This window comes from Alistipes communis (genome assembly GCF_006542665.1).
GTDB lineage: Bacteria > Bacteroidota > Bacteroidia > Bacteroidales > Rikenellaceae > Alistipes > Alistipes communis.
The window spans coordinates 1,095,065-1,152,735 of the sequence record NZ_AP019735.1; the positions used below are offsets into that span (position 1 = coordinate 1,095,065).

The following is a 57,671-nucleotide window of genomic DNA, read 5'->3' on the forward strand; positions in this document are numbered from 1 at the left end:
GGTCGGTTGGCGCGACAGTTTCGAACTGGGCGGCAAGGCTTTCAGCTACAACGTCAAAGCGATGGTATGGGATGCCCGCACATGGGTGACCGAATACATCAACCCGACGGGCGCACTGGGCGATTACTACGAAGGCAAGGAGCTGGGCGAAATCTGGGGCTACCGCGTAGAAGGTCTTTTCCGCGATCAGGAAGACATCGACTCGCACGCCGAGCAGTCGTTCTTGCAAACGCTCGACAAGGTGACCCGACCGGGACAAGTCAAATTCGCCGACCTGAATCAGGACGGTAAAATCGATCGGGGCGCCTACACGACCGCTGATCCGGGCGATCTTACCGTCATCGGCAACGAAACACCCCGTTACTGCTATGGCATCAATCTGGGATTCAACTGGAACGGTATCGGCATCTCGACCTTCTGGCAAGGCGTCGGCAAAAAGGATTGGTATCCGCGTTACGACTCGGGATTCTTCTGGGGCCAGTACAACCGTCCGTTCGGCTACATGCTCAAACAGCACACGGGCGACAAGGTCTATCGCGAAGAGCTCGACAACTGGGACACGGCCTATTGGCCCCGCTACACGACCTACCAGACCCACCAGTCATCGGTCAACCGTCCGCTGACGATCAACAACGACCGCTATATGCAGGATGTGTCGTATATCCGGCTGAAAAACATCACGGTCGACTATACCTTCCCCGATCGCATCTGCAAGAAACTACACATCAAAGGGTTAAAAGTATGGGTGTCGGGCGAGAACCTATGGACCTATTCGCCCATGTTCGAACACTGCGACAACTACGATCCCGAAGTGATCAACGCCGGAGACTCGGATTTCCGCACCTCCGAAGGCGACGGTTACAGTTATCCGATGCTGCGTACCGTGACACTGGGAGTCAACCTTTCCTTCTAACCTGCAAAAAATACGAACGATGAAAAAGATATTCATGCTCTTGGCGAGCGTCGCGCTCTTCGGTTCCTGCGAGGATTTTCTCTCGAAGGAGGATCCCAACAAAATCGACGCGCCGAGCTATTTCCGCAACGAAACCGATCTGCAAACCTACGTCAACGGCTTTCTGCAAACGATGAGTCCTACCGCCGCCTCCGTGGCCACGGGCGACGCCCGTACCGACTGCCTAGCATGGCGCGGCGAATACCAGTTCCTCACGGACAACTTTGATGCCGACGACCAGTCGGGCTGGGGAACGAGCGATTGGGAGGATCTGCGCAACATCAACTATTTTCTCGACAACTTCCGACAGGCGGCCGTCAGCGAGACAACGCTCGCTCACTACGAGGGCGTCGCCCGTTTCTGGCGTGCCTATTTCTATTGGAACAAGGTCAAGACTTTCGGGGCAGTGCCCTGGTACGATTCGACGATCGATTCCAACGACCACGAGGCGCTTTACAAGCCTCGCGACAGTCGCGAATACGTGATGCGCAAGGTACTCGAAGACATCGAATTCGCCAGCACGTACTGCACATCGAGTTCGGCTCTGGAAGTCAACTCCGTGCAGATCACCCGATACGTCGCATTGGCACTCAAAGCCCGTATCTGCCTCTATGAAGGCACCTTCCGAAAATATCACGCGAACGATCCCTCGACAGGGAAACCATGGACGGCGGACGAAGCGGAGACCTATCTGCGTGCAGCCGTGAGTGCCTGCAACGAACTGATGACCAGCAAAAAGTATTCGCTGGTCTCCGATCCGGCCAACGTTTCGACGCAGTACCGGAAGCTCTTCACGAGCGAATCCGTCTTCACGCAAGAGGTAATCTGGGCCCGCGTCTACAATGCCGAATTGAACGCGACACACAACCTCAACTCCAACTTCATCGTGCAACAGTACGGCAGCTACTCGCTGACCAAACAGTTCATCAATACCTATCTCAACCTCGACGGTTCGCGTTTCACCGACAAACCCGGCTATGAAAAGACCGCATTCATCGACGAGTTCGAGAATCGCGACTACCGCCTGATGCAAACCGTCCGCTACCCAGGCTACACTCGCAAGAACAACGGAACGGATACCCGCTATGCCCCCGATTTCGGCTACTGCGTGACAGGCTACCAGCCGATCAAATGGGTGATCGACGACACGAGTCTCGACAGCAACACCTCGCCCTGCTCCACGTCGATCCCGATTATTCGTTACGCCGAAATCCTGCTGACCTACGCCGAAGCGAAATGCGAGTTGGACGAATTCGACGAAACAGTCTGGAACGAGACGATCAAACCTCTGCGCGAACGCGCCGGTGTCGACGGAACGATGCCTGCTACGGCCGATCCCTACATGATCGAATATTTCCTCGGTACCGTCACCGACAACGCATTGCTCGAAATTCGCCGCGAACGCGGCTGCGAATTGATATTGGAAAACGTCCGCTGGGACGATGATATGCGTTGGGGTATGGGCAAACTGGCCGAACGGCCCTGGTACGGCGTCTATGTAGGCGAGCTGGACAAAGCATACGATATGGACGGCGACGGGAAGGACGACGTCTGCTTCGTGCGCAAGGAGCCCGAACGCCCGCAGGCCGGCATCACCTATCGCGTGCTGGGCGACGATTTCTCGCTGACCGACGGCGACAGTGGTTACATCGAGTGCTACATCCGCATGACGCGCAAGTGGGACGATAAAAAATATGTGCGCCCCATACCGACGACAGCACTCAACGACAACCCCGCACTGGGACAGAACTACGGATGGGAAAAATAATAACGTACCAAACACCACGAATATCACCATGAAACGAATCAATAAATGGACCTTGCTGCTGACCGCAAGTTATTGCGTACTGGCCGTCGGGTGCAAGGACGACGAAGGGAGTTACCTCGTTCGCGAAACCGATGTCATCCAGTTTTCGAGCAATCTGGCCTCTTCGCAGCGCATCACGCTGCGTTGCAACGGCGCATGGCGCTCGGTCGTACCCGAAGATGCCCAGTGGCTCTCGACGACTCCTTCGGAGGGCGTCGGTACGGGCGAATTCGAATGGATCACCGTTTCGGCCACGCACAACCGCTCGGCCGAACGCACAGCAACGCTCTACTTGGAATGCAACGGCGTACAATATCCGATTACGGTGACACAAGCCAACGGAGCGATCATCTACGGCACACCGACGCTTGACGGAAATCTCATCGAGGGCGAAGCGTCGGAAGCCAGCATCCGGTTCACCTACTCCAACGCCTACGGCGACGAGACGATTGCGGTGAAATGCACGCCCAGCGGCGACTGCGACGGGTTGTCGGTAGCCGGCACCTCGTTCGAACTGACCAACGGCGGCGCAACGCTGGCGCTCGACATCGAGGGTACGCCGACGAAACCCGGATACGCCACCTTCGCCGTGAGCGTCGACGATCAGCCGATCGGCGAGGTGCGCGCCAAGGTCTACTCCGTCAGCGAAATGCCCGTCGAAGGACTGCCCGTACAGTGGCGTTTCAGCGAAATCATGGGCGGCGATCCCGAAAAAACGGATCTGCAAAAGCGTCAGCCCGAGTGGACGACCGACAAACATACGCTCAACTCCGATGTCGGTTCGGCCACCATCACGGTCGTCGAAGCCGAAGGCAAAACCGCGACAGCACTGAACTCATGGGGCTACAACAACGGCCATGCTTACATCAAAGGTCTCTATTACAACGACTATTGGCTGATGACCATTCCGGTCAAATACGTCGCTTCGGGCACCGTCCTCAATGCGAAAGGCTGCTTCGGCGGATCGGGTTCGGCCGCAGCGTTCTTCCTGCTCGAATACTCGGCTGACGGCCTGACATGGCATCAGGCCGACGGCGCGAAGACGGAGACCTTCACCATCAAGGAGAAGCCGGTCGAGGCCATCTATCACGTGCAGGCTTGCGACGTACCGAAATTCCCCGACGACGCGGCATGTTCGTTCGACTGCACGTTCCCCGTCGAAGTGGATATTCCCAACGGCAACCTCTACATCCGCTTGCGGGTCTCGGCCAACATCCGTATCACACAGAACAACACCATCACGACGGGCGGAGGAGGTTCGAACCGTCTGGCAAAGACATGGTCGGTTTCCGTAGTCGAGTAATCGAAAAACAACGAATAGCATGAAAAAACAGATCATTGCGACGCTGCTCCTATTAACGACGACGGCGTCGAACATCGGTTGTACGGACGATAGTCCGGCACAAATTACCTCGCTCAAACTCAATCGCACGGAACTTACACTCCAACCCGGCGAAACCTTTCAACTGGAAGCCACGACCCGACCTGCCGACGCCGGCGTACCAATCAAATGGAGCAGTTCCAACGAGGCGGTGGCGGCGGTCGACGAACGAGGACTCGTCACAGGCACAGGTTACGGCGCCGCCCTCGTCACGGCACGCTACGGCAGTTACTCGGCCAAATGTTCCGTAACGCTGAACGCAGAACAAGTTTGGGATCCTTCGCAGGCTCTCGCGGCTCCGCTCTCATCGGACATCGTTCACAGCAAGAACGTCCTGCTGTATGCACCCCGCCGCATTTTACAGGGTTTCGACATCCTCCCGAACGGCGAGATCTACTACTCACAGGTCGGCAGCAACGCCTACACGCTCAATATCTGTCGGGCAGCAGGCCCCAACCAGAACGCCCAGGACGAAGTGATGATCCTCAAACATTTCGGCCACGGCACGCAGATCGTCGCCGAGAAAGCCTCAGACGGAAAGACTTACATTTGGCTCAACAGCAATGCCTCGGTCGACGACAGCGGCGAATACGGCAACAACTGGTCGTTCTCGCGCGTGGAGTTTGTACCCGGAACGAACGAAGCAGACGGCTATGCCGGCGATACCTTCTTTCTGAACAAGGAACAGCAGTACGATCAACAGGTGGCCGTCGATTTCGATGCACGCCGATTGCTGGTGGGTTCGCGTAAATCGGGCGTGCGCCATTTCTGGATTTTCGACCTCGACGAAGTGCTGGCCCTTCCACTCAAGGAGATGACCGTATCGGTCACCGTAGGCGGAGGTACGGGCGACGGCGAGAAGCAGACCGTCGAACGCAAGATCATGGGACACGATTTGAACGACTGCCGCGTACTGGGCAATTTCTCGTTCTCCTCAGGTACAGACAAGGAGCACGACGTCTACTCCTATTCGCATCAGGGACACGAAATCAACGGCGACTACATCTATTTCTACGAAGGAAATGCCGTCGAGAATTCGGATGATCCCGGTACCTATCAATCGAAGGCCTATGTCACCGTGTTCAACTACAACGGCCGAATCGTCGTACCACGCACCGAGGTAGCCGCTATCTCCGATGTGAACGGACTGGCCTCCGAAGGCTTCACGCAAACAGGTTACGCCGAAGGCGAATGCATCAAAGTCAAGGAGGGCAAACTCTATCTGGGAATGGCATGCCGTGACGGATCGTCGAGCAACCGGTACGCCAACATTCTGGTATACGACTGCGTGAAAAAGCAGTGATTCCAAACCTGCATGGTGACGGCCGGCTCTGCGTGACGCAAAGCCGGCCGTCCACGTTTTTCGACCGGACCGAAGTCCCGAATGTATTTCGTTTCGCCCGACAGAATCGTCACGGAACCGCGAACACGAAAACTTTTCGGGCCAAACAATCCACCAAAGCATGCGATCACGAACGATGATCCCTCCGATCCCAACCATCCACTCGGCATGAAAAATACGCTTCCCTCTCTCCTCGTGCCTCCCATTCGGCATACACGCCGCACAGCAGGTCTGCATCCGCGAATTGCTCCGCCGCGATCCCCGACCCGCGTGTCTTCATGGCCGTCCTCTATTCACTGGCGGCGATCACGCCCGATACCGAATTCGGGCTGTCGTTCTACGACTATTTCACCGAAGAGGAGCGGTTCGCCCTGTGGCGCGTGGCCAACCTGCGGGAATACCTGCCCAAAATGAACTCGGCGCCCAGCCGCGGGCTGTCGATCGACATGGCCAAGCCGCTGATGCGGCAGCTGCTCGGCAGTGCGCAGGAGGCCGTCGACGGCGGCGAGGTCTGTGCAGCACTCCGCTTCGGGCACGGCGAAGACACGATGCCGCCGAGCGTCATTCTCGAAGTGGCAGACCCCTACTACGACCGGGAGGATTCCGCACCTATTGCGGCGACAAAATCTCCCGTATGCCGGACATGAAGCCCCTGCCCGAAGTGGAGACCGGTTACTGATACCGGAAACAGCTCGGACGCACGGTTCCCGCCGCAGTTCATACGACGGAAGCCGTGCGTTTTCCGCCACCGGCTGAGATTCCCTCGGCAGAACGCCCCGCAGCGTCATAACGCGAATTTCGCACCGATGAAATAGGTGCGCGGCGCGGCCGGACCGTAAATGTAGGCCGCGTCCTTCCTCTGACCGAAATCGAGATCGTGCTGGAAACTGTCGAAAAGGTTCTTCACCCCCGCATTCAGTTCGAGTCTCAACTGCCTGGTAAGCGACAGGGTATACGACAGGCGCGCACCCATGTCCCAGAAATCGGGCGTCAGCCGTTCGGTATCCTTTGCAATGAATCCCGCGTTGTGCTGTACGAGCATCCGTCCGGTATAGTTGCCGAAGAGCGACGCCGTGAAACCGCGGGTCAGGGTGCAGACGGCCGTCAGGTAGCCGTAATGGTCGGGCGAACGGAACATCCGCCGCTGAGGCGCGACCTCGTCCGACCACCGTTCGGGTTCGTCGTAGCGACTGCGCTGGAAGGTATAGCCGAGCTGGAACTCGAAACGTCCCGGAATACCGGCCTTGGCCTCCACGCCGATGCCGGCGACGGTGGCGCCCGCCGCATTGCGGCGCTCCTTGATGACGTTGCCCTGTTCGTCCTCGCCGACCTTTTCGAGCGTAAAGAGGTCGTCGAGCAACGTATAGAACCCCTCGACGAGCAGATTTCCCTGCACCCGTCCGAAATTGCGGTAGAGGTCGACCGATGCGCTGAGGCTGTGCGAATATTCGGGCCTCAGGTTCGGGTCGAGGCGGATGACGGCCACCTTGTTGTCCAGCGCGTCGATATGCAGATCCTCGTTATAGGCCTGCGGCGCACGGTAACCGCTGGCATAACTGGCCCGCAGGCCCACCGCCGGCGTCGGACTGTAACGCACGTTGACGCGCGGCGAAAAAACGGCGTTCTTCATCATGTTGTGCTTGTCCACACGACCGCCGACGAGAAAGTTGAGCCGCTCGCTGCGCCACTCGTTCTGGAAGAAGAACCCCGTACTGCGGGTCGTCTGCCGGAAATCGCGGCCGAATCCGAGATACTTGTCGTCGAGCGCGTTGTAGTTGTACTCCACGCCGGCGGTCAACTCCGAAGGAAGAAAGAGCAACCGCTCGAACGAACAGGTGTACTGCGTGCCGGCGACGAACGTCTCGTCGCCGGTCGCACCGTAGGCGTCGGGATTGCGGTCCGTACCGAAATAACTGTCGCGGCCGATGCGCTGCGCCGAGGCATAGACTCCCAGCCGGTGGCGGCCGTCCGGGCTGAACCAGTCGAACTTCAAACCGCCGCCGTCGATCTTGTGGTTCAGCTGTTCGGCGATATCGGCCATGTGGGGAGGCAGATCGAAGGCATTGCCGCCGCGGCGGAATTCATGGATATGGTGATACTCGGCTGTCAGCCGCGTATAGGGCGAAGTCTTGTAGTAGGCACGAAATCCGACCGTCTCGGAATTGAGTTCCGGAATGTCCGAAAAGCCGTCGCCGTTGCGGTCGTAGGAGTCACGGTCGCGGATCATCCCGAAGAGATAGACGCCCGTCTTGTAATCGTCGGAGACGAACGACCCGTTGAGCGACGTATTGAAATCGGCCGTACCGCCCTCCGAAATATTGGTCGTATTGGCCAGCGTCACCGAGTTGTAGAGCGGCTCCTTGGTGATGATGTTGACCACGCCGCCGATGGCGTTGGCGCCGAACAGAGCCGACCCGCCGCCGCGGATCACCTCGACCCGTTCGATCATGGCCACGGGCAGCTGTTCCAGCCCGTACACCGAAGCCAGCGAACTGAAAATCGGCCGGCTGTCGAGCAGCACCTGCGAATATTGCCCCTCCAATCCGTTGATACGCAACTGCGTAGTACCGCAGTTGCCGCAGTTGTTCTCCACGCGCAATCCCGACTGAAAATTCATCGTTTCAGCCAGGTTGCTCGACGCGGTCGATTCGAACAGTTTCGTCGAGGCGACGGAGACGATCGTGGGCGAGAACTTCCGGTTGGTCTCCGTACGGCTGGCCGAAACGACGACCTCCTCCACTGCGAGCGCCTCCTCGTTCAGGGAAAAATTCACCTCGGCAGTCCTGTCGGCGACGATCTCCACCGTCGTTTCGGCCGACCGGTAGCCCACCGACGACGCGACGAGCGTAAAACGTCCCAAAGGCAGGTTTTTCAGGAAATAGTGTCCGGTGGCGTCGGTCGCACACCCGATGGTCGTGCCCTTCACGGCGACAGTCGCATAGGCAAGGTGCTCGCCGCTCTTCGCATCGACGACATGCCCCGTAATATTCGCATCGCTTTGTTTTCCGGTTTTCACGACGGCTTCTCCTGCGGCGAGGCACACCGCAGGCAACAGGAGCACGACAAGTGCTCCGATGATATGTTTTTTCATTGGATGATTCGGATTTGATGAATATACAACAAATGACGGCGAAGACAGGACGAAACGTCCGCTCCGCATTCAGATTCGCAAAAACATCAATCCAGAGGAGGTGCGCGCAAGCCGTAGACTCGCACCGGCATACCGCACCGCGCGACGGGTTTCCGGACTCCAAAGACAAAAGCGGCTCCCGCCTGCCCGAAAACCAGCGCGACGAACGTCGCCGCCGTGGCAATCAGCAACGACAGGTGCGCGATCAGCTGGAACTGCTGCGGCGTGTGGTTGTGACCGGGATTGCCCGAAGAGCCGGAGAAGGGATGCGAATGGACGAAAACGTGTCCGTCGATCCGGTGGACATGCGGAAACAACGTGACACTGCTCCAATACCCCACAAAGAGTAACAGGAGCAACGACGCCGTTATGTTTCGTCCGGTGTTTCGCATCGGGCCAGGAGCTTTATGCACAAAGATACGAATAAGCCGAACGCAATGCAAATTTATTTGAACATTGCCGAGCGGGAGTATCTGAGGCGCAGCCAAAGATAGGAAATAATCCGGAAAATCGAGAAGATCACCGGCGAGAAACGCGCTGACGAAGCGACCGTAGCCCTGATGAGCGACTACCTGAAAGAGCAGGAAAAGCTGGCCGGATGCTCACGGCCTACAACAAGCGACAGGGCTGTTGCGACAACCGCTCTCCGTTCCGACCGAAAAACACATCGGACGAAACCGATCGCGGAAGAAGATACGGAAATACACAATCCCGTGTTTCGTCCGGCCGCGAAAAGCGGGATCACGCCTCCCGCAGATCGGCGAACCAATAGGCGTAGCTCTTCGACGTCCCGTCGTCGAGCCGGACGTCGTAGCTGCGGCTGAAAGGCGTTCCGAGCCGGAACGGCACGGGCGAAGCGAAGATCGGCCCGTCGTAGCAGAAAGTGTGGTACTCGCCGTTCTCGCCGTTGGGATCGGTTCCGGCGGGCAGTGACGCCACGAAATCGCGATCGACGACACGCCCTACGGCGGCACGCCCCAATCCGTCGTCCATCGTCGTCACGACCACCGTTTTCAACCCCGACGCGAGGAAATCCGCCATCACCTCCTGAGAAGATTCTCCCCAGAGCGGTTCGACGACTTCGATGCCGAACGGCGCGAGCTGCCGCTCCCTGTACGCGCGCACGTCGTGCAGGAAAATATCGCCGAAGATGAAGTGCGTCACGCCCCGCGCCCCGAAATGCGCCACGGCACGCGACATCGCCGCTCCGTAATCCGCCATATCGCCGTTCGGAGCCAGATCGAGGCGGTACAACGGAATCCCGATCCGTTCGGCCTGCGCCTGCAACAACGCCGCCGGAATGCCGTGCATCGTCGAACGCCGCGTCGAGCCGTCGACGGTCGTCAGCAGCGCGACGATCTCGTAGTCGCCCGACCGCATCGCCCGCCAGAGCGCATGGGCGGAATCCTTGCCGCCGCTCCAGTTGAAAACCGCCCTTATCCGTTCCATACGATATGTCCCGCATTGTGGAAAAATCCGCAGACGAGCGTCAGGTATTCGGGCATACGCCCCTCGACGCCCCATTTCAACTCGATGCCGAAAAGTTCGCGTGCCGTGCGGCCGACGTCGAATCCGCACGCTTCGAGCGAAGGACGCACCCGATCGGGATGACGGCACGGATTCCCGTCGGGACGGGTACAACTGCCTTCCGGGCAATGGAGACAGGTGCCGACATAGGCGAACGAACGGCCGCCGATGCGCCGCTCCATATCGAGCAGCCGTGCTTCGATCCGCTTGCGCTCGGGACGCATCAGCCGGCCTGCCTCCGACAGGGGCAGTCCCTCCTGCTCCGGCACGATCTTCGTAGCGACGACAAGCGCCGTCACATAACCCGACAGATACTCCTCGACGGAGAACCCGAAGGGCGGACAACCCCAGCTGCTCCCGTAACTGGGGCAGGCGCGGCAATATTCCGCAATCCGCTGCGCATCGCGGAAACGGGCGATGTAATCGGCCGCAGGCAGCTCAACCGCGGAATCTTCGGCACGATATCGGTATGAAAAATTCATACGGCAAAATTAGTCGATCCGGCGGCTCGAAACGGGATTTTTCGAAAAAAATTTCGTCTTTTCGAACCGTTTTTCGGACTCAATCCCTATATTTGCCCCAGATTTGGTCTTCCGTCCGTTCGCAAAACGACGGAATGAAAAGGGAATCGGGTGCAAATCCCGGACAGTCCCGCTGCTGTGAAGCTCCGCGACGTTACGAACATCTCAGCCACTGGTCCGCACGGATCGGGAAGGCTTCGGAAACAGGAGTCAGTCAGAAGACCTGCCAGATCGATTCGACGTCGGAGAACCTCGTGGACAGGGTATCCGATTCCGGTTGCAAATCGCATCGGCTGCCAGATCGTCGTTCATTTTCATGCTCCTTTTCCCGCCTCGGCAAAGCGCGAACAAGTTCGGCTCTGCGCTCGGCTTAACGAAAAGGTCGAATTGCATTCTTCGTTTCTTTGCAGCGATACGATGCGCCGTCCGGACACATCGTCCGCCCCGTTTCCGGACGGGACGGATTCGGGGAAACAGACTGCGAATACCGTCGTACTCCGGTACGGCGAATCCGCTCCCGCGAACTGCGCCGGCAGGCCGAGCGCCGCAGCGGATCGAAGCGACCGGTGAATTTTTGAAGACAAACCTCTAAAACGTAGAGTTATGAATATCGTTTTGTACGGAATTTCAGAGGAACTGGCACAACGCACGGCCATGCACTACGGCTTCGCCTTGTGCCGCCCGTTCGAGACCGGAACGGAAGAAGAAAACCGGTTCTGGCTGCAACCCCGATTGGAGAACGAGGAGGAGTTGCTCGCCTTCATCGAACGCATGGCGCAACACGACGAACAGATCGCGGCCGTCGTCGCCGCACCGACCGAGGCATCGACCGAGACGCCGATGGGGGATTTCAATGCGGTACTCTACGCCACGCGCACCGACAAGCTCTTCACGCTCGGCACCGCCACCGGCGGCGCCGTCAACAACGCCGTCAGCGACCAGACGCCCGAATACGAACTCGCGCGCATCATCGAAACGCAGCTGGGACGCGTCTGCGCCCACGAAGGGCTCTGAAAGAATTCTTTGTCCGCCGCGCCCCGCACCCCGTGTTTCGACGCGGGGAAGGCCGTCCGCCGCGGTGAAAACAACCCGCCGCCATCCGGTCCGGCGACCGCACCGCCCCCTACTTCCGGCATATCCGGACGAAAACCGCGCCGGAGCGCCCGCCCGCGGCATACGGAGCCGTCCCGCAGGATTCGCACCCCCGCCCGATCCCGAAAACAGACCGGCCGTTCCCGCGACGCCTCTTCTACCTTCTCCTGCCCCAGCGCGGCCGGATGTCAAGGAAGAGTTCGTAATTCAGGCGCGGCATCGGACGCGAAAGCACCGATTCGTACTCCTCGTTGAAGAGATTGTTGACCACCCCCTTGACCGTGAAGTCGGCCCATCGCAGCGAAAAGGCCTTTTCGAGCGAAACGTCACTCATGAAATAGGGTTTCACGCGGCCGATCTTCGTCTTCATGCTGTTGTCCGACGTGGTGAAGCGTTCGCTGTAATAACACCACTTGTAAATGAACCTCCACGACCTGTAAGTCAACCGTCCGGTCACCGAAGCCGAATATTCGGGGATGTAGACCAGTTGCTTGCCGATCGCCTTGTCGTACCAGTCGACCGGATCGCCGTTGTTGATCGAGGGCGTCCACGAGAAATTGCCGTCGGCGTTCAACTGCCAGTCGGGCGCCGGCTGCCAGTCGAGCCCCGCCTTCAACTCGACGCCGTAGGCGTGTACCTCCTTGATGTTCTTCGGAGTCCAGAATCCCTTGAAGGTGGGCAGCCAGACGATCCAGTCGTCGATGTAGGAGTCGAACCATGTCGCCTCGCCGTGCAGCGAGTAGGAGCCTCCGCGCCCCACGGCGAACGAAACGCCGCCGTCGTAGCTGACGCCGTGCTCCCTTTTCAGGTCGGGATTGCCGCCCGGCAGGAAATAGAGGTCGTTGAGCGTCGGGAAACGGAAGTTACGCGACACGGAGGCTTTGGCCACCACCCTGCCGCGGTGCGAAAGCACGTAATCGGCGAAGAAGGCGGGGATGACCGGCGTCCAGTCGTCGCCGAACATCTCCTCGCGCAGCGCCAGCGACAGCCCCAGCCGGTCCGTCGGCTGGTACTTGGCCGAAACGTAACCCGACAGCTCGACGCGCCCCTGATCGTAGCCGACCTGCACCTTCTTGCGGTTGCCGCCGAGCTGCTGCGGATCTTTCATCGGCAGGACGTTCTTGTCGACGCTTTCGACCAGATGCTGGTGCACCGAAAGGTCGGCCGTAAAGAGCCACTTGTCGCCGACGGAATATTCGCCCTCGACCTGGCCGAAAAACGTATCGATCCGGCTGCGCGAGCGGATCATCTGTGCCATGTTGCCGTTGCCGAGCGACTTCTCGAAATCGTAGGCCATCCACGTATGGATATACCCCGCCTTGGCTCCTACCTTCCAATTCTCGCGGAGATGATCCCACTGCAAGATGCCGCGCAGCGTCTGCTCGCGCTGCACGTTGGAGTAGTCGTCGTCCTCCTTGTGGTCGACCGACAGCATCGGGACGCCGCGCGACGAATGGACGTACCACGCCTGCAATCCGAAACGGTTGCCGTCGCCGGAATTGTAGTAAAGTTCCTGCAACAGGTGCAGATCGTGGTAGGCGCCGCTCTTGTTGCGTTCGACGGGATAGTAGGAATCGACGATATTGCGATCGTCGTCGTAGACGTTCAGTTTCTTGTTGTAGTTTCTGTACCTGAAATCGTTCGGCGACGAGGAATAGACCACGCGCGTCGAACTCTGCCAGCGGTCGCCGCCGTAGGTCAGACGCAGGAACTCGTCGAAGGTCGAGAACGACCCGACGCCCTGGACGTACTGCAATCCGAATCCCCGCCGGTCGGCCGGCCGCGTCGAGAGCTTGACCGCACCTCCCAGGCCGCCGCCCGTCTCGTTGACCGACGAGGTGCCGTGCAGCAGCGAAGCGTCGTCGATGAAGTAGGAGGGAATCATCGAAAAGTCGGTCATGCCCAGCATCGGCGAATTGATGCGCATCCCGTTCCACGTCACCTGCGTGTGCGACGGCGACGTACCGCGGAACGCCACCGTCGAGAGCGTGGCCCGGCCGTACTGCTTGACGAAGATCGAAGTGTTGAAAGTCAGCACGTCGGCCATCGACAGGGCGATGTTCTCATGGAGCACGAGCGTGTCGAGCCGGGTTTTCTGCACGCCGATCTCCTTCATCGGACGGCGTGCCGTCACACCGATCTCGCGGATCGGCACCACGAACGAGGGATTGTCGTTCCACCACCCCTCGCGGGATTCGGTCTGCCGCCGCTCCTGCCCGTAACAGAGGCAGGAGGCAGCGCAGAGAATAATCGTCAGGATATGCTTCATGGTCTTCCGGTCTGGCCGCCGAGCATCTGTTCATACGTGGGATTCTCGCCGCAATTCTCCACCCGCCACGTCGCGTCCGAGAGCGACGGCAGCGCTCCTGCGAAGGTCGAAAAGTCAGTCGCCGACGAAAGGTTGCCGACATAGACCGATCCGACCTGTCGCAGGGCGGAGAAGTCGAGTGCAGTCACCGTCCGGTTCTTGTAGCTGGCATGTCCGACGAAGAGTTCGCCCGTCACCGTTTCCAGCGCGGGGAAGCGGAACGCGGCGACCCGATCGGTGGAGGCATTCCACGTCGAGAGCAGCATGTTGCCCCGCACCTCTTTCAGCTTCGGCAGCACGAACGCTCCCGTACAGCCGCTGGGCATCGTATAGAAAGCGTAATCGCTCGACGCATCGTCCGAAACGCCGAGGCCATCGCCCACACGCTCCAATTCCGGAAACGCGAGCGAAGCGAACGACGACACGTTGACATAGAACGCCAACTGCCGCCCGATGCTCCGCAGTCGCGGGAACGACGCCGAGTTGGCGGCTCCGGTCTTGCCGCAGTTCTTGCAGAGCAGCGTACCCCGCACCTCTTCGAGCGCCGGCAGCGAGAGCGCGAAGGCCCGCTGCGTCCCGCAGTTTTCGATCAGCAGATCGGTGCAGGCGGCCACGGGGAGCGAAAGCGCGGAGAGACCCTTGAACCCGACGACATGCAGGACGTCGAGCCGCTCGAAGCCCGACAGCGCGAAGGGCATCGTCTCCGGCTGCGGTGCAAGCGCCGCCGCATCGAGCGACAGCGATCCGGCGAATCCGCCGCCGCGCAGCTCCGTCAGCTTCGGTGTCGAAACGAACCGCAGCGTGACGGCGCTGTGCTCCGAAAAGGCGTATTTCGAGAGATCGAATACCCCGGCGAGGCCCGGCAGGTCGTCGAGCGTGAGGTCGCCGCCGATGGCCGTGAGACGCGGCAGCAAGGCGCCGAAATCGGTGACGGCGGACAGCGAAGCCAGCCGCACGTCGCCCTCGAACCGTTCGACAAGCGGCAGGTCGACCGTTTCGACGGCCGGACACCCCTCGACGAAGAACGACCCGGCCGCAGCAAGCCGAGGCAGCGAGATCGTCCGGAGCGCAGGACAGTCGGTCAGCGCGACCGCCCCGACGGTTTCGATCAGCGGAAACTCGCACGAAGCGGTCAGCGCAAGCTCCTCGTAGGCGATCGAACCGACCGAAGCCAGCGCACCGAAGGTCGTCGCGAGCTGTCCCAGCTTGCCGAAGCGTGCCACGGACAGCTCCCCGCCGACACGCTGCAATTCGGGAAAATACATCTGCTCGCACGGCGCCTTGGCCACGTTGCCCGTCGACCCCGCGAGCCGCATGTCGCCGCCGACCGACTCCAATTCGTCGGCCACGATCTCGGCGAGCGCGTCCGAACCGACCGCGAAAGCCCCGTCGACGCGCTGCAACGCCGAGAAAACGACCGACCGCACCGCCGTACCGCAGAGTTGCAGATCGCCCGCCACCTCGCGCAGGGCAGGCAGTTCGATCCGCTTCAATGTCTCATTCGGCGCCCCCGCACTGCCGATGCGCAGCGACTCGCACCGGCGCAATCCGGCCAGTCCCGCCAGATCCTCGCCCCGATAGGCGTTCGTGACCGTCAGGTCGCAGCGCACCGAGACCAGACCGGCCAGTCCGTCCAGATTCACGATCGCCTCGCCGCCCTCGACGCCGATCGTGAGGTTGCCTTCGACCACATTGATCCGGCTCGCGGCGAAGGCATCCACCTCGGCCTGCGTGCGCAGCGTCAAGCTTCCCCCGGTCGCAACGTCGGTACGATTGACCATATAAATATACGTGCGGTCGCTCTGGCCGTAGGAGCTGACCAGAAACTGCCACTCCTGCGACCAGTCCCTAATCGTCGCCGGATCGGGGTGGATCGACGCATGTTCGCACAATTCGTAATGCACCTCCGCCCCGTCGAGCGATACGTCGTAGGGAACGTCGACAGTGATTCGCCCGTCGTGGACGACCGCCTCGTAGGTAGCCTCCCCCACCGTCAGCGAAAAGGCCGTGACGTAGTTGTCGCCGTTCCACACCGGCTCGTCCGCCGTCTTGTCGTCGCAGGCCCCGCACAGCAAGGCGAAGCAGCCGCATATCCATAATCTCTTCATAATCGTCCGTTATTTGCCCTGATTGAGATTCTCGTCCGTGAAACCGAACACCTCCGTGGAGTTCTCGCCCAGCCAGCCGGCCTTGGCGTTGACGCCGGTCTGCACCTTGACGAAGTCGATGTAGGCGAGGTTCGCCGGCTCGCCGTTCCCGTCGACGGCGTTCTCGATCTTGAAATAGGTCTTCACGGCCCCCGCCCCCGCATTTTCGTCGTCCGAAAGCCGGTCTTCGCCGAAGTTGTCGGCATACCCCCAATCGTAGGAGTCGTTGACCCAGTAGGAGCCGTTGCCCGACTGGTCGTAGGTGCGGCTTTCGAGGCAGGTTCCGTAGAGGACGTAACTCTCGGCATCGATCCAGTTGGGGTAGTAGCTGGGCTGGTCGTGGTACGCTTTCAGATAGTCGATCTTGCCGCTGACGCCGCGATTGTCGCGCCACTGCACCGAAGCGCCCGAATAGGTCGGGCGGTAGTAAGTGACCGCATAGTCCCGAAGAGTCTCCTCCTTGCCGAACTCCGAACCTTTGAGTTCGTACCACTCGTCGTCGGGCAGCGTATTGCCGTTGGTATCCTGCATCACCCAGACGATGCCCGGTTCGGACGATCCTTCGAAGGCGTTGCCCGTAATCGAGAAATTGTAGCCGCCGCGATAACCCTCCGACGAATTGTCGATGCTGTGGTCGAACCCGACGACGATGTAGCCGCCCCAGCCGCCGAGCGATACCCACGTCCCCTTGCGCAGCCGTTCTTCGGCATAGGCGACGGCCGCTTCGGGCGTGGTCTCCGCACCGGTGAACCCACCCGAAACGAGTTCATTGATGAATTGGCCGGGCGCAGGCGTATATTCGTAGACCTTCGTCCACGACACTTCGCTGGACGGCGTGGCCGGACGTCGGAAAGCCCCCTCTTCGTCGCAGCATTCGACGCTGTACTCCACCGTCGCTCGCACTTCGCCGGTCGACCTCACCCCTTTCGCCACCGCCGCCGCAGGTTCGTCCGAGCTGTCCGTCACCGTGAAAAGCAGCTTCTTCACTCCTTTGCCGGACGGCGTATAGGTGCAGGCGAGTTCCGTCGAGATCTCCTCGCCGTCGACCGTCCAGCTGTAACGGGGATTCCGGCCGTTCCAAATCGAGGGACGCAGCGTGATCGACCGCCCGAGCGGCACGGTACGTGTCAACCCGTCGTAAAGCCGTCCGATCGGAGGCACCGTCACCGAGACCGGAAGCGCCTCGGTCACCTCCACGCGGATGCTCTTCTCGTCGGCCCCGTCCTCGTTCTCGGCCCGCAGGCGGAGTTCGTATTCGCCCAACGCCTGTTCGCAGAACTCGTAAGTCTGCTCGCGCCCGACCTCCTCCGCCTCGGCAGCCCCCGGACGACGCATCGTCCAGCGGTAGGTCGCCTTCTCGCCCCACCGCACGTCCGGCGAGATCTCGTAGACATGCCCCCGCACGACCTCCGCCCCTTCGGAGAGGACGATCACGGGCGGCAGGATTCGGTAAACCTCCACGCGCGTCTGTTCGCGCGTCGTCCCCTGGGGCGTGGTCACCTCCAACTCGATGTAATAATCCTCCTTCTCTTCGCCCTCCACCTCGTCGATGACGTAGGTCAGCACAGGTTCGGTCGAGATGATCCGGCCCGTCTTCTCCAGCTTCCACGCATAGACCGCACGGTCGACGTACTCATAAGTCGGGGCGATGGTAAACTCCCGCCCCACCTTGGCGGTGTAGACGCCTGTATTGACATCGAAGGCGATGACCGGAGCCTGCGCCTCCTCGCGCGTGATGATGTCGTCCTTGTTGCAGGCGACGGCCGCCGCGGCAAGGAGCGCAAAACAACTGAAACGTATTCTGTTCATGGTTTATCGGTTTTCAACGCCAACAGAAGGCGCCGGGGATAATCCCCACATAAAATTCGTCGAGCAGTTCGCCTTCGGGCGAATAGCGCAGGATGACCCCGTCCTGCACGTAGTCGATCGCGTCGGCCACGTAGACCTCCGAATTGAACGGATTGACCGTCAAGCCGTAATAGAGCGTATTCTGATAGGGCACGAAGGGTTTCACCGGAAAGTTCGTCGCCGTGACGGGCAGCCGCCAGATCGCCTTGTTGATGAAGTAGAGCGTGTCGCGCGTACCGTTGAGCTGCACCTCCGAGGGCCAGTCGCCGAACTTGAACTTGAACTGCTTCTCGACCTTCCGCGTCGCGGCGTCGATGCAGTAGAGCGACGGCGCCTCGTGACCGTAGGGCGACCCCTCGTAACCGCCGTCGGTCACCGTCCAGATCTTGTTGTACTTGTCCATGACCAGCGACGTGGGCTGGATGCCCACCGTGATCTCGTCGCAAACGGTGTCGGTCTCGGTGTCAATCACCAGAATCCGGTTCTGGTAAGACCAGCAGTTGGTGAAGACATACTTGTCGTACTGCACCATCTGCTCGGTCGAACCCGTCTCGAAATCCATGTCCGTCTGGATATACCCCGTGATCTCGTAAGTCCGGGGGTTGACGATATAGATGCGCGGATCCCATATCTGGGTGACATAGGCCTTTTCGTCGCTCAGGAAGTGGATGTAGCGCGGCGAAGTGAAGCCCTCGATACGCCCCACCTCCTTGAAGGTGTCGATGTCGATCGCGTAGATCACGCCCGAATTATTGACCACGATCCAGCCGATGCCGTCGCGGATGACCATCGATTGCGCCACATCGCCCAGTTTGAAGCCGTTGGCACGGAAGAAGATCTCGTTCTCGACCTGTTTCTTCTCCGGATCGTAGTAGGAGAGCGACGCGTTGCCGTACATGAAGTTGCCCTCGTTGGTGATGAACAACCCCGATCCGGTAATCCCGAAATCCTCCACTTCGTAAGGCCCGTAATCCATACATGCGCCGCCGAACGCAGCACATGCAAGGATTGCGAACCATCGCTTGAACTTCATAAAACTCATATCCCTATCGGTTGATCCACTCCTCCGTGAAGCGGTAGGCGAAATCGACGCCCGCCGGACTCGCCTTTTTCTGATAATAGCTGCCGTACTCCACCGCATCGCTGCGCGAAACGTCGTAGAGGTGGATCCGGCTGTTCGTATAGGAGGATTTCCCCACCCACAGCTGCTCGGTCGTGGGGTGCACGCCCATGTAGCCGTAGATGAGCGAACCGCCCTCGTGGTTGCCGTCGATGTCGGCCGTGATGTAGTCCCAGTCGACCTGCCCCGTTTCGTAATTGTAACGCATCGCCTCGGTCGCACTGAAATCGCTCTTGCCGATGAAGTAGAGCCACGGCTGCCGGAAGCTGGCGCAGAGCTGGACGTTCGGCGAAGCCGTGCCGGTGCGCAGCTTCACCGTCTCGGGCAGCGTCTGCTCCGAGACGACCTCTCCTTCGGCGTCGAACGCCACGATCATCGCGGGCGATTTCCAGACGACGTTGCCGTAGTAGCCCAAGTCGCCGTCGATCTCGAACTCGCCGGTGAAGACGGCGTAGATCTTCCCGTCGGCTCCCTTGGCCAGGTCCTTGACCTGCCGGTCGGGATAGGTGTGCTCCCTGACTACCCGATCGGTCGCAGAGTCGATGACGATCACCGAATTGCCGCGTCCGGCGAAGACCTTCCCGCGCGAAACGGTCATGCGCGCCTTCGTGGCGCCGGTCTTGGTGAAGACACCGTAGGTATCCGGAATATCGGTCGTGGCGATCACGCCCGAAACCAGGTTGACGGTACGGATGCCCGAATGCGACTCCATGTCCGACGTCGAATACTGGATATACCCCTTTTCGGGACTTACCGCAACGATGTGCTGCGGCCAACAGAGCGTCGGTTTGACACCCGACGATGAAGCGACCTGCGCATAGAACGGCATGTCGCGCGCAAGGATCCGCTTCATTGTGTGCGCGTCGCAGATCACGAAGCGGCCGTCGCCGTTTAAGGTCGTTCCCGTGCTGCTCGTCCGGCCGTTCTGCGTGATGAAATAGATGCGTCCGCCGATCATGTACATATCCTGCAACACGTTGCCGATCTCGTTGTCGTTGACCTCCTCGTAGACCCGTTCGTGGCAGCACATGTGCTGGTCGAAATAGACGATCGAACCGTTTTCGGTCGTCATGTTGCCCTCCATGAGCACGAACGTCCCTTCGGGATGGGTGAAATCGAGCACGTAATAGTCCTGCGAGAAGAGCGGTTCGCCGTCCGATTCGATGCGCAGCGTGTTCTCCAAGTCCTGCCCTTCGAGATACTCCGCGGGCGGTGCGACACGCAGCGTGCGGCGGGCGATATCCAGATCGGCCGTCCACCGTGCCGGAGCGGTCGTCCGCACCTGCGGAATCCACCCTTCGGCCGTCAGGGAGCGTACCTCCGACCCGCCGTATTTCAGACACACGGGCTCGCCGTCCGCCTCTCCCGCCTCGATCTCCAACGCACCGCCGGCACGTTTCGTGATCTCGGAGGTCAGGCGGTAGGTCGCGCCTGCCTCCAACTTCCGGCCGGGGCGGGTTTCGGTGTAGACGCTGCCGTCCGCGAACGTATAGGTCACATGCACCTCCGTCGCGCTGCAATCCACCGGATAGACCACCGCCGCGGCGAACACCCGCGTATCGCCGCCGGACGCAGGCAGCGCGACGCCCTCCGCGCCGAACGACAGCGTAACGGCATATTCCCCGCCGGTCGCGGCACCGAATCCGCCGCCGTCGAACGTGCGCGTGCCGCAGAGCGCGATCGTCCGGTCGGCGGTCGCCAGCGAAACTGAAACCAGCCGTGCGTCCACCTCCTGCGACCACGGATCGAACCAGATGTAGGAGGTAGCGTGCGACAGCGTGAAATGTCCGCCCGCATCGGCAGTCGCATAACCGAAATCACCGTTGGCGCCCAGCTGCAATTCACCGGCCGCCGCCTGATTCTGGCGGGAAGGGACGACGGCCCGCGCCCCCTCGCCCGTCATATTGTAGTAGACTTCGTAGGGAGCTTCGCCCGTCAGTTCGGAAAATCCGAAGCTCGCCGCAGCGCCTGCGGTTCCCGCTTCGGAGCTCTGCACGCCGTTGACCCATATCCGGTCGTCGGCGCTCCACAGAAACGGAATCGCCGCGCCGTCGACGGCGCCCGCCGACGTTCGCGTGGAAGAACCGGACACACCGGTCAATTCGACAGCGCGGCCGCCCCGAACCGCCCCTGCTTCCTCTTCGAACTCCGAGGAACAGGCCGCCAGCAGCAATCCGCACAAAAAGGGTAAATAACGTTTCATATCGTATGCGTTTGAAATACGGGGGAACGCCGGAGCCCGATTTCCGGCTCCGACGTCTCTCCCGCAGAGAGTTGACTTCCGCCGGATCTATTTCCACGTGCCGGTCGGTTCCACGTCGTAGACGAACGTAAAGTTGTAGGGAGCCATGGTCAGCTGCACCCAGCCCGAATTCACATAGCCGCCGCCCGTACTCAGCGACGGGTCGTCGCTCTCGGGCAGATGGATGACGCGGGTCTCCGCCTTGCTGCCGGCGATGATCTCGTACGATCCGCCGAACGGTCCGGAACCGTAAGACTCCTCCAGCGTCGGCGGAGTGGTCGCACGGCAGATGATCTCGCCCAGCAGCGGACAACCGCCCTGACCCGTCCCCGTCCAGTCGTATCCGGTAAAACTGTAAGTTCCGATCTCCTTCATGCCGCGGCCGAACGAAACGCTCCGCAGATTGTAACAATCGGCAAAGGCATTCTGTCCGATGGATTCCGTCGCATCGGGGAAGATCAGCGCCGTCAGCGCCGAACACCCACTGAACGCTGCGGAACCGATCGTTTTCAGTTTGGTGCCGAAGGTGACCTTCGCCAGCGACTTGCAACCGTTGAAGGCATTCGAGCCGATCGTCGTGACCTCGGTGGGCAGCACGACCTGCGTCAGCGGGCAGCCCTGGAACATCGCGTTAGTGATCTTCGGCACATATTCGTCGAACGTGACGCTCGCGAGCGAAGCGCACGACGCATAGGTATTGATGTCGTAGGTGATAGCCGCCGAAACGTGCGCCCTGATCAGACCCGATCCGCTGAAAACATGCTTCGCTACGGCGGTAATATTCTTCGGCAGCACGATGTCCGACAGATTTTTGTTGTCCCTGAATACGGCGGGAAAAGTCGCGCTCTCGTAGACGGCTTCGCTCAGATCGACGGTCGCCGCGGCGGACAGTCCCTTGACGGCGGCGGCCACCGCACTCAGCTGCGATGCGCTCATCGCCGTATTGTCCCCTGCCGTCTTGACGAAGAGCGTCGAGAAGGATGCCGGAAGTTCCGCAGACCACTTGTCGCCGGCCGAAACACGGTAGTAGACGCCTTCGCTCAGGTAGTCGTCACCCAACGCGGCGAACGTATAACCGCTGCACGCCGCAGTCCACGCCGAATAGGCGTCGACCGACGGGACGTGGACGGTCCTGGCGCCCTGAACCGAAGCGCCCGCCCCCGCAAAACTGTCGGCCGCGACCGTCGGAGCCGTCGTCGGCTCGCAGTAGATGTGGGCCAAAAGCACGGCATTCTCGAAAGCCTTGCTGCCGATCGAAGCGAGCGCGTCGCCCGAAACGGTCAGCGTGTTGAGCTTCGACCAACCGGCGAACGCACCGGCGCCGATCGCCTCGACCGTCTTGGGAATCGTCAGCCGTTCGATGACGTCGTTCCCTGCGAATGCTCCGTCGCTGACGGCCGTAATGCCGGCTCCGAACTTGACGGAGGCAAGAGTCGGATTACCCGCAAAGACCTCGCTGCCGAGCTCCGTCACATTGTCGGGCAGCACCAGCGCCGTCAGGCCGCAGTCGGCGAACGCCCTGTCGCCTACGGTCGTCACGCCGCTGCCCAGCGAAAGGTCGGCGAGCTTCGAACACCCCTCGAACGCACCCGCATCGACGGCGGTCACCGAAGCGGGAACCGTCAGCGACGTCAGCGACGTGCACCCCTTGAAGCTCTCGGCGGGAACGGTGCCGATCGAACCGAGTTCGACCTCAGCCAGCGCCGGACAGTCGCGGAACGCCTTCGCACCGAGCGTCGTACCTCCGAGCGACACCTCGGTCAATCCGCTGGCGGCGAAAGCTTCGTCGCCGATGCTCTTCACATTGCCCAGCGCGATCTCCGACAGCGCAGCACAACCGCTGAACGCCTTGTCGGCGATCGATGCGACGGACGAAGGCAGCGTGACCTCCGCCAGAGCGGAGCACCCTTCGAACGTACTCGGCCCGACTGCGGCGACGCCCGACGGAACGACCGCCCTGGTCAGCGCCGTACACCCTTTGAAAGCCCCGTCGGCGATCGACGTCGTATTTTCGAAGAGACGGATTCCGCCCAGCTTCTCATTACCGGCCAGCAAGGCAGGGAATTCGGCGGAAACATAGTCGGCCGTGCTGAAATCGAGCGTCGCGGGCGCCGACTGCGCCGCGAGTCTGGCGACGACGGACTGCAACGCCTCGGCCGAAATCGTCTGCTCGCCCACGGTGCGGACATAGAGCGCCGAGAAGGTGTCGGGCATCGTCGTCGTCCACTTCTCCTCGCGCGAAACGCGGTACCAGACACCGTCGGTCAGCTCCTGATCGCTGATGTCTTCGAGGATGTATCCCTGACCGATCACGGACGCCCACTCTTTCTCATAAGCCTCGTAAGAGGCCGCCGGAACATAGAGGTATTTCTTTCCCTCGACATTTTTGCCGATGCCGTCGAACGGCGTCTGCCCCAGCTCCGGCGGCGTCTGCGCACGGCAGGTGATGCTCTTCACGTTTCCGCTCTTATCGGAATAGCCGTAAAAAGCATTCCGTCCGACTTCGGTCACCTTCTCGCCCAGAACGATCGTCGTACAGCCGCAATCCCGGAACGAATAATCGGTAACGACCGGAATATCGATCGTCACATCGGCCAGCGAATGACATTCATCGAACGAGTTGGTGCCGATCGTCTCCAACGTCTCCGGAAAGGAGATGCTCCGCAATGCGTTGTTTTTGTAGAATCCCATATTGCCGATCGTCTTCAAGGCCGAGGGAAGTTCGACCGTTTCGAGTACGCTGCAATAGGCGAACGTCTCATTGGGGATAGCGGTCACTCCGTCGGGAATACGGACGGATTTGAGCGCCGAGCAATTCATGAAAGCCTGCGAACCGAGCGTGGTCAGCCCTTCGGGCAGTTCGATGCTCTCCAATGCCGAACATTTGTTGAAAGCCCCCGAATCGATCGTCTTCACTCCGGCGGGAATCGTCACGCTCTTCAAACCCGTACATCCGGCGAAGAGGCTGCGCGAAAGCGTCGTGATCTTTCCGGGCACGACGACGTCGGCCAGCGCCTTGCAGTCATAGAACGCATACTCGCCGATCGAAGTCAGCGTGGAAGGCAACCGGACGGACACAAGTTTCGAGCAGCCCGAGAACGCCCGCGCCGCGATCTCGGTCAACCCGTCGGGCAATGCGACCGTCTCCAATCCCGTACAACCGTAGAACGCTGTCGCATAGGTGCCCGTCGAGGGCATCGTCAGGATATTGCAGGGCAGCGAAATCTCCCGCAGCGTCGTCTTGCGCGAGAAGACCGTCGGGAACTCCGCGGCTTCATAGGTCGCCTCGGCGAAATCGAGCACCGCGCCCGCCTTCAACCGCGAAGCGATCGCCGAGAGGTCGGCGGCGGCGAGTTTCCCTTCGCCCAGCGTCACCGCTTTGAGATAGGTGACCGATTCGGGAATCTCCTCCGCAACACCGTTTTCGGTCAGGTAGAAGACGCCGTCGCGCTTGCAGTCGGCGGCAGCGATCGTAGCCGATATGCGCAGCGTGCCGGCCGGCGCGAGTCGCCGGCCGGCACGGCTCTGCATGTAGACCGAACCGTCGGCGAAGGTGTAGACGACCGAGACTGTCGCCTCCGACAGATCGGCCGGATAGAGCACCATGGCGGCGAATACCTCGGTGTCGCTGTGCTGCGTCGGCAACGCGACGCCTTCCCCGCCGAGATTCAGCGTGACGGACGACGAACCCTCGCACGCACCGAGCGCACCCTCCGCGAAGACCGCCTCGCCGGCGATGGCATGGCCGCCCGACACGCTCAGCGAAATCGATTCGAGCCTGGCCGTCACGTCGGCCGAACTTACGTCGAACCAGACGTAGGAGGTCGCGTGGTTCAGCACGAACGTACGGTTGGCATCGGCCGTCGCATAGCCGAAATCGCCGTTGCGCCCCAGATCGGGACGACCTGCCTCCGTCTGTGTCTGTTCGGCGGGGATCGACGCCGTGCGGGCGGCGGAACCCGTCATGTTGTAGATCACGTCGTAGGAATCGGCTGCGGCGACGGATTCGAAAACGAAGGCGCCCTTTTCGCCGGAGGATTCGAGCGGCTCGCTCTTGACGTCGCCGACCCAGATGCAGTCGCCGGCGCTCCACCGGAACGGCACGACTCCCTCGGATGCCTCGCCGAATCCGGTACGGGTAACCTCTCCCGAAAGACCGGTCAAAACGACTTTTCCGCTCTCGACGGGACGGGCGGGTTCGACATCGGCATCCCGCGTACATCCCGCGAGGGCCAGCATCGAACCGCAGGCAATATATAAGTACTTTTTCATCGGATTTCTCATTTATCGGTTAGTTCCACTCCTCCCAGTCGCTCGAACCGGCGTTGTTGTCGTCGAACACCGGAAGATTGACTTCGACCGCAGCGACGACCGTCGCCGTAGCGCCCACGGCGACGACCGTCACCTTGCCGCTCTTTTCGGCATAGATATTCCCTTCGACGGGAGCCGTGATCGACAGCACGTCGCCGTCGAGCGAAGCGCGCCACCCGTCGGGCTTCGAAATCGAATAGCTCTCGACGCCCTTCTGCGTGACGGCCAGTTTTTCGGTCTGTCCGTATTTGAGCGTCAGTGTTGTGCGCTCGATGACGAAGTTCACCTCTTTGGCTTTGGGCAGCCGGATCGTCTCGCCTCCCGCAAGGATGAAAATCACCTCGTCGTCGGTCTGCCGTACATCCTCGAAGAACGAATCACCGTCTTCGCCGACCGCCTTGACCGGTTGGCCGTCGGCACCTTTGACCGGCTCGCCGTCGATCGTCCAATAGCCCTCCTCGTCGACCGAAGGGGTTTTGCCGTCCTGCCCCGCCACCGGAATCTTGCTGCCGGCATCGTCCAGCAACCACTCGTCGGCGCCGCCCAGCGTCCAGTAGTAGACACCCTCGAACCTGGCGATACCCAGAACAGGAGCGTCGGCGCCTTTCTCGCCGTCGCGGATCGTGATGGTCTTGCCGTCGTTGAACGTAATCGACCAACCGTCGTCCGACTCCGTATAATTCGTAATGAACTTGTTGCCGTTCAGGGCGTCGACGAGCGTCTTCAACGAATTCACCTGCTCCTTCATCGAGGCGATCTCCTGTCTGATGTCCGCGATCTCCTGACGGAGTCCGGAGTCGTCGTACTCGTCCGAACAGCTCCATGCTGCCGCTGCACAACATGCCGCGAACGCCAATAGCGTAAAGATTTTCTTCATAATACAAGATTTATTTGGTTTGGAATTTCGATGCGCCGAAAAACGGCCGCGTCGGACAGGAGCGATCCGCAGACACACGATGCAGGGAGCGACGGCCATGCCGCGCTCCTCGCACTCCCGATTACCGATCCGTATGACATAACTACGCCGTTTGATTCCGTTTGCGGACTTACACGACGCAAGGGGAAGGGTGAAGAAATCGACAGAAAAATAGCACGCAGAAAACTATCTCGTGTGATTCCGACCCGAAACCCGCGGGTGTAAATCGTTCATCGAGGCAGGTCTTCTGACTTATCCCGTCGACCGCGCCTTCCCGGTATTTCACCAGTGGCAAAGAATGCGATAGACTTCGCTCCCGAAAGGGAGGGGACTTACAGCAGCAGGTACTGTCGCGGATTCTCACCGCGTTCCCTATTAATTCCGACAGGAGAAGACTCCCGTTGCGGAAACCTTGACGCGGCAAAGGTATGAAAAAACGATCGGAATTCGCAAATTCCGTTTCACTTTTATTTCATTTCCGCCGTTTTCATGCGGATTCGTCGCCGCAGGGCCGGCGAACGCCGCTGCGCCGGCCGGCCTATGCCCGCCCCGCATGCGCAGCGGCTTCATTTTCCGGCAAAATAGTTGTATCTTTGTCGTAAATGCTCCCCGAATTCCTGACATACCTCGAAGCCGAACGCCGTTACTCCCCGCTCACTATCCGCAACTACCGCCGCGACATCGAACGGTTTCTGGCGTGGCTGGGAGTCGACGAGGCGTCGTTCGACCCTTCGCAACTGCGCACCGAGGACATTCGTGAATGGATTCTCTACCGCACCGAAAAATCGCACATCGGCCCGGCGTCGATGAACCGCGAGGTGTCGTCGCTTCGGGCATTGTGGCATTACCTGCGCCGGCAGGGAATCGTCACGCAGGATATCTTCCGGAGCGTCCGTTCGCTGCGTACGCCGCGCCGTCTGCCCGTCTTCGTCCCCGAAAGCCGCATGGCCTACGTGATCGCCGACATCAACGGACGCGCCGGCAGCGAAGATTTCGTCACCGTGCGCGACGCGCTGACCGTGGCCATGTTCTACGGCTGCGGAATCCGCCTCGCGGAACTGATCGCCCTCAACCGCAACGACTTCTCGGACGACTACCGGCAGGTGCGCATCCGCGGCAAGGGAGACAAGGAGCGCATCGTCCCGCTGGTCGATCCTCTGCGGCGCATTCTGGTCCATTACCTCCAACTGATCGAGCGGCAAAACATTTGCAATTCTCAGGAAAAAGCACTAATTTTAACACTGAAAGGAGCGCGCATTTCACGGAGCGTCGTGCGGCGCATCGTGGAACAGGCGTTGAACAAGGAGGGCATACAGGGAAAAAAGAGCCCCCACGTACTGCGGCACACCTTTGCGACGCATCTGCTGAACCACGGCGCGGACATGCGCGAAATACAGGAGCTGTTGGGACACTCCTCGTTGCAGGCCACGCAGGTCTACACCCACAACAGCATCACCCGTTTGCAGGAGATCTACGTCAAGGCGCACCCCCGCGAGCGGAGAAAGGAAGAGATTGAAACCCCGTGCGACGCTGCCACAGAGGACACGCAAGCACGGTAACCGATTGTCAAACTATAAAGGACAAGGCTATGAACGTACAGATTCAGTCAGTGAAATTCGACGCAGACAAGAAGTTGATCGAATTCGTGGAGAACAAGATGTCGAAGTTGGAACGTTTCGCCGACCGCGCCACGGGCGCCGAGGTGATTCTCAAATTGGATAAGGATTTCGAAAAAGGAAACAAGGTAGCGACCATCACGCTGCACATGCCCGGCGAGGATATGGTGGCCGAACACCGCGCCCGCGCCTTCGAGGAGGCGATCGACGAGGCGATCGACGCACTGAAACGCCAGATCGAGAAATTCAAGGAGAAGGTGAAATAGCCGCACGGCGGCACGCTTGCGACGGGAGGAGTCTTCGACGAGGATTCCTCCCGTTCGCATTTCCCGAATCCGCACCGGCGGCTTCCGCAGCGATACCTTTATTATATGAAGTTCCTGCCGCCTGCGAAAAGACCGATACCATGCCGGTCGGAGGGGGGGGGTGGTGCAATCCATCCGCAACTTTTTTCCGGCAAAACGTACAACCTGCCGATTTTTTATTTATATTTGCCTCGAAGACATTTTTGAAGAGAAGCATGTTCAGCAACCGCACGGCTCAGAATTGGTGGTGGCGCTCATTGGTTTTAAGTAAACAATGACGCTGGCACTGCCGTGGATGGAACATACCGATCGCAAGAGTTAGGAATCCGTTGTTTACTTGACAAGTAACGACGGATTTCTTTTTTGCCCCGCGCCGACCGCAAACCCGTAAAAACAATCAAATACCTTATCAGTCATGAAAACGAAAAAAATCCTGCTGCCCGATCAGATGATCCCCGCCCAATGGTACAACATCGTGGCCGACATGCCGCAGAAACCGCTGCCGCCGCTCGATCCCCGCACCCGCCGTCCCGTGACGGCCGAACAGATGAACTGCATCTTCGCCGAAGAACTCGTACGGCAGGAGTTCTCGACCGAACGCTTCATCGACATCCCCGACGAGGTGCGCGACCTCTACCGCATCTGGCGCTGTACGCCGCTCGTGCGGGCCTATGCGCTGGAACGGGCGCTCGACACGCCGGCGAAGATCTATTTCAAGAACGAAAGCGTCTCGCCCGCCGGCTCGCACAAGCCCAACACGGCCCTGCCGCAGGCCTACTACAACGCCAAACAGGGCATCAAGCACCTGACGACCGAAACGGGCGGCGGACAATGGGGTTCGGCCATCGCGCTGGCCAGCCAGTACTTCGGCCTCGACCTGAAAGTCTTCATGGTCAAGGTCAGCTACGAGCAGAAACCTTACCGCAAGCTGCTGATGAACACGTGGGGAGCCGAGGTGATCCCCTCGCCCAGCACGCTGACCGATGCGGGACGCCGCGCTCTGGCCGACGATCCCGACTGCTCGGGCAACCTCGGGCTAGCGATCTCCGAGGCGGTCGAGACAGCCGTACAGCACCCCGACGACACGCGCTACTGCCTGGGCAGCGTACTGAACCACGTGCTGCTGCACCAGACCGTCATCGGCGAGGAGGCGCTCGTGCAGATGGAGATGGCGGGCGACGAACCCGACGTGGTGATCGGCTGCTTCGGCGGCGGTTCGAACTTCGCAGGCATCGGCTTCCCGTTCCTGCGCCGCAACCTCCGCGAAGGAGCCCGCACGCGCATCGTGGCCGTCGAACCCGCCTCGTGCCCCAAACTCACGCGCGGCACGTTCCAGTACGACTTCGGCGACGTGGCGGGCATGACTCCCATGCTGCCCATGTATACGCTGGGACACAACTTCCAGCCGGCAGATATCCACGCCGGAGGATTGCGCTACCACGGTGCCGGCAGCATCGTAAGCCAACTGCTCCGCGACGGGCTGATCGAGGCGCAGGCCGTTCCGCAGCTCGAAACCTTCCGTGCGGGGCTGCTCTTCGCCCGCACCGAGGGTATCGTACCGGCTCCCGAATCGACCCACGCCATCGCCGCCGCCGTCCGCGAAGCGCTGCGCGCCAAGGAGGAGGGAGCGTCGAAGACGATTCTCTTCAACCTGTCGGGCCACGGCATGATCGATCTCTACGCCTACGAACAGTACTTCGCGGACAAGTTGCAGGACTACACCGTCACCGACGCCGAACTGCGACGCACGATCGACCAGCTCGACCGGATCATCAAATAACGCCCTGCGCCTCCTTCTCTCCGATTTCCGCCGGCCGACCGGCCGGTTCGAGTTCCCTCCGGCGGAGGGAACTCTTTTTTCGCCGGGACACCGTCAGGAAGGCCGCAGGGATTTTCGCCGCCTTCGTAAAAAAACTCCGAAAAAATTTGCATCTTCCGGACTTTTTCGTACTTTTGTTCCATACAGACGATTGAAGACATGCAGTCATTCGGTTTTGCATACAACTTTTTCAGCTTTTTCTATTTTAGCAGATAGAGAACGGGGTTGTATGGTCTGAATCGATTACGAAATGAATAACGTATGAATCCCGTTCCGCCGCGAACGGGATTTTTTATTGACACTACGGATGAAACAGGTTACCATTCAGGGCGAGCCGGGGTGTTTCCACGAAGAGGCCGCACGGCGCTATTTCGGCGACGAGCCGATCGAGATCGTCCCCTGCCGGACGTTCGAGGCGCAGTTCGAACGGATGCGGCACGAAGGATCGCTGCTGGGCATCGTCGCCATCGAAAATACCATCGCCGGCAGTCTGTTGCAGAATCACGAATTGTTGCGCCGCAGCGAATCGCAGATCATCGGCGAATGCAAACTGCGCATCTCGCACGTGCTGGCGGCCCTTCCCGGCCAACGGCTCGACGAGCTGAGCGAAGTCAACTCCCACCCGATCGCCCTGATGCAGTGCGGCGAATTCCTCAAAGCCCACCCGCAGCTCAAAGCCGTCGAGCGGGACGACACGGCGGGCAGCGCCGCCGAGATCGCCGAACGCCGTCTCACGGGACACGCCGCCATCTGCGGCCGGCTGGCGGCCGAACGCTACGGATTGGAGATTCTCGAAGAGGGTATCGAGACCAACAAACGCAACTTCACGCGCTTCCTGCTGCTGGCCGACCGCTACCACGCCGACCGCCACACGGGTTCCGCCCGCGCCGACAAGGCATCGCTCGTATTCAGCCTGCCGCATACCCAGGGAAGCCTCTCCAAAGTACTGACCATCCTTTCGTTCTACGACATCAACCTCACCAAAATCCAGTCGATGCCCATTATCGGCTGCGAATGGGAGTACCGCTTCTACGTGGACGTATCCTTTGCGGACTACACCCGTTACCGGCAGTCGATCGACGCGATCACCCCTTTGACCAAAGATTTCAAAATTCTGGGCGAATACGCCGCATTCAACGAATAAATACCCCGATAAGATTATGGAAATGAACGATCTGCAACCCATCATACTTCCCGGCATCCCGGCCAGGCGGCCGCTCGTAATCGCCGGCCCGTGCAGTGCCGAAACCGAAGAGCAGGTGCTCGCGGCCGCCCGCGCGCTCGCCGCGCAGGAGGTGAAGATCTTCCGCGCCGGCATCTGGAAACCCCGCACCAAGCCCGGCGGATTCGAGGGCGTGGGGGTCGAAGGACTGCGCTGGCTGCAACGTGTCAAGGCCGAAACCGGCATGTACGTCTCGACCGAAGTGGCCACCGAGCGCCACGTCTTCGAAGCGCTTAAAGCGGGGGTCGACCTGCTGTGGATCGGCGCCCGCACCTCGGCCAATCCTTTCGCCATGCAAGAACTGGCAGGAGCGCTGCGCGGCGTGGACATTCCGGTGCTGGTCAAGAATCCGGTCAATCCCGATCTCGAACTCTGGATCGGCGCCATCGAACGTCTCTACAACGCCGGCCTCCGGCGGCTGGGAGCCATCCACCGCGGATTCAGCAGCTACGACCGCACGATCTACCGCAACCAGCCCCAGTGGCACATCCCGATCGAACTGCGCCGCCGGCTGCCGCAACTGCCGCTGCTGTGCGATCCGAGCCACATCGGCGGTAAACGCGAACTGATAGCGCCGCTTTCGCAGGAGGCCATGGACCTGGGCTTCGACGGGCTGATCGTCGAATCGCACTGCACCCCCGACGAGGCGTGGAGCGACAAACAACAGCAGGTGACCCCCGACGTGCTCTGCTTCATGCTGCATACGCTCGTCGTGCGCGAAACGACCCAGACCACCGAACCGCTGGCCGAACTGCGGCAGCAGATCGACCGGCTCGACGACGAACTGCTGGCACTCATGGCCAAGCGCATGCGCATCTCGCGCGAGATCGGGCAGTACAAGAAAGAGCACAGTATGCCGATCCTGCAAGCCAAGCGTTACGACGAAATCCTCAACAAACGCGGTGCACAGGCCGTCGAGCTGGGTATCAACCCCGAATTCGTCAAGACACTGCTGCAAGCCATCCACGAAGAGTCCGTCCACGAACAGGTCAAGGTCATCAACGGCTGACCCGCTCCCCGACCGGCGGAAACCCCTCCGCAGCAGAGGATGTTCTCACGCAAAAACAGCCGGTCGGCAAACGGGCGGAGCCGGATTCGTTCGGACTATGCCGAGGCGAGAAAACGAAGAATGAAATTCAACCTTATAACCCTAACTTTATGAATGAACCCAAACTCTCCCAACGCCTGCTGTCGCTCGACGCCCTGAGAGGCTTCGACATGCTCTTCATCATGGGCTTCGCAACGCTCGTCGTCAACGTCTGCCATCTCTTTCCGGGCGACGTATCGGCAGCCGTCGCCGAATCGATGAGCCATCCCGCATGGCACGGCTTCTCGCATCACGACACCATCTTCCCGCTCTTCCTCTTCATCGCGGGCATCTCCTATCCCTTTTCGCTCGCGAAGCAGCGATCGCTGGGGGCGACGCAGGGCGACCTCTACCGCAAGATTCTGAAACGGGGCGCACTGCTCATCCTCTTCGGACTGATCTACAACGGTCTCTTCCGGTTGGACTGGCCGATGCGCACGGCCAGCGTACTGGGCCGTATCGGCCTGGCGTGGGCGCTCGCCGCGATGCTGTTCCTCAACTTCCGCACCCGCACCCGCATCGGAATCGTCGGCGCGATCCTCGTCGGCTACTGGGCGCTGCTGGCCTTAGTCCCCGCTCCCGACGCTCCGGCGGGCGCCGACGTCTATTCGATGGAGGGAACGATCGTGGGCTACATCGACCGGCTGCTGCTGCCGGGCAAGCTCCACAACAAGATCTTCGATCCCGAGGGGCTGCTCTCCACGGTGCCGGCCGTCGCCACGGCGATGCTCGGAATGCTCACCGGAGAGTTCGTCCGCCTCTCCGAACAACGTCTCTCCGGCAATCGCAAGGCACTCTACATGGCGCTGGCCGCTGTCGCCTTCACGCTCGTCGGCATATTGTGGGATCTCAGCTTCCCGATCAACAAGAAGCTGTGGACCAGCTCGTTCGTCTGCGTCGTCGCAGGATACTCGCTCGGCATGTTCGCCCTCTTCTACTGGATCATCGACGTCAAGGGATACAAGGGCTGGGTGCTGCCGTTCCAGGTGATCGGGCTCAACTCGATTACGATCTACATGGCGCAGCGCATCGTCGACTTCAAGGGGATCTCCGCTTTCTTTTTCGGCGGTCTGGCCGCGAAGATGCCGGAGGCGCTGGCACCGGTCGTCGCCAGCACGGGCTATCTGCTCGTCAGCTGGCTCTTCCTCTATTTCCTCTATAAAAAGCGGATTTTCCTGAAAGTCTGACCGCTGCCGTGCACAGCGAAAAAAGAGAGCTTGCGGCACTTCGTCGCAGGTTCTCTTTTCGTTTCGAAATGATCCCTCCGGAACGCAAAAACATCGGCCGGACTGAATCAGCCCGGCCGATGCCCCCTTACATAATTATCAACCTATATGCAAACTTGACGAAGAAAGATTTCGGTTTTTCAACCCAAAACTTTCATGACAAAACAAATATAGAAACTAAAATTCAGATTACAAAATTTTCCACCGTATATTTACAAATAAAAGATTATTTTATTCGATTTCGAGACGAATTACCTTTCGAAACCGCAAATCCGCGCCCTCCGAGCCGAAAAATCGCTGCCGGATTCGGTAACCGGAACGAAATCGTTAACTTTGAACCGCGGCAGCGCCCGACAACGGAACAGGCCGCATACTCCCGATCCGGCCCTAATCGGAACGCTCCGCACAAGCGGTGCGGAGCGCGCTCTTCGCGATGCCGGAGAGGCCGAAAAACATACATGCAGAATCAGATACCATGCTCGACAAATCGCTCCCTTACAAAAGCATCATCATGCGCATGGAAGCCGCCGTCGCCGAACGGCTCGCTCCGCCCGCTCCTGCTGCGGGCTATCGCATCCGCCCCTTCGTGCCGGGCGACGAACGCCACTGGGCTCGCATCGAAACCTCGGTCGGAGAGTTCTCCGAGGAAGCGGCGGCGCGCGCCTATTTCGAGCGCGTCTACCTGCCCGAAGCCGCCTTGCGGTGCCTCTTCGTCGTCACGGAACGGGACGAACCCGTCGCAACGGCGACGACATGGACGGAAGAGGAGGCATCGCTGCGTCAGCTACAACTCCAATGGGTGGCCGTCGAACCCGCCCACCAGGGACGGGGTCTGGGACGTGCGATCGCCACGGCGGCGGTACGACGGGCCGTACGACTCGCCCCCGGCGAAGCGATCCTGCTGCATACGCAGACGTGGAGCCACCGGGCGCTGCGGCTCTACCGCAGCCTCGGATTCCGCTTCTGCCGCACGCAGACGATCGTCATGCGGAGCAAGGAGGGGACGGGCATGAAGCGTTACCCCAACGAATTCGAAGAGGCGATGGAGGTATTGCGCCGCACGGTCGCCCCCGCCGAGATCGACGAATGGCGCCGCACGGCGTTCCGGTGATCGGAAGGATCGGCTACTCTTCGGGCGTTTCGATGTAGCTGCTCAGGAAGCGCAGCCCCCCGTGTCCCGGCAACAGCGTGACCTGCCGCGTCGAGGCGGGGATCAGTACGGTCTCGCCCTGCCGCACCGCCACACGGTTCCCTTCGGAATCGACCAACTCGCCCGCACCTGCGACGAAGATCAGCACCACGAACGAATCGAGCGCCGAATAGTCGCACAGCACGCTGAACGTGGCGTCGCAGAGGTGCGTGGTGAAATAGGGGCAGGCGACCAGCTCCGTGTCCTTGTTGCGGATCCGCTCGTAGTGCGTGCGGTAGTCGTCCGGCACGGTGTAGTCGATCGCCTCCTTGGCCAGCTCGGTATGGAGTTCGCGCGGCTTGCCGTCGGGCCCCGGCCGGTCGTAGTCGTAGATGCGGTAGGTCAGGTCCGACGTCTGCTGGATCTCGGCGATGAAAGCGCCGGCGCCGATGCTGTGGACACGCCCCGCCGGCAGGAAAAAGACGTCGCCCGCAGCGATGGGATGGTCGCGCAGCAGGTCGCAGATCGTATGGTCGGCTACCGCCGCGGCATAGGTTTCGGCATCCACGCGGCGGTCGAAACCGATACGCAGACTGGCGCCGCCCGTCTCCGAAACGACGTACCACATCTCGGTCTTGCCGTGCATCCGGTGACGCTCCCACGCCAGACGGTCGTCGGGGTGTACCTGAATCGACAGATCCTCGCGGGCGTCGATGAATTTGACCAGCAGCGGAAATTCGTTGCCGAAACGTTCGTAATTGCTCTTTCCCACCAGTTCGGCGCCGTAGCGGTCGATCAGCTCCGGCAGGGAAACACCCTTGCAGGGCCCCTCGGCGACGATCGATTCGTGTCCGGCGACGCCCGACAGCTCCCAGCTCTCGCCGATCGACCGCACGGAGGTCTCGACGCCCTTGTAGGCGGCGATCTTCTCGCCGCCCCAGATCATGGGACGCAGGAAAGGTTCGAATTTCAAAGGATACATGATATCTATCGATTTTGTAAGATTCTTTTTTACCGGAACTCCCGAGCACTCAGTCGAAACGGCTCCTGTACCTGTTGGGAGTGCAACCGACCACGTTCTTGAAGAGTCTGGTAAAGTGCGCGGGGTATTTGAATCCCAGTTCGTAGGCCACCTCGGCGATCGAGCGCGCGGGGTCGGCGATGCGCTCCTTGGCCGCATCGATGAGCCGCAGGCGGATGTGCTCCTGCGCCGTCTTTCCCGTCAGGCGTTTGACCAGGTCGCCGAAGTAGTTGGCCGACAGGTGGAGCTCCTGCGTGCAGTACTGCACGGTGGGCAGCCCTTCGGTCTGGGGTTTGTCGGAGAGGAAATAGTCGTCGAGCGTGCGTTCGAAGCGCGCCAGAATATCCTTTCCCGCCACGTCGCTGCGCGTGATGAACTGGCGGTCGTAGAAGCGCACGCAGTAGTTGAGGAACATCTCGATGTTGTTCACGACGAGCGTGCGGCTGTGGCGGTCGATGGCGTGCTGCAACTCGTGGCGGATGTTGTGCAGGCAGTCGAGGATCGTGCGCCGCTCCTGCTCCGAGAGGTGGAGCGCTTCGCGTACCTCGTAGGAGAAGAAGGTGTAGTTGCGGATGTTGCGCCCCAGCTGCGTGCCGCGCAGCAGATCGGGGTGGAAGAGAAGCGCCCAGCCTTTGGGCTGGAATTTCACGCCCCGATTGTCGAACCCGACGCACTGCCCCGGGGCGAGGAAGACGAGCGTCCCCTCCTGATAGTCGTAGGTGCGACGGCCGTACTGGATATCGCCGCACTTGACATCTTTGAGAAATACCGTGTAGAACCCCACGCAGAACCGGACGCGCTCGCAGAGCGGACACTGCGAAAAGTCGATGACGCTGACGAGCGGGTGCAGCGTCGGATAGTGCACCAGATCGTTATACTGTTCGACACGATCCAGTTTCAATACGTTCTCCATGATCGCGGCATTTTGAGACCTTCGCAAAGTTACGCATTTTTTCGGTTTTTACGCGACAACCGTAATAATGGTAAGACAATCCGTGATCCGTATAACGGACCGGAAGTGCCGATGCGCTATTTTTGCAGTGTCGGAACCGAAGGCGTCGCCGGACTTGCGCCCGAAGACGACGGAACCGATCGAAAAAACGAACCTTTTCGTTAAGCCGAGTGCAGAGCCGAATTTGTTCGGGCTATGCCGAGGCGGGAAAACGAAAAACGAAATTCAACGATACGATGAAAAGAATCTGGATGACGACATTCCTGTCGCTGACATTGTGCGCAGGCGCCTGCGGAGGGCGGGCCCGCGCGAACGACAACCCGCCGCAGGAGAAGACCGCGAATCCCAAGGTCTACCTGACGCGCACGATCACGCCCGAGGCGCTGGTGCGCATCTACGAAGCGCTCGGCCGCGAAGCCACGGGACGGGTGGCCGTCAAACTCTCGACGGGCGAACCGGGCGGACACCACTTCCTGCAACCGGCGCTCGTCGCACCGCTGGTACGCAAGGTCGGCGGCACGATCGTCGAGTGCAACACCGCCTACGGCGGTGGACGTGCCCGCACGGCCGACCATCTCAAAGCGGCTGCCGACCACGGCTTCACCGCCATCGCCGCGGTCGACATCATGGACGCCGAGGGCGAAACGGCGCTTCCGGTCGAGGGCGGACGGCACCTCGCGGAGGACTACGTGGGCAAAAACTTTCTGAACTACGATTTCACGGTCGTGCTGTCGCACTTCAAGGGGCACGCGATGGGCGGCTTCGGCGGCGCGATCAAGAACATCTCGATCGGCATCGCCTCGTCGGCGGGCAAGGCGTGGATCCACTCGGCCGGCAAGACGAAAAACGCCGCCGAGATGTGGAGCGCCCTGCCCCCGCAGGACGACTTCCTGGAATCGATGGCCGAAGCGGCCAAGGCCGTCGCCGACCATTGCGGGGAGCGGATCCTCTACATCAACGTGATGAACAACCTCTCGGTCGACTGCGACTGCGACGCCCACCCTGCGGCACCCGAAATGGGCGACATCGGCATCCTCGCCTCGACCGACCCCGTGGCGCTGGACAAGGCCTGCGTCGACCTGGTCTACGCATCGGACGATCCCGGCAAAGTCCACCTGATCGAGCGCATCGAGTCGCGCCACGGCACCCATACGCTCGACCACGCGGCCGCGATCGGGCTGGGCGATCCCGATTACGAACTGATCGACATCGATAATTAAATCCGCACAGAATGATGAACGACATCGTAAGAGTAGACCACGTCTTCGACTACAACGACTCGCTGGGCTGCGAGACGCTGCATCCGCTCGTCAGCGTCATCGACTTCTCGGAAGTGCGACCCATCCGCTCCTCGCTGCGCTCCTTCGGCGTCTACGCCATCTTCCTCAAAGACGTGAAGTGCGGCGACATGATCTACGGCCGCCAGACCTACGACTATCAGGAAGGAACGCTCGTCTGTCTCGCACCCGGACAGGTCTTCGGCGCGAAGGACGACGGGCAGCTGCGCCAGCCCAAAGGCTGGGCGCTTCTCTTCCACCCCGACCTGCTACGCGGTACGCAGCTGGGGCGCAACATCCGCAACTACACCTTCTTCTCCTACGAGGTACGCGAAGCGCTCCACCTCTCGGAGCAGGAGCGGCGCACGATCCTCGACTGCCTGCACAACATCCGCCACGAGTTGCAGCACGCCATCGACCGCCACAGCCGCACGCTCGTCGTGAACAACATCGAGATGTTCCTCAACTACTGCGTGCGCTTCTACGACCGCCAGTTCATCACGCGCAGCGACGTGGCGGGAAAGGATATTCTGGCGCGCTTCGAACGCACGCTCGACGACTATTTCCTCTCCGACAAACCCCAGACCGAAGGGCTGCCTACCGTGCAGTACTGCGCGCAGGAGCTCCACCTGTCGGCCAACTACTTCGGCGACCTGGTCAAACGCCTGACGGGAAAGACGGCGCAGGAGCACATCCGCCTGCGGCTCATCGATGCGGCCAAGGAGCGCATCGCCGACCCCGCGCGCTCGATCGCCGAGGTGGCCTACGAACTGGGATTCAAATACCCCGCGCACTTTACCAGACTCTTCAAGAACGTGGTCGGTTGCACTCCCAACAGGTACAGAAACATCAACTGACGCATTGCGCAACCGGCTGTCCGGCCGACTGTTCCGAGCGGTAAAAATGGTAAGAATCTCCGTAATCCGTCTATCGTCCGGCATGATCCGCCGCCCTATCTTTGCAGATGAAACGCTGGTCGGGAGGCACCGACCGGCAGACAAACGACAAGAACCATGAAAACGAAAACGATTCTTCTGACGCTCACCACCCTCTTCGCTGCCGCCGAGAGCGGCGACGCCCAAACGGCGCCGAACGATAAAAAAGTGCTGGTGGCCTACTTTTCCCACAGCGGCAACACGCGCGCCGTGGCCGAACGGATCGCTGCGGCCACGGGTGCCGATCTCTTCGAAATCGTCCCGCAGAAGCCCTACCCCGCGGAGTACCGCGCCGTCGTCGATCAGGCCAGGCGCGAGATCGCCGCGGACTACCGTCCGGCGCTGAAAACCGACCTGCCCGACGCCGGGCGATACGACGTGATCTACATCGGTTCGCCCTGCTGGTGGTCGACCGTCGCACCGCCCGTCGCGACCTTCCTCGCAGCGCACGACTTCACGGGCAAGACCCTCATCCCCTTCATGACGCACGAAGGGAGCCGCATGGGCCGCAGCGAAGCCGACATCCGACGGCTCTGCCCCGGCGCGACCGTGCGCAGCGGCGTCCCCGTCCGCGGCAGCGGCGCAGCGCAGGCCGACCGCGAAATCCGACAGCTCGTCGAGGCGGCCGGACGCTGAGTGCGGACGGCACGCCGACGGTCGGAACCGCACGGGCGAATGCGAGTCGCAGTCCGCCGCGCAGGGCGGCAGACGTTGGAGAGCCCACCGAAATCCGACGAAGGCCATTTTTGCGGACAAACACAAAAACACATAAAACGACCGTTGGAAATACAGACAACGCATCGGTCGTCATCCGGATTTTCCTATCTTTGCCCCTGAACGGAAAACAACGAACAACCAAAACCGAATCGAATGCTACGCAAACTCAGAATCGCAGCGGCCGTCGTCTGCTTCGCGCTCGTCACGCTGCTCTTTCTCGACTTCACCGGCACGCTCCACGCATGGTTCGGCTGGCTGGCGCGCATCCAGTTCCTGCCGGCCCTGCTGGCCGTGAACGTCGGCGTCGTAGCGGCGCTCGTCGTCGCCACGCTGCTTTTCGGCCGCATCTACTGCTCGGTCGTCTGCCCGCTGGGCGTGATGCAGGACGGCGTGTCGTGGGCGGCGGGCAGACACCGGAAGAACCGCTTCCGCTACTCGCCCGCGAAAACGGCGCTGCGCTACACCGTGCTGGCCCTCTTCATCGCCGCACTCGCGGCAGGCATCGGCTCACTGGTCGCACTGCTGGCCCCGTACAGCGCCTACGGCCGCATCGCGCAGAACCTGCTGGCTCCGCTCTGGGGCTGGGGCAACAACCTGCTGGCCTACTTCGCCGAACGCATCGACAGCTACGCCTTCTATCGCACCGACGTCTGGGTGCGCAGTGCGGCGACCTTCGCCGTAGCGGCCGCTACTTTCGCCCTCATCGCCGTGCTGGCCTGGCGCAACGGCCGCACGTGGTGCAACACCGTCTGTCCCGTGGGTACGGTGCTGGGCTTCCTCGCGCGCTTCTCGCTGCTGCGCCCCGCGATCGACACCGAAAAGTGCGTCGGCTGCAACCGCTGCGCACGCAACTGCAAGGCGTCGTGCATCGACGTCGAACACCACCGGATCGATTACAGCCGCTGCGTGGTCTGCATGGACTGCATCGACACCTGTCACAAAAACGCCATCGCCTACGAACTGCGGCCGAAAACCCGCAAGCCGGCGAAGGAAGAGAAGAGAGAGTCGGGAAGAGAGGAGAACCCCGCCGGTCTTTCGCGCCGCAGTTTTCTGTCGCTTACGGGCGTATTCGCCGCACACACGGCACTCCGTGCACAGGAGAAGCTCACCGACGGCGGGCTGGCCGTCATCGAACAGAAAAAAATTCCCCGCCGTGCGACGCCGATCGTCCCGGCCGGCGCCGCGAGCCTGCGCAACATGGCGCACCACTGCACCGGCTGCCAGCTCTGCGTGGCCGTCTGTCCCAACGGCGTGTTGCGGCCCTCGGAAAAACTCACGTCCCTGATGCAGCCCGAAATGTCCTACGAACGCGGCTACTGCCGCCCCGAATGCACGAAGTGCTCCGAGGTCTGCCCCGCAGGAGCGATCCTCCCCGTGACGGCGGCCGAGAAGTCGTCCGTGCAGATCGGCCATGCCGTCTGGATACGTGCCAACTGCGTACCCCTGACCGACGGCGTCGACTGCGGCAACTGCGCCCGCCACTGCCCGTCGGAGGCCATCACGATGGTTCCGTCCGACACCGCCGATCCCGACTCGCCGAAGATTCCGGTCGTCAACACCGAGCGCTGCATCGGCTGCGGCGCCTGCGAAAACCTCTGTCCGGCACGCCCGTTCAGCGCGATCTACGTCGAAGGGCACGAACGCCACCGAACCATTTAACCCCCGAAACCCATGGAGACCAACGATAAGAAAGGCATGGCCCGCCGCGAATTCCTCAAACGGCTGGGCGTCGGCACGGCCGCCACGGCCGCCGCACTGACCGGATGCGATTCGCGCCGCAACGCCGCAACGGGCGACCGCACGGCACAGGGAGAAATTCCGACCGACCGGATGACCTACCGCACCAACCCCAAGACGGGCGAGAAGGTATCGCTGCTGGGCTACGGGTGCATGCGCTGGCCGACCCTCAGCGGCGGCAGCGCACGCGACGGCGCCGACGAGATCGACCAGGAGGAGGTCAACCGGCTGGTCGACTTCGCCATCGCCCACGGCGTGAACTACTTCGACACCTCGCCCGCCTACTGCAAGGGACGCTCGGAGCGCGCCACGGGCATCGCCCTCAAACGCCATCCGCGCGAAAGCTACTACATCGCCACCAAGCTCTCGAACTTCGCCCCCTCCACGTGGAGCCGCGAAGCGTCGATGGCCATGTACCGCAACTCGTTCAAGGAGTTGCAGGTCGACCGCATCGACTACCTGCTGCTGCACGGCGTGGGAATGGGCGGCGGAATGAAGGAGTTCGAAGCACGCTACATCGACAACGGCATCCTCGACTTCCTGCTCTCCGAACGCGAGGCGGGACGCATCCGCAATCTCGGATTCTCCTACCACGGCGACATCGCGGTCTTCGACCGCCTGCTCGCGGAGCACGACCGCTACCGGTGGGATTTCGTGCAGATCCAGCTCAACTACGTCGACTGGCGCCACGCCAAGGAGGTCAACACGCGCAACACCGACGCCGAATACCTCTACGGCGAACTGAGCCGCCGCGGTATTCCGGCCGTCATCATGGAACCGCTGCTGGGCGGGCGCCTGTCGAACGTACACGACCACATCGCCGCCAAACTCCGCCAGCGCCGCCCCGAGCAGAGCGTCGCTTCGTGGGCCTTCCGCTTCGCGGGATCGTTTCCCGGCGTGCTGACCGTGCTGAGCGGCATGACCTACATGGAGCACTTGCAGGACAACCTGCGCACCTTCTCGCCGCTCGACGAGCTGACCGACGCCGACCGCGAATTTCTCGAAGAGACGGCGCAGGCGCTGCTGCGCTATCCGACCATTCCGTGCAACGACTGCAAGTACTGCATGCCCTGCCCCTACGGGCTCGACATCCCGGGCATCCTACTCCACTTCAACAAGTGCATCAACGAAGGACGGATGCCCTCGTCGTCGCGCGACAGCGCCTACCGGCAGGCACGGCGCGCCTTTCTGGTGGGGTACGACCGTTCGGTGCCGCGCCTGCGGCAGGCCGACCATTGCATCGGCTGCAACCAATGCGTGCCGCACTGTCCGCAGAACATCGACATCCCCGCGCAGATGCAGCGAATCGACCGCTTCGTCGAGGACCTCAAACAGAACAGGGAATTCTGACGGCCTATGGAATACCGGACATTGGGACGAACGGGGCTCCGCGTGAGCGCCGTGGCACTCGGCTGCGAGGGCTTCATGCACAAGCGGGCCGAAGAGGTGAAGGCCGATTTCGACTTCGCGATTGGACACGGCATCAACTTCGTCGACATCTACTCGTCGAACCCCGACCTGCGCGCCGACATCGGTGCGGCGCTCGAAGGACGGCGCGGGGAGTTCATCATCCAGGGCCACCTCTGCACCGTATGGGAGAACGACCAATACCTGCGCACGCGCGATCCGCAGAAGAGCGCCGACTCGTTCGAACGACAGCTGCGGCAATTGCGCACCGACTATCTCGACGTGGGGATGATCCACTACGTCGACGCCGAGGCCGACCTGCGCACGGTCTTCGACGGGCCGATCATCCGGCTCGCCCAGCGGCTCAAAGCCGAGGGGCGCATCCGCTCGATCGGTCTGAGCAGCCACAACCCCGCCGTGGCGCGCATGGCCGTCGAAACAGAACTCGTCGACGTACTGATGTTCTCGATCAATCCGGCCTACGACCTGCAACCCGCAAGCGAGGACGTCGACGCGCTGTGGGCCGACGAAAGCTATGCCCGCACGCTGCACAACGTTGATCCCGAACGCGAACGGCTCTACGAACTGTGCGAGCGCACGGGCGTGGGCATCGACGTGATGAAGGTCTACGGCGGCGGCGACCTGCTCAGCGAGGCGAACTCGCCCTTCGGCCGCGCACTGACGCCCGTGCAGTGCATCGAGTATGCGCTCACGCGCCCCGCCGTGGCGGCCGTCATGGTCGGCTGCAAGAGCCGCGCGGAGATCGAAGCGGCGCTGGCGTGGTGCGACGCTCCGGCCGCCGAACGCGACTACACTGCGGTGATGACGGGGCTGGAACGCTTCTCGTGGCGGGGACACTGCATGTACTGCGGCCACTGCGCCCCCTGTTCGGCGGGCATCGACATCGCGGCAGTCAACAAATTCCGCAACCTCGCGCAAGTGCAGGGCGAGATTCCCGAAACGGTGCGCGAACACTACCGCACGCTCGCGCACCACGCCTCGGAGTGCATCGGTTGCGGGCTGTGCGAACCCCGATGCCCGTTCGGCGTAGAGATCGTCGAGGCGATGCACCGCGCCGCCGAACGGTTCGGATACTGAAACGACAAACCATGAAACGAAACACGACCTTCCTGACCGACGACCAGCGGCTGCAACTCATCGACCTGCTGCATGTCGAAGCGTGCTCGTGCGTAATCCGCAACGGCGATGTGACCCGCATCTTCCGCGAACGGGGTGTGAAAGACCTCTACCGCCTGCTCGAAGAGGAGCCCGAACTGCTGGACGGCGCTTTCGTCGCCGACAAGGTGGTGGGTAAAGGCGCGGCGGCGCTGATGATTCTGGGCGGCATCGGCGAACTCCACGCCGACGTCATCAGCCGGCCGGCGCGGCTGCTGCTCGCCGCATCGCCCGTACACGTGAGCTACACGCTCGAAGTACCCTATATCGTCAACCGGACACGAACGGGGCAATGCCCCGTGGAGACGCTCTGCCGCGACTGCGCCACCGCCGCCGAAGCGCTGCCGCTGATCCGCAACTTTATCGAAGGACAAAAATGAAAGCCTTTTTCCACCCTATACTGACAGCCGCGCTGCTGTTCGCAGTTCCGGCCGCCGTCGCCGACGAGTTGCCCGACAGCGTGCGGCAGCGCCCCGTCTACCCGATCGAGGAGGTCGTCGTCACGGGCACGCGCAACGAAACCGACGTCCGCCTCCTTCCGATGACCGTCTCGGTGGTCGACCGCGCCGCGATCGAACGCAGCGGCCGGCAATCGCTGCTGCCCATACTCACCGAACAGGTGCCGGGGCTCTTCGCCACCGCGCGCGGGATCATGGGCTACGGAGTCTCGACCGGAGCGGCGGGCGGCATGTCGCTGCGCGGCATCGGCGGCGCACCACAGGCGGGGCTGCCGACCACGGGCCTGCTGGTACTCATCGACGGCCATCCGCAGTATATGGGGCTCATGGGACATCCGATCGCCGACGCCTACCAGTCGATGCTGGCCGAGCGCGTCGAAGTCGTACGCGGCCCCGCCTCGGTACTCTACGGTTCCAACGCCATGGGCGGCGTCATCAACATCGTCACGCGCAAGCAGCGCGAGGAGGGCATCCGCACCGACCTGCAAGCCGCCTACGGCTCCTACAACACGTTGCAGACCGAGCTGTCGAACCGTATCCGCAAGGGACGCTTCACGAGCGTCGTCACCGGCTCCTACAACCGCACCGACGGCCACCGCGCCGACATGGGCTTCGAACAGTACGGCGGCTACGCCAAGCTGGGATACGAGCTTTCGAGAGCATGGACGCTGTCGGGCGACGTGAACCTGACGCACTTCAACGCATCGAATCCGGGCGAGGTGACGGCGCCGCTCATCGACAACGACTCGCGCATCACGCGCGGACGGGCCTCCGCCGCCCTGGCCAACCGCTACGACCGCACGTCGGGCGCCCTGAGCCTCTTCTACAACTGGGGGCGGCACAAGATCGACGACGGCTATGCCGCGGGCAGCGAACCGCTCGACTACCGGTTCAACTCGCGCGACCGAATGCTGGGGGTGTCGTGGTACCAGAGTGCGCAGCTCTTCGCCGGCAACCGGCTGACGGTAGGCTTCGACTACTTCCACTTCGGCGGCGAATCGTGGAACCGGTTTCTCGACGGACACGAAGAGCCGCAGGTCGACAAGACGCAGGACGAGGTGGCCGGTTACGTCGACTTCCGACAGTCGCTCGGCACATGGCTGACGCTCGATGCGGGGCTCCGCGTCGACCGCCACTCCCATGTGGGCACCGAGTGGGTGCCGCAGGCGGGTGTCTCGTTCCACCTGCCGCGCAGCGCCGAGATCAAGCTCTCGGCCGGCAAAGGATTCCGCTACCCCACCATCCGCGAACTCTACATGTTCCGCCCCGCGAACCCCGACCTGCGTCCCGAGCGGCTGTGGAGCTACGAACTGTCGCTCTCGCAGCGGCTATGGGAGGGACGGCTCTCCTACGGCGTCAATCTCTTCTATATCGACGGCGAAAACCTGATCCTGCGTATGCCTGTCGACGGGCGGCAGATGAACGTCAACACCGGCCGGATCGAGAATGCGGGCGTCGAAGCCGAAATCGCATACCGCATCTCGGCGGCATGGAGCGTCGACGCCAATTACAGTTTCCTGCACATGGAGCATCCCGTGCTGGCCGCTCCCGAACACAAACTCCACGTCGGAGCCTCCTTCACGCAGGGCCGCTGGTCGGTCTCGACGGGCCTGCAATACGTGGAGGGTCTCTACACTTCGATCGTCGTCGGAGGGACGGGCAGCGACGCACAGGAAAATTTCATCCTGTGGAACCTGCGCGCAGGTTTCCGCATCTCGCGCAAATTGCGTATCTTCGTCGACGGAGAGAACCTGCTGGCGCAGCGTTATGAGATCAACGCCGGATTCCCCATGCCGCGTGCAACCGTGCTGGGCGGTCTGGACATGCACTTTTAACGAATTACTCGAAATACCGGAACTTTCATTCAACCATTCATAAAAAAGTGATATGCAAACGACTTCCGTAAAACTCTATTCGCTGGAATACAGCGAAGCGAAAACCTATCTGGCGGCCGCCCTCTTCCTCGCTGGCAACATCGTCCTGCCACAGCTCTTCCACACGATCCGTCTGGGCGGGCCGACATGGCTGCCGATCTACTTCTTCACGCTCGTGGGCGCCTACAAGTACGGCTGGCGCGCGGGGCTGCTCACGGCACTTGCGTCGCCCGTAGCCAACGCACTGCTCTTCGGGATGCCCGCCGCGGCGGCACTGCCCGCGATCGTACTCAAATCGGTGCTGCTGGCCGGCGCCGCAGGCTATGCCGCCGCACGCTTCCGCCGTGCGTTGCTCGCACTGCTGGCAGCCGTCGTACTCTTCTACCAGGCGGCCGGCACATTGGGCGAATGGGCCCTCACGGGTTCGTTCCACGCCGCCGTGCAGGACTTCCGCATCGGCCTGCCGGGCATGTTGCTGCAAATCTTCGGCGGCTGGGCATTCATCAATTTCATAATCCGCAAGTAAGACGATGCGCAAACTGGGATTCGGCTGTATGCGGCTGCCGCTCGCAGAGGCCGGTAACTTCAAGGCCGTGGACATCGCCGAGGTCGAACGCATGGTCGACACCTTTCTCGAACGGGGCTTCACCTACTTCGACACGGCCTACATGTACCACGATTTCCACAGCGAGTACGTCGTGCGCGAGGCGCTCGTCGAGCGTCATCCCCGCAACAGCTTCACACTGGCCACCAAGCTCCCGACGATGTTCCTCAAATCCGAAGGGGATCAGGAGCGGATCTTCGCCGAACAGCTCTCGAAATGCGGCGTCGACTACTTCGACTACTACCTGCTGCACAACCTCAACACCGCGAACTACCGCACCGTCGAGCGCTTCGACAGCTTCGCCTTCGCCGCCCGCATGAAAGCCGAGGGGCGTATCCGCCACGTCGGATTCTCGTTCCACGACAGCGCGGAGCTGCTCGACGAGATCCTCGCGGCGCACCCCGAAACGGAGTTCGTGCAGTTACAGATCAACTACCTCGACTGGGACAATCCCAGCATCCAGTCGCACCGCTGCTACGACGTGGCGCGCCGTCACGGCAAGCCGATCGTGGTGATGGAACCGGTCAAAGGAGGTTCGCTGGCGACGGTTCCGCCCGCCGCCGAACGACTCTTCCGCGCCGTGCATCCCGACCTCTCGCCCGCCTCGTGGGCGATCCGCTATGCCGCGAGTCTGGACGGCGTAATGACCGTTCTCAGCGGCATGTCGTCGATGGCGCAGCTGCTCGACAACACGGACTACATGCACGACTTCCGACCGCTCGACGACGCCGAACGCGCCACGGTGGCCGAAGCCGTCAAAATCATCAACGATGCGATCGCCATTCCCTGCACGGCTTGCCGCTACTGCGTAGAGGGGTGTCCGAAGCATATCGCCATTCCCGACTACTTCGCGCTCTACAACGCCGACCGCCAGTCGGTGAACCACCTCTTTTCGATCCAGCAGACCTACTACGACAACCTGGCCCAGACGCACGGACGCGCCTCGGAATGCATCGGCTGCCGCAAATGCGAACGCAGCTGCCCGCAACACCTGCCGATCGTCGACGATCTGAAACGGGTCGCAGCGACGTTCGAAACGGCCGGATAACCGGATAAAAACTGACGAATATGGCAAAAATCCTCTTTCTCGGAAACTTGGGCGTCGTGGAGATCGTCCTCATCGCACTGATCGTACTGCTGCTCTTCGGAGGCCGCAAGATTCCCGAACTGATGAAGGGCATCGGCCGGGGCATCCGCTCGTTCAAGGAGGGTGCCCGAGGCGACGGCGAGGAACCGAAGCAGAAGGAGTGACCGCACATCGGTGGAATCGGCACCGGCGGAAGAACGTTCCGCCGGTCGTTTCGTACGCCGCACACGAAGATGCGTCCCGGCCGGTTGCACGGGAACGGTCTGGTATCTATCCGTCAGTAGATCAACGGCGCCGCCGACCGATGGATTCCGGCAGGAAACGACATGCTCGCTTCCTGCCGTCCCCCCCCCACTCCCGCGATCCGTTCTTCCACTGCGAACGAACTCGCCGCCGGAACTCCGCACCGGAAATTTCGCCGATTCGAAAAAATCGTTTACCTTTGCGTAAAACATCAGATGATACGATGAAATCATGTCCGAAAACGCCCCTTCGCAAACACTCGCTGGCCGATACGTTGGCCCAACGGCTGCAACGCCGTATCGCAGCGGGAAAATTCCGCACGGGCGAACGGCTGCCGACCGAATCGGAGCTGATGCGCATGTTCGGCGTCGGCCGCTCGACGGTGCGCGAAGCGGTACGGATGCTATCCGACCGGGGATTCCTGAACGTGCGACAGGGCGCAGGGACATTCGTCGCAGCCCCCGCAGCGTCCGATGCCCTCGTGGAGCAGCGGTTGCGTCGCGCCGATATCCGCGAGTTGGACGAAGTACGGAAAATTCTGGAAGCGGCCATTGTCGAACGCGCCGCCGCACGCCGCACGCCGCAGGACATGGAGCGGATCGAATCTCTGCTCGCCCAACGGGGCGAGGCCGCCGAAGCGGGCGACCTGGAACGGTGCATCGCCGCCGACATCGCCTTCCATGCAGCCATAGCCGAAGCCACGCACAACGAAATCCTGAGCGAACTCTACCGGACGACAACCGGCCACCTGCAAAAGGGATTCCGTCACATCTACCGCGACACGGCCTGTTTTCACGCCTCCCAACCGACGCACGCACGGCTGGCACGGAACATCGCCGACACCGACGTACAGCAGGCGCTCGACACGATCGCCGTCATTCTGGACGAACCCTGATCCCCCGCGATGGACACGCTCACGAAACCCATATCCGCACCGCGCCGGCGAACGACCGCCGACACGGTCTATCCGATCCTGCTGCTCATCAGCGTCACCCACCTGCTCAACGACATGATGCAGTCGGTGATTCCGGCGGTCTATCCGCTGCTCAAAGCCAAATTCGGTTTTTCGTTCGCCCAGATCGGTCTCATCACGCTCGTCTTCCAGATGACCTCCTCGATCCTGCAACCTTTCGTCGGCCGCTATGCCGACCGCCATCCGAGACCCTATTCACTGGCCGCGGGAATGTGTTTCACACTGGCGGGACTCTTCGCGCTGGCCCTCGCCCCCGGCTTCGCACCGATCCTTCTGGCCGTCGCACTCATCGGCTGGGGATCGTCGATCTTCCACCCCGAATCGTCGCGCGTGGCCCAGCTCGCATCGGGCGGGCGCAAAGGGCTGGCACAGTCGATCTTCCAGGTCGGCGGCAACGCCGGAAGCGCCTTCGGGCCGCTGCTGGCCGCGCTCGTCGTCATTCCCTACGGCCAGACCTCGATCATGTGGTTCGCCCCGGCCGCACTGCTGGCCATCGGCATCCTCCTCCGCATCGGCAACTGGTACAAACGGCAACTGACCGCCGCGACCGCCGCACCGGTAACCGCAACAGCCGCAGCAGCCGAATTGCCCCGCCGCAAGATCCGCCGTGCGCTGCTGATCCTCACGGTGCTGGTTTTCTCGAAATATTTCTACATCGCCTGCATGACCAACTATTTCACCTTCTTCCTTATGGACAAATTCGCCTTCTCGGTGCAGGACGCACAATACAGCCTCTTCGCATTCCTCGCGGCATCGGCCGCAGGCACGGTCATCGGCGGGCCGCTGGGCGACCGCATCGGACGGAAATACGTCATCTGGGGGTCGATTCTCGGAGCGGCGCCCTTCGCCCTGATGCTGCCCTACGCCGGATCGGGCGGTGCCGTGGCGCTGGCGATCCTCGTCGGACTGATTATCTCGTCGGCCTTCTCGGCCATCGTGGTCTACGCCACCGACCTGATGCCCGGCCGAGTGGGAATGATCGCCGGCCTCTTCTTCGGGCTGATGTTCGGACTGGGCGGACTGGGTTCGGCCTTCTTCGGCTGGCTGGCCGACCGAACCAGCATCGAATTCATCTTCCGCGTCAGCGCGCTGCTGCCCCTGATGGGGATCATCACGGGATTCCTGCCAGACGTCGAACGCAAACGATGATAAAACATGACAAACATAAACAGAAAAGCTATGGCAAACGTAATCGTACTCTTCGAGGTTACCCTCAAAGAGGGCCATTCCGACGCTTATCTCGCAGCGGCAGCGGCACTGAAACAAGAGTTGGTGCAGACCGATGGATTTCTCGGCGCGGAACGCTTCACGAGCCTTGCCTCCCCCGGCAAACTGCTCAGCAAATCCGAATGGCACGACGAGCAGAGCGTCGCGAAATGGCGCAATACGCTCCGGCACCGTATGGCGCAGACACAGGGACGCCTGAATGATTTCGCCGACTACAAGATCACCGTCGCAACACCCGTACGCTGTTACACGCTCTCGTCGAGAGATGAGGCTCCGAACGATTCCAACCGTTATTTTAATCTTTGAACGCAATGCAATACACCCACCTCTACCGCTCACCGCTCGGCACGATCACACTGGCTGCCGACAGCGAAGGCCTGACAGGACTCTGGTTCGAAGGGCAGAAATATTTCGCCGCGACGCTCGACGCCCGGCACGAAGAGACGATGCTGCCGATATTCGAGCAGACCCGCCGCTGGCTGGACAACTATTTCGGAGGGAACGATCCGGGACCGACGCCGCCCCTGCACCTGCAAGGTTCACCGTTCCGGCTGGCCGTGTGGGAAATTCTGCGGCAAATCCCCTTCGGGAAGACGATCACCTACGGAGAGATCGCCCGTGAAATCGCCCGCCGGCAAGGCTCGAAAACCGTCCCGGCACAAGCCGTAGGCGGCGCTGTCGGACACAATCCCGTCAGCATCATCGTTCCCTGCCATCGGGTCGTGGGGAGCAACGGCAGCCTGACGGGCTATGCGGGCGGCATCGAGCGGAAGGTACGGCTCCTCGCCCTCGAAAAAGCGGATATGACGGGACTGTTCGCTCCGCAAAAAGGCACAGCCCTGTAAAAGCCGAAACGGCAGGAGCACCTTCGTATCGTCGTGCCTGACCGTTCCGTTCCCGCTTTGGGATTCCGCGGCGAACGAAGCAGCCGGAAAGAGTGCCGATGCCAAACCGCAGTGCGGAGGACGTCGAGGGACCGACGTTTCGACGGGGATTTATGAATCGTCAAGAAACGGCAGAAGACCGGCACGCCGTTCAAAATCAAACTGTGCGGCATTACCAAACGCATCATCGACAAATACAGACGCGAGGTCGCGGGAACGAACCTCGTACTGCCTGTGCCCGACATCGCCTACTGTAACCGCATCCTGAAAAGAATCGCCGTCGAGGTCGGAATCGACAAGGCGGTCACCTACCACCTGAGGCACCATACGTTCGCAACGACCAACGCGCTGATGCAAGGCATTCGCATCGAAGTGGTCAACCGATGCAGGTTTCCGGCCGGTCTTCGGCGGTCATTAGACGGTCATTCGGCGGGAGTGTCCGGAAAGTCCGGAGAGAAGATCACGTGCGGAGCAGCGTTTCGCGGATGCGTCTCAGGGCTTTGGTGATCTGCGCTTCGACGGTCTTGACCGAAATCCGCATCTGATTGGCGATCGCTGCGTTGGAAAGCCCCTCTTCACGGCTTTTGCGGAATACTTCGCGGCAGCGGTCGGGCAGTTGCGAGACCGCTTCGGCGATCAGTAACAGCATTTCGTCGGCTTCAAGCTGCAATGCTTCCGGATTCGTGAAGAGCGGTTCAGGGCCCTTCCCGATGGGAATTCCGTCGGTTCGTTCGTCGCGAAGCCGGTTGAGCGCGCGGTTACGCACGGCGCGAAACAGATAGGCCCGGACGGAAGTCGAGATACGGAGTTCCCCGGCATGCTGCCAGATGTGCGTAAAGGTGTCCAATACAATCTCCTCGGCAGAGGTGCGGTCGTGGAACCAACAGGCCGCGAACCTGCAAAGCGGGGCGTAATAACGGTCGAACAACTCCCTGAAAGCGGCGGTTCCCCCCCCCTCCCTCGGCTGATGTGTTTCCACAAAACCATGTCGTGTTCGTTTTCCGGCCTCATCGTATCGCTAAAAGAAATTCAGACAAATAAAGATAGACATTTTCGGGGATAAAACGGATGCGGAACGTATGAATTTTTCATTTCGAAATTATTCAGTTTCTGTTATCCTGCGGAATGCGGAACGCTTGCAATCGGGACTGCGTTAAACAAGGGGCCTGCTGAAACACTCCAGCAGGTCCCTTTGCAAGTCCAGACGCATTATTCGAGCAGTTCGTTGTTACCCCAGACATTCAGTTCTGCGATACACCATCCCCGGAAAGTCGGGTTATAAGTCTTGTTCGTATAGCTGGCGTGAATGCGCAGCCGGACGTAACGCGCATGCTGGTAGTCGTCGAGCATCGGACTGATGACCACACTCATCGGATCCAGCGGCGAGTCGGGATCGGTCCGGTTGTCGCGGTATGTCTGGGTGTAGGTCCAGTTGGCGTCGTTCGCTGCGCCGAGGCCGTCGCCGGCGATCTCCTTCGCGGTCCAAACCTCCAAGTGGGCGATGCCGTAGCGTGCGCCGTCCTCCGGTTTGCCGGTAGTCATGTAGCGCTGATTGAACTGGAAGCCGCGTACGGTCACCTCTTTGCCCAGATCGATGACGAAGTCGTAAGGCGGATCGGCTTTCTCTTCGTCGGCGTTGCAGTAGCCGAAGGTGTTGATGTCTTTGTCGAACATCTTCTCCACTTCGTAGTTGGGCTTGGCTTTGGGGGCGGCGAGCACCTTCCATCCGCTGCGTTCGAGCAGCACGGGTGCGGGCGGTCCCGGCTTGACGAGCTTGTTGAAGAGGATGTAACGGACACTGCCCGTCGGCGAGACCGTCGCCTGCGAGTCGCCCTTGATCGAATCGATGGTGATCGGCAACAGGTACGGCTCCTCGTCGGGCATGCGCTCGCTGAACAGCTCCACTTTCATCGTCGAGGAGAGCGTGTTGTAGCGGGGCAGCATGACTTCGGTGGTCGAAAATTCGTAGGCCTCCGAGGGGCAGAGCTTGTATGAGGTTCCGTGCGCCGCGTTATAGGTCCCGACCAGTTCGGGGGCAGTCTTGAATACGACGGTTATGTAGTTGCCGCTGATCTGCTCGGCCTCCACGCGGATGTCGAGGGTCTGCTTCTTGGGGCTTTCCACCGTAATCACTTCGGCGTCGGCCGTGGCGTCCTGAATGCTCAGCAGGGCAGGCTGCCCGAGCGTCGGACCTTCGTCGTCCTTGCAGCCCGCCGCTGCGATGAGCAGGGCGACGGCGGCCAGAAGACGCATGTTCGCATATCGTTTCATAATCGTTTGCGTTTAAGAGTTCGTCTCAGCATTAGAATTTGACATCGACCAGCACGGGAATATGATCCGAGGCCCTCTTGATGTCGCCTTTGTTGAAGTCGAGCATGATCTTGGTGCCGACCACTTCGCACTTCGCGCCGTTGCCGTTCCACAACAGGATGTAATCGATACATTTGTCCGGCGCCTGCGAAGAGTGGGTGAAGTCGCTCGCACCGTGGGGCGTCAGGATCGTCCAGTCCGTCTTCAATTTGGAAATGGTGGGCGAATCGGGACGGGCGTTGAAGTCGCCGCCGAGGAAGACGGGTTTCTTCGAGCCGCCGAATTCTCGTTCGATGACCTTGTTGATTTCATCGACCTGCCCTGCCTGAGCCAGCGAGGATACATGGTCGAGGTGGGTGGTGGCGAAGACATATTTCTCGAACTCCACGACGACCATCACGCGGGGTTCGGCGCCGTCGCCCTTCGGCAGCGGAGCGGCAAAGGCACGAACGGGTTTCTCACGGCTGGCGATTCCGTCGCCGTAGGCTCCGCCCTGATAGGCCATCGCCCGCGAATATTCGTAACTCCACTCCTTGCCCATCAACTCGGCGAACTTCTTGAGTTGGAAGACCCTGCCGGTGCGAACCGTACAGCTGTCCAGTTCGCTGATGCCCACCAGATCGGCTTTGCCCTCGGTCATCATATCGGCGATCATCTGGTAGCTGCCGTCGCTGACGTACTTGGTGAAGACGCCGACGTTGTAGGTCACCAGACGTGTCGCGCCGTCGGTCTTGGAATAGTAGTCCCGGACGGGTTCTTCGGGGTTTTCGGGTTTCAGATGGGGCGGAACTTCGTCTTCGGAGGAGGAACTGCTGTTGCAGGCCGTTGCCGGGCAGGTGAGGCCGAGCAGCAGCATGATGGTAAGATATTTTTTCAGGATGTTCATCGTTTCGTTCGTTTTTGAAGTTAGCATTAAGAATTAAAAGTCGAGGCCGTCGTTCCAGCCGGGGTTTTGCGTCAGGGCACCGCCGGTCAGCGAGCGGTCGTCGGTCGGAATCGGGTAGTAGTAGTCACGGGCTTCGTTCCACTCGCCCGGATTCTTCTTGTGGGGCGAGATGTAACCGTGATCGCCTTCCGAGAGGAAGATGTCCTGATCGATCTCCATGATGAGCGGAGCTTTGGTCGAGGGCGTCTCTCCCTTGGTTTTGAGATAGATGTCGGGCATACCGTCTCCGTCGAGGTCGTATTCGCCCTTGGAGGGGATGTAGAGGCCCAGCAGCGGCTGCGTGAAGGCCTTGCCCTCTTTCCAGCGGATGAGGTCGTAGTAACGGTGGCCCTCCTGAAGCAGTTCAATGGTGCGCTCGCGGCGGATTTCGAGCAGTACGCCTTTGTTCGGCCCCGTCACGTTGGGGTAGCCTGTCTCAGGGGCCGAAAGGTACGGGTCGGGGTTGGCGTTGGCGTGATCCATGTCCAGATTGGGCATACCTACGCGATCGCGCAGTTTCTTGATCGACAGATCGATGTCGGCCTGCGTCAGCGTACCCAGCTCGGCTTTGGCTTCGGCGTAGTTGAGGTAGATCTCGGCCGTGCGGATGATCGGCAGGTCGGTGTACGAGAGGTTGTACCCGTCGGAACCGAAATCGGCGGGAGCGACGAACTTGATGGGCTGATAGCCCGTCATGCAGGTCGACAGGCTCGGCACTTCGACCTTGGTGGAGTTGATGCGCGTGTAACCCGGCGTGCGGATCGATTGCGCCAGACGCGGATCGCGGTTCCGGCACTCGTCCCGGAACTCCATCGTTTCCCAGCCCGCCTTGTCCGTGAAGCGCGTGCCGTCGGCCATCAGATAGCTGGCGACGATCTTGCGCGTCAGCCCCGGACGGCCGTAGGAGGTGTTCAGCGAGTAGAAGGTGCTGTTGTGGAATACGCTTAGCCCCTTGTTGTAATCGCGGGCGAGGACGACCTCGATCTGCTGGGCGTCTTCCGACACGAACAGGTCGCGGTAGGCGGTCTGCGTGCCGCCCGATGTGTAGAGTCCGTAGCCGCTGTTGGTGATGAACTCTTCGGAAGCCTTCGCCGACAGGCTGAGGTAGTATTTCCAGTCGTTCTCCGGAAGGTCGATGTCGTGGTATTTGCGGAACGTGCCTTCGAAGAGACAGAAACGCGATTTCAGGGCCAGAGCCGTCCATTTCGTGATACGGTAGAGGTCGTGTTTGGCGGGCAGGTAGCGGATGGCGAAATCGATGTCCTCGATCATGCGCTGCATGACGTATTCTCGCGAATCGCGCGGACGATTGAGCTCAGCATCGGCCGAGCCGATCGGTTTCGCATACCACGGCACGTCGCCGAACCGCTTGATCTTTTCGAAATAGAAATAGGCGCGGAAGAAACGGGCCAGCGCGTCGTAGTGGTTACGGACGTCGAGGTCCTTGCAGTTGACCGAGTATTCGAGCAGCGTGTTGATATCGCGCAGGTCGGTCCATGTCCAGCCGCCGCCCGATGCGGGGATCGTGCGGCCGCCGCGCATCTCCTGAGGCAGGTCGTTGTGAATGATGTTGTCCCAGTACTCGTTGTAGAGCCCGTCGGACGGGAAGACCGTGTAGAATTTGTTGCTGAAAGCCTGCAACTCGTTTTCGTTCGAGAAGAAGGTTTCGGGCGACATTTGGGCCAGCGGGTATTTGTCGAGCCACTCTTCGCAGGAGACGAGCGCCATGGTGCAGCCTGCGGCCAGTATCAATAATATTTTTTTCATGGTTCTGCTTGTTTGATTAGAATGTGACATCCACGCCGAACATGTAGGTCTTCTGCCACGGATAGGTGCGCATCTCGTCGTTCATGGCGGCCATTTCGGGATCGATATAGTCCGAGTGGATGGGCGACCATGTGGCGAGATTCTCTCCCGTGAAGTAGACGCGAAGGTTTTCGATCAACACTTTGCGGGTCCATTTCTTAGGCAGCGTGTAGCCTATCGTGAGGTTCTTCAGACGGCAGTAGCGGATGTTCTGCATATAGCGGTCGTTGACGGCCGTCAGCTCGCGGTTGGTGCCTGAAAGGGCTACATAGCCGCGCGGACGGGGGAAATAGGCGTCGGGATTCTCTTCGCTCCAATACATTTCGTGGAAGTCTTTGGGAATCCAGCTCGCATACGGACGGGCATAGGGTCCCCAGAAGGCGATCGTATTGGCTTTGGGATACCAGTGGCGGCGTCCGATGCCCTGAAAGAAGATCGAAAAGTCGATGCCCGCCCACGACATGCTCAGCGTCGTGCCGTAATGGAACCGCGGCTGGCTGTTGCCGATGATCTCCCGGTCGCCCGGATCGTCGACCGTGTTCTTGCCGATGGAGATCACGTTGTCGCCGTCCAGATCGAGGAATTTCAGGTCGCCGGCGTGCAGGCCGCGTTCCGAGCCGGCCGCAGCGTTGATCCGGTTGTTGACGGCGGTCTGATCGACGGCATAGCCGGCAGCCTCGGCGTCCGTGGCGAAGAGTCCGCCGATGCGGTAGCCCCAGATCTCACCCCAGCGCATACCTTCGTAGTAGGACTTGGCGAACGTGCGGTCGGGGTTGTCGTATTTGGTGATGTCGGTCACGTAGTCGTTGAAGGTAACCGTCACGCTGTAAGTGAACGGCCGGCGCAGAAGCTGGAACTCGTCGCGCCAGCTGAGCGAGAGCTCGTAACCCTTGGTGCGCAGGTCGGCGCTGTTCATCTTGGGCGAATCGGCGCCGTAGACGCTCGGCAGGGCGACGCCGGAGGTCAGCATGTCCTTCGTATCGCGGATGTAGAAGTCGGCGCTGAAAGCC

Annotated in this window: 46 protein-coding genes and 2 riboswitches (2 of these 48 running past the window's edge); of the genes, 28 read left to right on the forward strand and 18 right to left on the reverse strand. The window is 60.9% G+C overall.

Annotated elements, in window-relative coordinates; genetic code table 11:
- The 5 genes from FMF02_RS04385 to FMF02_RS04405 form a co-directional block, all read left to right on the forward strand.
- A protein-coding gene (locus FMF02_RS04385; RefSeq protein WP_141412332.1) for a SusC/RagA family TonB-linked outer membrane protein crosses the window boundary here: on the forward strand, positions 1-913 show its 3' portion. Its footprint begins 2,654 nt before the window's first position; 913 of the gene's 3,567 nt are visible here — the last part of the coding sequence; its start codon lies beyond the left edge, outside the window; the stop codon is at positions 911-913.
- 19 nt (positions 914-932) lie between these two features.
- Positions 933-2,720, forward strand: a complete 1,788-nt coding sequence (locus FMF02_RS04390; RefSeq protein ID WP_141412333.1) for a RagB/SusD family nutrient uptake outer membrane protein — start codon at positions 933-935, stop codon at positions 2,718-2,720.
- 28 nt (positions 2,721-2,748) lie between these two features.
- Complete coding sequence (locus FMF02_RS04395) at positions 2,749-4,062, forward strand: BACON domain-containing protein (protein WP_141412334.1); 1,314 nt, start codon at positions 2,749-2,751, stop codon at positions 4,060-4,062.
- Positions 4,063-4,081: 19 nt separating this feature from the next.
- A complete protein-coding gene (locus FMF02_RS04400) occupies positions 4,082-5,443 on the forward strand; it encodes an Ig-like domain-containing protein (RefSeq protein ID WP_019130941.1) in 1,362 nt (453 codons plus the stop codon).
- A gap of 317 nt (positions 5,444-5,760) precedes the next feature.
- On the forward strand, positions 5,761-6,129 hold the full coding sequence (locus FMF02_RS04405; protein ID WP_141412335.1) for a hypothetical protein: 369 nt from the start codon (positions 5,761-5,763) through the stop codon (positions 6,127-6,129).
- Positions 6,130-6,266: 137 nt separating this feature from the next.
- Here the strand turns inward: FMF02_RS04405 and FMF02_RS04410 are convergent, their stop codons facing one another.
- The 4 genes from FMF02_RS04410 to FMF02_RS04425 all read right to left on the reverse strand — a co-directional run bounded on the left by FMF02_RS04410 (position 6,267) and on the right by FMF02_RS04425 (position 10,621).
- Entirely contained in the window at positions 6,267-8,573 is a 2,307-nt protein-coding gene (locus FMF02_RS04410; RefSeq protein WP_141412336.1) for a TonB-dependent receptor, read from the reverse strand.
- An 86-nt stretch (positions 8,574-8,659) separates the two neighbouring features.
- Positions 8,660-8,971: a DUF8478 family putative metalloprotein gene (locus FMF02_RS04415; protein WP_232044716.1), complete on the reverse strand. Its 312-nt coding sequence runs from the start codon at positions 8,969-8,971 to the stop codon at positions 8,660-8,662.
- 382 nt (positions 8,972-9,353) lie between these two features.
- On the reverse strand, positions 9,354-10,061 hold the full coding sequence (locus tag FMF02_RS04420) for a Dph6-related ATP pyrophosphatase (RefSeq protein WP_019130936.1): 708 nt from the start codon (positions 10,059-10,061) through the stop codon (positions 9,354-9,356).
- Positions 10,049-10,621 (reverse strand): DUF2284 domain-containing protein, encoded by a 573-nt coding sequence (locus tag FMF02_RS04425; protein WP_141412337.1) that lies wholly within the window; start codon positions 10,619-10,621, stop codon positions 10,049-10,051. The genes FMF02_RS04420 and FMF02_RS04425 overlap by 13 nt, the downstream gene beginning before the upstream one ends.
- Positions 10,622-10,708: 87 nt before the next feature.
- A riboswitch (cobalamin riboswitch) is annotated at positions 10,709-10,905 on the forward strand.
- A 358-nt stretch (positions 10,906-11,263) separates the two neighbouring features.
- On the opposite strand from FMF02_RS04425, the gene FMF02_RS04430 reads away from it, so the two are divergent.
- Positions 11,264-11,674 carry a hypothetical protein gene (locus tag FMF02_RS04430; protein ID WP_019130934.1) on the forward strand — a complete coding sequence of 137 codons (411 nt, stop codon included), beginning with the start codon at positions 11,264-11,266 and terminating at the stop codon, positions 11,672-11,674.
- A 235-nt stretch (positions 11,675-11,909) separates the two neighbouring features.
- Here FMF02_RS04430 and FMF02_RS04435 read toward each other — a convergent pair whose 3' ends face one another.
- The 7 genes from FMF02_RS04435 to FMF02_RS04465 form a co-directional block, all read right to left on the reverse strand.
- On the reverse strand, positions 11,910-14,021 hold the full coding sequence (locus FMF02_RS04435; protein WP_141412338.1) for a TonB-dependent receptor: 2,112 nt from the start codon (positions 14,019-14,021) through the stop codon (positions 11,910-11,912).
- Positions 14,018-16,168 (reverse strand): hypothetical protein, encoded by a 2,151-nt coding sequence (locus tag FMF02_RS04440; RefSeq protein ID WP_244611630.1) that lies wholly within the window; start codon positions 16,166-16,168, stop codon positions 14,018-14,020. The genes FMF02_RS04435 and FMF02_RS04440 overlap by 4 nt, the downstream gene beginning before the upstream one ends.
- Positions 16,169-16,177: 9 nt before the next feature.
- Positions 16,178-18,016 carry a PKD-like domain-containing protein gene (locus FMF02_RS04445; RefSeq protein WP_141412339.1) on the reverse strand — a complete coding sequence of 613 codons (1,839 nt, stop codon included), beginning with the start codon at positions 18,014-18,016 and terminating at the stop codon, positions 16,178-16,180.
- 13 nt (positions 18,017-18,029) lie between these two features.
- Entirely contained in the window at positions 18,030-19,031 is a 1,002-nt protein-coding gene (locus tag FMF02_RS04450; protein WP_019130930.1) for a YncE family protein, read from the reverse strand.
- 70 nt (positions 19,032-19,101) lie between these two features.
- Positions 19,102-21,378 carry a DUF5074 domain-containing protein gene (locus FMF02_RS04455; protein WP_244611631.1) on the reverse strand — a complete coding sequence of 759 codons (2,277 nt, stop codon included), beginning with the start codon at positions 21,376-21,378 and terminating at the stop codon, positions 19,102-19,104.
- Positions 21,379-21,465: 87 nt separating this feature from the next.
- A complete protein-coding gene (locus FMF02_RS04460) occupies positions 21,466-25,689 on the reverse strand; it encodes a leucine-rich repeat domain-containing protein (protein ID WP_244611632.1) in 4,224 nt (1,407 codons plus the stop codon).
- Between the two features lie 19 nt (positions 25,690-25,708).
- Positions 25,709-26,605, reverse strand: a complete 897-nt coding sequence (locus tag FMF02_RS04465; protein ID WP_141412340.1) for a PL29 family lyase N-terminal domain-containing protein — start codon at positions 26,603-26,605, stop codon at positions 25,709-25,711.
- Positions 26,606-26,864: 259 nt separating this feature from the next.
- A riboswitch (cobalamin riboswitch) is annotated at positions 26,865-27,074 on the reverse strand.
- A 172-nt stretch (positions 27,075-27,246) separates the two neighbouring features.
- On the opposite strand from FMF02_RS04465, the gene FMF02_RS04470 reads away from it, so the two are divergent.
- From FMF02_RS04470 to FMF02_RS04500, 7 genes are all read left to right on the forward strand, one after another.
- Positions 27,247-28,203, forward strand: coding sequence for a tyrosine-type recombinase/integrase (locus FMF02_RS04470; protein WP_019130926.1), 957 nt, complete (start codon positions 27,247-27,249; stop codon positions 28,201-28,203).
- A 29-nt stretch (positions 28,204-28,232) separates the two neighbouring features.
- Positions 28,233-28,526 (forward strand): ribosome hibernation-promoting factor, HPF/YfiA family, encoded by a 294-nt coding sequence (hpf, locus tag FMF02_RS04475; protein WP_019130925.1) that lies wholly within the window; start codon positions 28,233-28,235, stop codon positions 28,524-28,526.
- A gap of 454 nt (positions 28,527-28,980) precedes the next feature.
- Positions 28,981-30,345: a TrpB-like pyridoxal phosphate-dependent enzyme gene (locus tag FMF02_RS04480; protein WP_019130924.1), complete on the forward strand. Its 1,365-nt coding sequence runs from the start codon at positions 28,981-28,983 to the stop codon at positions 30,343-30,345.
- A gap of 346 nt (positions 30,346-30,691) precedes the next feature.
- On the forward strand, positions 30,692-31,528 hold the full coding sequence (locus FMF02_RS04485; RefSeq protein WP_019130922.1) for a prephenate dehydratase: 837 nt from the start codon (positions 30,692-30,694) through the stop codon (positions 31,526-31,528).
- 16 nt (positions 31,529-31,544) lie between these two features.
- Positions 31,545-32,615, forward strand: coding sequence for a bifunctional 3-deoxy-7-phosphoheptulonate synthase/chorismate mutase type II (locus tag FMF02_RS04490; protein WP_019130921.1), 1,071 nt, complete (start codon positions 31,545-31,547; stop codon positions 32,613-32,615).
- Between the two features lie 149 nt (positions 32,616-32,764).
- Positions 32,765-33,880, forward strand: coding sequence for an acyltransferase family protein (locus tag FMF02_RS04495; protein ID WP_141412341.1), 1,116 nt, complete (start codon positions 32,765-32,767; stop codon positions 33,878-33,880).
- A 514-nt stretch (positions 33,881-34,394) separates the two neighbouring features.
- The gene (locus FMF02_RS04500) at positions 34,395-35,030 is read left to right on the forward strand and encodes a GNAT family N-acetyltransferase (protein ID WP_162502271.1); all 636 of its coding nucleotides are present in this window, start codon (positions 34,395-34,397) and stop codon (positions 35,028-35,030) included.
- A gap of 13 nt (positions 35,031-35,043) precedes the next feature.
- Here the strand turns inward: FMF02_RS04500 and FMF02_RS04505 are convergent, their stop codons facing one another.
- Together FMF02_RS04505 and FMF02_RS04510 are read right to left on the reverse strand one after the other, a co-directional pair.
- Positions 35,044-36,030 (reverse strand): type I phosphomannose isomerase catalytic subunit, encoded by a 987-nt coding sequence (locus tag FMF02_RS04505; protein ID WP_141412343.1) that lies wholly within the window; start codon positions 36,028-36,030, stop codon positions 35,044-35,046.
- Positions 36,031-36,079: 49 nt separating this feature from the next.
- On the reverse strand, positions 36,080-36,982 hold the full coding sequence (locus FMF02_RS04510; protein WP_141412344.1) for a helix-turn-helix domain-containing protein: 903 nt from the start codon (positions 36,980-36,982) through the stop codon (positions 36,080-36,082).
- Between the two features lie 275 nt (positions 36,983-37,257).
- On the opposite strand from FMF02_RS04510, the gene FMF02_RS04515 reads away from it, so the two are divergent.
- From FMF02_RS04515 to FMF02_RS04585, 15 genes are all read left to right on the forward strand, one after another.
- Positions 37,258-38,241 carry a DUF362 domain-containing protein gene (locus FMF02_RS04515; RefSeq protein ID WP_141412345.1) on the forward strand — a complete coding sequence of 328 codons (984 nt, stop codon included), beginning with the start codon at positions 37,258-37,260 and terminating at the stop codon, positions 38,239-38,241.
- 14 nt (positions 38,242-38,255) lie between these two features.
- Positions 38,256-39,155, forward strand: a complete 900-nt coding sequence (locus FMF02_RS04520; protein ID WP_141413571.1) for a helix-turn-helix domain-containing protein — start codon at positions 38,256-38,258, stop codon at positions 39,153-39,155.
- Positions 39,156-39,311: 156 nt separating this feature from the next.
- On the forward strand, positions 39,312-39,869 hold the full coding sequence (locus FMF02_RS04525) for a flavodoxin (protein ID WP_179952784.1): 558 nt from the start codon (positions 39,312-39,314) through the stop codon (positions 39,867-39,869).
- A 234-nt stretch (positions 39,870-40,103) separates the two neighbouring features.
- A complete protein-coding gene (locus FMF02_RS04530) occupies positions 40,104-41,609 on the forward strand; it encodes a 4Fe-4S binding protein (protein ID WP_141412346.1) in 1,506 nt (501 codons plus the stop codon).
- A 12-nt stretch (positions 41,610-41,621) separates the two neighbouring features.
- Positions 41,622-43,037, forward strand: a complete 1,416-nt coding sequence (locus FMF02_RS04535; RefSeq protein ID WP_141412347.1) for an aldo/keto reductase — start codon at positions 41,622-41,624, stop codon at positions 43,035-43,037.
- A 6-nt stretch (positions 43,038-43,043) separates the two neighbouring features.
- Positions 43,044-44,192 carry an aldo/keto reductase gene (locus FMF02_RS04540; RefSeq protein WP_141412348.1) on the forward strand — a complete coding sequence of 383 codons (1,149 nt, stop codon included), beginning with the start codon at positions 43,044-43,046 and terminating at the stop codon, positions 44,190-44,192.
- 11 nt (positions 44,193-44,203) lie between these two features.
- Positions 44,204-44,650 (forward strand): DUF1893 domain-containing protein, encoded by a 447-nt coding sequence (locus tag FMF02_RS04545; protein ID WP_141412349.1) that lies wholly within the window; start codon positions 44,204-44,206, stop codon positions 44,648-44,650.
- Entirely contained in the window at positions 44,647-46,563 is a 1,917-nt protein-coding gene (locus FMF02_RS04550) for a TonB-dependent receptor plug domain-containing protein (protein ID WP_141412350.1), read from the forward strand. The genes FMF02_RS04545 and FMF02_RS04550 overlap by 4 nt, the downstream gene beginning before the upstream one ends.
- A 52-nt stretch (positions 46,564-46,615) precedes the next feature.
- Positions 46,616-47,128 carry an ECF transporter S component gene (locus tag FMF02_RS04555; protein WP_141412351.1) on the forward strand — a complete coding sequence of 171 codons (513 nt, stop codon included), beginning with the start codon at positions 46,616-46,618 and terminating at the stop codon, positions 47,126-47,128.
- Positions 47,129-47,132: 4 nt separating this feature from the next.
- Positions 47,133-48,254, forward strand: a complete 1,122-nt coding sequence (locus tag FMF02_RS04560) for an aldo/keto reductase (RefSeq protein WP_141412352.1) — start codon at positions 47,133-47,135, stop codon at positions 48,252-48,254.
- A 20-nt stretch (positions 48,255-48,274) separates the two neighbouring features.
- Entirely contained in the window at positions 48,275-48,457 is a 183-nt protein-coding gene (gene tatA, locus FMF02_RS04565; protein ID WP_019130905.1) for a twin-arginine translocase TatA/TatE family subunit, read from the forward strand.
- Between the two features lie 302 nt (positions 48,458-48,759).
- Positions 48,760-49,431 (forward strand): FadR/GntR family transcriptional regulator, encoded by a 672-nt coding sequence (locus FMF02_RS04570; protein WP_141412353.1) that lies wholly within the window; start codon positions 48,760-48,762, stop codon positions 49,429-49,431.
- Positions 49,432-49,440: 9 nt separating this feature from the next.
- A complete protein-coding gene (locus tag FMF02_RS04575; RefSeq protein ID WP_141412354.1) occupies positions 49,441-50,658 on the forward strand; it encodes an MFS transporter in 1,218 nt (405 codons plus the stop codon).
- A 30-nt stretch (positions 50,659-50,688) separates the two neighbouring features.
- Entirely contained in the window at positions 50,689-51,042 is a 354-nt protein-coding gene (locus FMF02_RS04580) for an antibiotic biosynthesis monooxygenase family protein (protein WP_141412355.1), read from the forward strand.
- A 5-nt stretch (positions 51,043-51,047) separates the two neighbouring features.
- Positions 51,048-51,581, forward strand: a complete 534-nt coding sequence (locus FMF02_RS04585; protein WP_019130901.1) for a methylated-DNA--[protein]-cysteine S-methyltransferase — start codon at positions 51,048-51,050, stop codon at positions 51,579-51,581.
- A 499-nt stretch (positions 51,582-52,080) separates the two neighbouring features.
- Here the strand turns inward: FMF02_RS04585 and FMF02_RS04590 are convergent, their stop codons facing one another.
- From FMF02_RS04590 to FMF02_RS04610, 5 genes are all read right to left on the reverse strand, one after another.
- The gene (locus FMF02_RS04590; protein WP_232044720.1) at positions 52,081-52,599 is read right to left on the reverse strand and encodes an RNA polymerase sigma-70 factor; all 519 of its coding nucleotides are present in this window, start codon (positions 52,597-52,599) and stop codon (positions 52,081-52,083) included.
- 230 nt (positions 52,600-52,829) lie between these two features.
- Positions 52,830-53,891 carry a BT_3987 domain-containing protein gene (locus FMF02_RS04595; RefSeq protein WP_141412356.1) on the reverse strand — a complete coding sequence of 354 codons (1,062 nt, stop codon included), beginning with the start codon at positions 53,889-53,891 and terminating at the stop codon, positions 52,830-52,832.
- 31 nt (positions 53,892-53,922) lie between these two features.
- Positions 53,923-54,816 carry an endonuclease/exonuclease/phosphatase family protein gene (locus FMF02_RS04600; protein ID WP_141412357.1) on the reverse strand — a complete coding sequence of 298 codons (894 nt, stop codon included), beginning with the start codon at positions 54,814-54,816 and terminating at the stop codon, positions 53,923-53,925.
- Positions 54,817-54,849: 33 nt separating this feature from the next.
- Complete coding sequence (locus FMF02_RS04605; RefSeq protein WP_141412358.1) at positions 54,850-56,622, reverse strand: RagB/SusD family nutrient uptake outer membrane protein; 1,773 nt, start codon at positions 56,620-56,622, stop codon at positions 54,850-54,852.
- A gap of 16 nt (positions 56,623-56,638) precedes the next feature.
- On the reverse strand, positions 56,639-57,671 hold the end of the coding sequence (locus tag FMF02_RS04610) for a TonB-dependent receptor (RefSeq protein ID WP_026074992.1). Its footprint extends 2,483 nt past the window's final position; only the last 1,033 of its 3,516 coding nucleotides appear in the window; the start codon falls outside the window, past its right edge; its stop codon occupies positions 56,639-56,641.

Excerpts from the sequence above, each read along its gene's own strand:
- FMF02_RS04390 (WP_141412333.1), top strand. The coding sequence starts at position 933 with ATGAAAAAGATATTCATGCTCTTGGCGAGCGTCGCGCTCTTCGGTTCC.
- FMF02_RS04395 (WP_141412334.1), top strand. The coding sequence starts at position 2,749 with ATGAAACGAATCAATAAATGGACCTTGCTGCTGACCGCAAGTTATTGC.
- FMF02_RS04400 (WP_019130941.1), top strand. The coding sequence starts at position 4,082 with ATGAAAAAACAGATCATTGCGACGCTGCTCCTATTAACGACGACGGCG.
- FMF02_RS04405 (WP_141412335.1), top strand. The coding sequence starts at position 5,761 with ATGGCCGTCCTCTATTCACTGGCGGCGATCACGCCCGATACCGAATTC.
- FMF02_RS04410 (WP_141412336.1), bottom strand. The coding sequence starts at position 8,573 with ATGAAAAAACATATCATCGGAGCACTTGTCGTGCTCCTGTTGCCTGCG.
- FMF02_RS04420 (WP_019130936.1), bottom strand. The coding sequence starts at position 10,061 with ATGGAACGGATAAGGGCGGTTTTCAACTGGAGCGGCGGCAAGGATTCC.
- FMF02_RS04425 (WP_141412337.1), bottom strand. The coding sequence starts at position 10,621 with ATGAATTTTTCATACCGATATCGTGCCGAAGATTCCGCGGTTGAGCTG.
- FMF02_RS04430 (WP_019130934.1), top strand. The coding sequence starts at position 11,264 with ATGAATATCGTTTTGTACGGAATTTCAGAGGAACTGGCACAACGCACG.
- FMF02_RS04435 (WP_141412338.1), bottom strand. The coding sequence starts at position 14,021 with ATGAAGCATATCCTGACGATTATTCTCTGCGCTGCCTCCTGCCTCTGT.
- FMF02_RS04440 (WP_244611630.1), bottom strand. The coding sequence starts at position 16,168 with ATGAAGAGATTATGGATATGCGGCTGCTTCGCCTTGCTGTGCGGGGCC.
- FMF02_RS04445 (WP_141412339.1), bottom strand. The coding sequence starts at position 18,016 with ATGAACAGAATACGTTTCAGTTGTTTTGCGCTCCTTGCCGCGGCGGCC.
- FMF02_RS04450 (WP_019130930.1), bottom strand. The coding sequence starts at position 19,031 with ATGGATTACGGGCCTTACGAAGTGGAGGATTTCGGGATTACCGGATCG.
- FMF02_RS04455 (WP_244611631.1), bottom strand. The coding sequence starts at position 21,378 with ATGAAACGTTATTTACCCTTTTTGTGCGGATTGCTGCTGGCGGCCTGT.
- FMF02_RS04460 (WP_244611632.1), bottom strand. The coding sequence starts at position 25,689 with ATGAAAAAGTACTTATATATTGCCTGCGGTTCGATGCTGGCCCTCGCG.
- FMF02_RS04465 (WP_141412340.1), bottom strand. The coding sequence starts at position 26,605 with ATGAAGAAAATCTTTACGCTATTGGCGTTCGCGGCATGTTGTGCAGCG.
- FMF02_RS04470 (WP_019130926.1), top strand. The coding sequence starts at position 27,247 with ATGCTCCCCGAATTCCTGACATACCTCGAAGCCGAACGCCGTTACTCC.
- hpf (WP_019130925.1), top strand. The coding sequence starts at position 28,233 with ATGAACGTACAGATTCAGTCAGTGAAATTCGACGCAGACAAGAAGTTG.
- FMF02_RS04480 (WP_019130924.1), top strand. The coding sequence starts at position 28,981 with ATGAAAACGAAAAAAATCCTGCTGCCCGATCAGATGATCCCCGCCCAA.
- FMF02_RS04485 (WP_019130922.1), top strand. The coding sequence starts at position 30,692 with ATGAAACAGGTTACCATTCAGGGCGAGCCGGGGTGTTTCCACGAAGAG.
- FMF02_RS04490 (WP_019130921.1), top strand. The coding sequence starts at position 31,545 with ATGGAAATGAACGATCTGCAACCCATCATACTTCCCGGCATCCCGGCC.
- FMF02_RS04495 (WP_141412341.1), top strand. The coding sequence starts at position 32,765 with ATGAATGAACCCAAACTCTCCCAACGCCTGCTGTCGCTCGACGCCCTG.
- FMF02_RS04500 (WP_162502271.1), top strand. The coding sequence starts at position 34,395 with ATGCTCGACAAATCGCTCCCTTACAAAAGCATCATCATGCGCATGGAA.
- FMF02_RS04505 (WP_141412343.1), bottom strand. The coding sequence starts at position 36,030 with ATGTATCCTTTGAAATTCGAACCTTTCCTGCGTCCCATGATCTGGGGC.
- FMF02_RS04510 (WP_141412344.1), bottom strand. The coding sequence starts at position 36,982 with ATGGAGAACGTATTGAAACTGGATCGTGTCGAACAGTATAACGATCTG.
- FMF02_RS04515 (WP_141412345.1), top strand. The coding sequence starts at position 37,258 with ATGAAAAGAATCTGGATGACGACATTCCTGTCGCTGACATTGTGCGCA.
- FMF02_RS04520 (WP_141413571.1), top strand. The coding sequence starts at position 38,256 with ATGAACGACATCGTAAGAGTAGACCACGTCTTCGACTACAACGACTCG.
- FMF02_RS04525 (WP_179952784.1), top strand. The coding sequence starts at position 39,312 with ATGAAAACGAAAACGATTCTTCTGACGCTCACCACCCTCTTCGCTGCC.
- FMF02_RS04530 (WP_141412346.1), top strand. The coding sequence starts at position 40,104 with ATGCTACGCAAACTCAGAATCGCAGCGGCCGTCGTCTGCTTCGCGCTC.
- FMF02_RS04535 (WP_141412347.1), top strand. The coding sequence starts at position 41,622 with ATGGAGACCAACGATAAGAAAGGCATGGCCCGCCGCGAATTCCTCAAA.
- FMF02_RS04540 (WP_141412348.1), top strand. The coding sequence starts at position 43,044 with ATGGAATACCGGACATTGGGACGAACGGGGCTCCGCGTGAGCGCCGTG.
- FMF02_RS04545 (WP_141412349.1), top strand. The coding sequence starts at position 44,204 with ATGAAACGAAACACGACCTTCCTGACCGACGACCAGCGGCTGCAACTC.
- FMF02_RS04550 (WP_141412350.1), top strand. The coding sequence starts at position 44,647 with ATGAAAGCCTTTTTCCACCCTATACTGACAGCCGCGCTGCTGTTCGCA.
- FMF02_RS04555 (WP_141412351.1), top strand. The coding sequence starts at position 46,616 with ATGCAAACGACTTCCGTAAAACTCTATTCGCTGGAATACAGCGAAGCG.
- FMF02_RS04560 (WP_141412352.1), top strand. The coding sequence starts at position 47,133 with ATGCGCAAACTGGGATTCGGCTGTATGCGGCTGCCGCTCGCAGAGGCC.
- tatA (WP_019130905.1), top strand. The coding sequence starts at position 48,275 with ATGGCAAAAATCCTCTTTCTCGGAAACTTGGGCGTCGTGGAGATCGTC.
- FMF02_RS04570 (WP_141412353.1), top strand. The coding sequence starts at position 48,760 with ATGAAATCATGTCCGAAAACGCCCCTTCGCAAACACTCGCTGGCCGAT.
- FMF02_RS04575 (WP_141412354.1), top strand. The coding sequence starts at position 49,441 with ATGGACACGCTCACGAAACCCATATCCGCACCGCGCCGGCGAACGACC.
- FMF02_RS04580 (WP_141412355.1), top strand. The coding sequence starts at position 50,689 with ATGGCAAACGTAATCGTACTCTTCGAGGTTACCCTCAAAGAGGGCCAT.
- FMF02_RS04585 (WP_019130901.1), top strand. The coding sequence starts at position 51,048 with ATGCAATACACCCACCTCTACCGCTCACCGCTCGGCACGATCACACTG.
- FMF02_RS04595 (WP_141412356.1), bottom strand. The coding sequence starts at position 53,891 with ATGAAACGATATGCGAACATGCGTCTTCTGGCCGCCGTCGCCCTGCTC.
- FMF02_RS04600 (WP_141412357.1), bottom strand. The coding sequence starts at position 54,816 with ATGAACATCCTGAAAAAATATCTTACCATCATGCTGCTGCTCGGCCTC.
- FMF02_RS04605 (WP_141412358.1), bottom strand. The coding sequence starts at position 56,622 with ATGAAAAAAATATTATTGATACTGGCCGCAGGCTGCACCATGGCGCTC.